The sequence below is a fragment of the Streptomyces sp. NPDC087300 genome (genome assembly GCF_044744425.1).
In the GTDB taxonomy this organism is placed as follows: domain Bacteria; phylum Actinomycetota; class Actinomycetes; order Streptomycetales; family Streptomycetaceae; genus Streptomyces.
Window position 1 is genome coordinate 822197 of the sequence record NZ_JBIUYI010000002.1, and the last position, 57671, is coordinate 879867.

Below are 57671 nucleotides of genomic sequence, written 5' to 3' on the forward strand. Positions count from 1 at the left end.
CTCCCTGCGCGCCCTCGACCTGCCGGTGCCCGAGGTGGGCCGGGTCCTGGCGCGGGACGACGCCCTGGGGGACGCGCTGGAGGGCGCCATCGCGGGGCGGTTGCGCGAGGTCGGCTCGCGCCTGACCGCGCTGCGCTGGCGCGAGGCCGCGCTGCGGCTCGTCGCCGACTGCACGGCGCGGGAGCGCCCCGAGCGGCTGCGTCTGGTCGGCGCCCTGGCCGCGCCGCCGAGCACCGCACCGCTCGCCCGCTTCTGGCGCGGCTGGCTGCCCGCGCGGATGTCGGCGCGGGTCGTCGCCACGGTCGTCGAGCGGGCCGTGCCGCCGGTTCCGGACGATCCGACGCCCGCCCAAGTCCTCGCCTTCGCCCGGCTCCAGGCGTTCGTCTCCACGCCCTGCACGGGCGGCGCGCGCTTCCAGCCCGAGGCGCACAGGGGCGGGCGCGGCTACCGCCCCGAGGTGCTGTACGAGGGCATGGTCGAGGCGTACGCGCTGGCGGCGGCCGACGTCCGCGAAGGCCTGGCGCCGCACCGGGGCGAGGCCCTCGACTGCTTCGTCGCCGCCCACGCGGGCGCGCTCGGCGCCCGCGACACCCCCGGCTTCCGGCACGGACTCGACCGAAGGCTCGCCGCCGAACAGCGCCTGGACGGCTACTGGGACCTCGTCGCCGAACTCACCGCGCCTGCCTCGGGACGCCGCCCCGAACCGACGCCGGGAGCGGCCGACGACTGGCTCAGGGCCGCCCTGGCCCGGTCGGCGGACAGGGCGTGACGCACGACTCCCCGAGGGGCGTACGTAAGCCTCAACTTACGGAAGGCGTACGGTGTTTGAGTGAACGTCAGCGATACCGAACGGCACCGCGTGCACGTCGACTTCTGGTTCGACCCCGTATGTCCGTACACCTGGCTCACCTCGCGCTGGCTGCGCGAGGTGGAGCGGGTGCGGGACATCGCCGTGCGCTGGCGGGTGATGAGCCTGGCCGCGCTCAACGAGGACCGGGACGTCGACCCGGAGGACCCCGAGGGGCTGTACGGGGAGTACATGAAGGCGCACGGCAGAGTCTGCGCGGCGGTGCGCGAGCGGCACGGCAACGAGGCGCTCGGGCGGTACTTCGACGCCCTCGGCGCCCACCTCCATGCCCGGCAGGACTGGTCGGGCATGGCGGCCGCGCTCGCCGAGGCGGGGCTCCCCGCGGGTCTGGTGTCCGTGGCGATGACCGCGGAGTACGACGCCGCGGTGCGCGCCTCGCACGAGGCGGCCGTCGCCCTGGTGGGCGACGACGTCGGCACGCCCGTGCTCCGCGTCGAGGGCGCGGGCGCGCTCTTCGGGCCCGTCGTCTCCCCGGCCCCCAGGGGCGAGGCGGCCGGGCGGCTGTGGGACGGCGTGGTCCTGATGGCCGGGGAGCCGGGCTTCCACGAGTTCAGGCGGCCCTACGGGGAGCTGGACTTCGGCTGAGCCCATGCTTACTTTCTGGTGGGTACCTGACTAATTAGTCGGGACTTGTGGGGAGTTGAGGGGCCGTCGAGCATGGTCGTCATGACGAACCAGCACACGGACTCCCTTCCTCCCGTCACCGTCCTCGGCCTCGGATCCATGGGCCGGGCCCTCGCGGGCGCCTTCTTGGACGCCGGTCATCCCACCACGATCTGGAACCGTTCGCAGAGCAAGGGCGACGACCTCGTCGCCCGGGGCGCCACCCGCGCCGCCACCCCCGCCGAAGCGGTCCGCGCGGGCGAGGTGGTCGTCGTCTGCGTCGTGGACTACGCCGCCGCGCAGGCCATCCTCGACCGGGCGGACCCCGCCGACTTCGCCGGACGCCTCCTGGTGAACCTCACGTCCGACACCCCCGAACGCGCCCGCGAGGCCGCCGCCTGGGCCGCCGGGCTCGGCGTCGACTACCTGGACGGCTCGGTCATGGTGCCGATCCAGCTGATCGGGACGCCGGACGCGCTGATCTTCCACAGCGGCACCAGGTCCGCGTACGAGAAGTACGAGGCGACGCTCGCGGTGCTCGGCGGCCAGAGCGCCTACGTGGGCGAGGACCACGGCCTCGCCGCGGTGTACGACCTCGCCCTGCTCGACTTCTTCTGGACCGCGATGTACGGCATGGTGCACGGCTTCGCCCTGGCAGCGAAGGACGGCGTGTCCGCCGCCGCCCTCGTCCCCTATCTGAAGGCCAACATCTCGCTCCTGGCGAGCTCGGTCGAGGGCACCGCCGCCGACCTGGACTCCGGCACGTTTCCCGCCGAGGCCAGCAACCTCGTCGTGGAGGCCGCGAACGTCGAGCACATCGTGCACGCCGCCGAGCACCGCGGCCTCGACGCGTCCGCCCTGCGGGGCGTGCTCACCGCGGCCCGCAGGGCGATCGACCTCGGGCACGGGGCCGACGAGTGGGCGGCGACGGTCGCGGGCATCCGCGACCCCGCCTGAGCGGGGCCCGGGTCAGCGGCGGGGCGCCGCGGGGATCCGGGTGCTCGCGCCCCGCGAGCGGTAGACGACGTAGGGGCGGGCGAGATAGCCGACCGGGGCGGTGAAGGCGTGCACCAGGCGGCTGAACGGCCACAGGGCGAACAGCGTCATGCCGAGCAGGGCGTGCGCCTGGTAGGCGAGCGGCGCGTGGGACATGGCGGCGACGTCGGGATCGAGGGTGAACAGGGAGCGGAACCAGAGAGCCACGCCTCTGCGGTAGTCGTAGGGGTGCGGGGCGAGCGTGGTGGCCGTGGCGAACAGGCCGCTGAGCAGGACGGTGGCCAGGACCGGGTGGACGGCGCGGTCGCTGCGGCTGGTGGCCGCGCGCACGGCGGGCACGCGCAGCCGCCGGTGCAGCAGGATGCCGAGGCCCGCGAGGGTGGCCAGGCCCGCGGTGCCGCCGACGGCGAGCGCGTTGACGTGGTAGAGCCACTCGTGGACGCCGAGCCGTTCGGTGAGCGACTCGGGGATGAGCAGGCCCATGGCGTGGCCCGCGACGACGAACAGCAGGCCGTAGTGGAAGAGGGGCCCGCCGACGGACAGCAGGCGGTGCTCGTGCAGCTGGCTGGAGCGGGTGGTGAAGCCGAAGCGGTCGTAGCGGTAGCGCCAGGCGGTGCCCGTCACGAGCAGGGCGACGACGAGATAGGGCAGCACGCCCCACAGGGCGATGTGCAGATGGTTCATCGCCGGGCCTCCTGCGGCCGTGCCGTCGGCGTCGGCAGGTCGGCGAAGGGCAGCAGGCCGACCGTCTCGACGGGCGGACCGGTGCGGGCCGTGCGCAGGGCGGCGGCGCGGTCGGCGGGGGCCGCCCCGGGCAGGGTGTGGCAGACCGCGCCGAGCACGTCGGCGTACGGGCTGCGGTGGTCGGTCAGGGCCATCCGCAGGAGTTCGAGGGCGGCGCGGTGCTCGGTGAGGGCGCGGATGCCGGGGGCGGGGCAGCGGGCGGCGAACTCCAGGGCCAGCGGCAGGAAGTCGGGCAGCTCGTCGGCGGGCGGGTACCAGCCGTGCTCGCGGTACAGGTGCTGCCAGCGCAGCAGGGACTCGCCGCGGCGGCGGGTGTCGCCGTCGGTGTAGTAGGTCAGGTGCAGGGTGCGGCGGCGGCTGCGGTCGAAGGTGACGATGTAGCGGGCGGACAGCTCCAGTTGAGGGGTGCCGGCGACCGAGTCGCAGAACCGGCGCAGTATGTCGGCCTCGTCGCCGGGCAGTCCGGTGAGCGAGGCGCGGATCAGGGGCAGGCGCTCAACCCAGCGGGCGCCGGGGTGCTGCAGCAGAAGGGAAGCGGCCTGGTGCAGGACCGCGGTGTACGTCATGTCTGTTTCTGCTTTCCGGTGGGGGGTTTCCGGGGTGGTGCGATGCGGGGCGTCGGTGCTGTCGGTGGTGGTGCCGTGAGAGGTCTCAGCGTTGGCCGGGGAAGAGCCCGTCGGGGCGGCCCGCGCCGTTCCAGCCGAAGAGGTTGAAGCGGCCCCGGCCCGCGCCCGCGCCCGCGCCCGCCGGTTCCGGCACGGGCGGCGCGTGGAAGGTGTCGGCGGTGTACATGCCGGGCCCGTCGGCGCCGTCGAGGCTGCACCCGGCGGCCAGCTCCTCGGCGCTGCGGCCGGTGGAGGCCGTGTAGCTGGTCGGGATGACGTAGCGGTCCTCGTACTTGGCGAGGGCCAGCAGCCGGTACATCGCCTCGATGCCCGCGGTGTCCATGCCGACCGCGCGGGAGATGTTCTCGTCGCGCTCCTCGCCGAGGTTGACGCGCCGCATGTGCGAGCGCATCGCGGCGAGACGGCACAGGGCGGCCTCCACCGGGGCCGGGTCGCCCGCGGTGAAGAGCCCGGCGAGATAGCCGACGGGGATGCGCAGCGAGTCGATCGCGGCGAACAGCTTGGCCGGGTCCTCGCCGTCGTGCCCGGTGGCCGTCAGCGACTCCACGACCGGGGAGAGCGGCGGGATGTACCAGACCATGGGCATGGTGCGGTACTCCGGATGCAGCGGGAGCGCCACCTTGTAGGTGTTGATCAGGGCATGCACCGGGGAGCGGCGGGCGGCGGTGATCCAGTCGTGCGGGATGCCCGACTCCTCGGCGGCGCGCGCCACCCCGGGGTCGTTCGGATCGAGGAAGCACTCCAACTGGGCCGCGTACAGGTCCTGTTCGTCCTTGACGGACGCGGCCTCACCCACCTTGTCGGCGTCGTACAGCATCACGCCGAGGTAACGCAGGCGCCCCACGCAGGTCTCGGAGCAGACGGTGGGCTGACCCGCCTCGATGCGCGGGTAGCAGAGCGTGCACTTCTCGGCCTTGCCGGTGCGGTGGTTGAAGTACACCTTCTTGTACGGGCAGCCGCTGACGCACATCCGCCAGCCCCGGCAGCGGTCCTGGTCGACCAGGACGATGCCGTCCTCGATCCGCTTGTACATCGCCCCGGACGGACACACCGCCACGCAGGACGGGTTCAGGCAGTGCTCGCAGATCCGCGGCAGATAGAACATGAACGCCTCCTCGTACTCGTGGCGCACCTGCTCGTTCATCTTGCGCAGGACCGGGTCGCCCGCCATGTGTTCGGGACCGCCGCCCAGGTCGTCGTCCCAGTTGGGCCCCCAGGTCACCTCGGTGGGGCGGCCGTCGATCAGTGAGCGCGGCGGCGCGGTGGGCACGTCGTCGCCCAGCGGGGCCGTGGTGAGGTTCTCGTAGTCGTACGTCCACGGCTCGTAGTAGTCGGACAGGGAGGGGAGTTGGGGGTTGGCGAAGAGGCGGGCCAGGCGCCGGGCGCGGCCGCCGCCGCGCGGCACCAGGCGGCCGTGCTTGAGCTGCCAGCCGCCCTGCCACTTCTCCTGGTCCTCGTGGCCGCGGGGGTAGCCCTGCCCGGGGCGGGTCTCGACGTTGTTGAACCAGACGTACTCGGTGCCGTCGCGGTTGGTCCAGGTCTGCTTGCAGGTGACCGAGCAGGTGTGGCAGCCGATGCACTTGTCGAGGTTCATGACCATCGCGACCTGTGCCATCACACGCCCGAGGGGCGCTTTGCGGCGGGGCATCAGTAGGTGACCTCCTGGTTGCGGCGCCTGATCGTGGTCAGGGCGTCGCGCTGGTTGCCGGTGGGGCCGTAGTAGTTGGGGGCGAAGCAGAGCTGGGCGTGGCCGCCGATCAGATGGGTGGGCTTGATCAGGAGCCTGGTCAGGGAGTTGTGGACGCCGCCGCGCCGCCCGGTGGCCTCGGACTTGGGCACGTTCACCAGGCGTTCCTGCACGTGGTACATGAAGACGGTGCCGGCCGGCATGCGGTGCGAGACGATCGCGCGGGCCACCACGACGCCGTTGGCGTTGACCGCCTCGATCCAGTCGTTGTCGGCGACGCCGATGGCGGCCGCGTCGTCGGGGCTGATCCAGATGACGGGACCGCCCCTGGCCAGGGTCTGCATCAGCAGGTTCTCCTGGTACTCGGAGTGGATGGACCACTTGGAGTGCGGGGTGAGGTAGCGCACGGTCACCGACCGCTCGTCCCCGTTCTCGTACGCGCGGGTCTGCTCGGAGAGGTCCAACGGGGGCCGGTAGGCGGGCAGTTGCTCACCAAACTCGGCGATCCACTCGTGGTCGAGGTAGAAGTGCTGGCGGCCGGTCAGGGTGTGCCAGGGCTTGCGGTGCTCGGTGTTGATGGTGAACGGGGCGTAGCGCCGGTCGTGGCCCTCCTTGCCGGACCACTCGAAGCTGGCGCCGACCTGGACGGGGCGGGCCTGGGTGTCGGAGAAGACGATCCGCCGCTCGGCGACGGAGGCCGCGAGCTCGCTCAAGTCGCTCTCGGGACCGCACCGTTCGGCGAGCCGGTCGAAGCCCTCGGCGGCGATGCGCCCGTTGGTGGTGCCCGAGAGCGCCAGGATCGCCTCGCAGAACTTGACGTCCGTGTCCAGGAGCGGCCTGCCGTGCGCCACGCCCCCGGCGGCGGTGCCGCAGCGCTCGGCGAGCCACCGGGACTCCGCGCCGGTGTGCACGGTCAGGCCGCGCACCTGCATGCCCGACGCGTCCGGCAGCGGGCCGAACGCGCCCAACTGGTCGGCCAGCGCGGTGTAGTCGCGCTCCACCAGCGTGTAGCGCGGTTCGGTCGGGCCCTCGGGCGGCGCCTCGTCGGGGGTGTCGTGCTGGAGGGCGGTGGCGACCAGGTCGTGCCGTACGTCCAGGCGGCCGCGGGCGAGCCGGCTCACCTCGGCGGCCAGGCCCTGGAAGATCTCGAAGTCGGTGCGGGCCTGCCAGGGCGGGTTGATCGCGGGGGAGAAGGCGTGCACGTAGGGGTGCATGTCCGTGCTGGACAGGTCGTGCTTCTCGTACCAGGTGGCGGCGGGCAGCACGAGGTCGGCGAAGAGCGTGGTCGACGTCATCCGGAAGTCGAGGGCGAGCAGCAGGTCGAGCTTGCCCCGTGGCGCCTCGTCCCGCCAGGTGATCTCGCGCGGGCGCTGGTCCGGTGGCGCCTCCTCGGCGGCCGCGTTGTCGCTGGCACCGAGCAGGTGCCGCAGGAAGTACTCGTTGCCCTTGGCGGACGAGCCGATCAGGTTGGCCCGCCACACGGTGAGGACCCGCGGCCAGTTCGCCGGGTCGTCGGGGTCCTCGCAGGCGAAGGAGAGGCGGCCCTCGTCGCGCTCCCGCCGCACCCACTCCTGCGGCTCGGCGCCCGCCGCGCGCACCCGGCTCCCGAGGTCGAGGGGGTTGTCGGTGAAGGTGGGGCAGGACGGCATCCAGCCCTGGCGCACCGAGCGGGCGACCAGGTCGGCGGTGTGCAGTCCGGTGAACGTGCCGCGGCCCGTCGCCGACGCCAACCGCTCGGTGCCCGAGCCCTCGTAGCGCCACTGGTCGGTGTGCAGGTACCAGTACGGCGTGCCCGCCATCTGCCGCGAGGGGCGCACCCAGTCGGCCCCGGTGGCCAGCTGCTGCCAGCCCGCGTAGGGGCGGACCTTCTCCTGGCCGACGTAGTGCGCCCAGCCGCCCCCGTTGACGCCCTGACAGCCCGTCAGGAGCAGCAGGGAGAGGAAGGACCGGTAGATCGTGTCGGAGTGGAACCAGTGGTTGGTGCCCGCGCCCATCACGATCATGCAGCGGCCGCGGGTCTGCTCGGCGGTCCGCGCGAACTCCCGTGCCGCGCGCACCACGGCACTGGCGGACACCGAGGTGAGCCCCTCCTGCCAGGCCGGCGTGCAGGGGATCGAGGCGTCCTCGTACGAGGCGGGCCACTCGCCTTCCAGGCCGGGCCTTGCCACCCCGTACTGGGCGAGCATCAGGTCGAACACCGTGGTGACGAGGCGCCCGCCGACGCGCCGCACGGGCACCGAGCGCGCCACTGTCCCGCCGTCCGTCTCGAAGCGGGGGAGCAGCACCCGCGCGGACGCGCAGTCGCCGTCGGCGTACAGGCTCAACTCCGGCTCGATGGAGCCCAGATCGAGGTTCCAGCGGCCCTCGCCGCCCTTGGCCCAGCGGTCGCCGAGCGTGCCGTTGGGCACGACGGCCTCGCCGCTCGGCGCGTCGATCAGGACCGGCATCCACCGCCGCGCCGCGGTCTCCGCCTCCTGCGCGAGGTCCAGGTCGGCGGCCGTGACGAAGCCGCCGGGCACGTGGCCGCCGCCGCGCTCCGCCAGCTCCACCAGGAACGGCAGGTCGGTGAACCTGCGGACGTAGTCGGCGAAGTAGGGGACCTGCCGGTCGACGAAGCACTCCTTGAGGATCACGTGCCCCATCGCCATGGCGAGCGCCCCGTCGGTGCCCGGGTGCGGATGCAGCCACTCGTCGGCGAACTTCGTGGCGTCCGCGTAGTCCGGGGAGACGACCACGACCTTCTGCCCCCGGTAGCGGGCCTCGGCCATCCAGTGCGCGTCCGGGGTGCGCGTGACGGGGACGTTGGAGCCCCACAGCATCAGATACGCCGCGTCCCACCAGTCGCCGGACTCCGGTACGTCGGTCTGGTCGCCGAAGACCTGCGGCGATGCCACCGGGAGATCCGCGTACCAGTCGTAGAACGACAGCATCGGCGCGCCGATCAGCGCGTGGAAGCGGGCTCCGACCGCATGGGACGCCATCGACATCGCGGGGATCGGCGAGAAGCCCGCGATGCGGTCCGGACCATGCACTTGCAACGTGTGAACATGGGCGGCGGCCGCGATCTCCAGGGCCTCCTCCCAGCTGATCCGCACGAGGCCGCCCTTACCGCGCGCGGCCTGGTAGCGGCGCCGTTTGTCCGGGTCGTTCGTCACCTCGGCCCAGGCCGCCACCGGATCCCCGCCCAGATTCCGCTTCGCTTCGCGGAACATCTCCACCAGGACGCCGCGCGCATGCGGGTAGCGCACCCGGGTCGGCGAGTACGTGTACCAGGAGAACGAGGCGCCGCGCGGGCAGCCGCGGGGCTCGTACTCGGGGCGGTCGGGGCCCGTCGTGGGATAGTCCGTCGCCTGCGTTTCCCAGGTGATGAGCCCGTCCTTGACGTACACCTGCCAGGAGCAGGAGCCCGTACAGTTCACGCCATGGGTGGAGCGGACCACCTTGTCGTGGGCCCAACGCTCCCGGTACGGGGTGTCGTTGACGCTCTGGTCGGTGCGGAACGCGGCCCGCTGGTCGGGGGTGCGCGGCGTCCTGCTGAGCAGCCCGCCCGCCCGCAACAGCCGCTCGGCCGCTTCGGCGGCGGCCCGCTCCGCCTTCTGCCCGGTCCTGCCAAGCCCCACGCCGTGCCCCTTCCGGAAATGGGCATGCCGAACCTGCGGAAGCAGGTCTGCCCGCCGCGCCGCGAATCGCGTGCGGATGACAGCCTGCTCCCGCTTCCGCTTGTGAACAGAAGCACTTTCTCGCCACTTGGATGGATCGGGAATGCATCTTTACTTCACGTTGGCGAAGGAACGTTGTTCGTATAGCGGAGGCCAAGGCATCGGTCAGCGGACGGGCGCGGCGGCCCACCGGGCACCCGCGGCCGCCGGGCGCTGGCCTTGACGCCCACGTCAACGCTTACGGTCGAGGACATGCGAATCGGCGAGCTCGCGGCGCGTGCGGGGACGACCACGCGGACGCTGCGCTACTACGAGTCGCGCGGGCTGCTCCCCGCGCGGCGCACCGGCAACGGCTACCGCACGTACGACGAGGACGACGTGCGGCTCCTGGCACAGATCAGGACACTGCAGGACTTCGGCTTCGACCTGGAGGAGACCAGGCCGTTCGTGGAGTGTCTGCGCTCCGGCCATCCGGAGGGCGACTCCTGCCCGGCGTCGCTCGCGGTGTACCGCCGCAAGCTCACCGAACTGGACGCGCTGATCGGCGAGTTGTCCGCCGTGCGCGCCCAGGTCGGCGCGCAGCTCGCGCGGGCCGAGGCGGCGACTCCGGGCGGTCCGGAGCCGAAGTGCGAACTGAGGGGATGAGGGCGATGAGAGCTGCGGGTGTGGCCGAGGTGACGGACGAGGACTTCGCGGGCGAGGTGCTGGGGGAGAGGGGCCGGCCGGTGCTCGTGGAGTTCACGGCGGACTGGTGCGGGCCGTGCCGCCAGCTGGCGCCGGTCCTGAGCGAGCTGGCGCGCGAGGAGGCCGAGCGGCTGAAGATCGTCCAGCTGGACGTGGACCGGAGCCCCGGGACGGCGATCGCCTACCGGGTGCTCTCGGCGCCGACCATGATCGTGTTCCGGGCCGGTGAGCCCGTGAAGCAGCTGGTGGGCGCGCTGGCCAAGCGCAGGCTCCTGGCGGAGCTGGCCGACGTGCTCTGAGCCAGCGCCACGAGAAATGCCCCGGACGAATTGACGTCCGGGGCATTTCTCTGCGTATATTGGATTCTTTCGCGAAGCTCTGTCCAAGCTCTGTCCAATTGCTGTGACATTCAAGCAGGATGGCGTCGCGAAGAAGTTCAATAAGAGCACTGTAACCGGCGAGGGGCTGAATTGTCAACCGAGGAATTGCGGGAAGAGCAGCAATTCGTCTCCGGGCTGTACGCGCGCCTGGACGCGCTGCGCGAGGAGGCCGAGACCGCCGTGCAGGCATCGTTGTCGCAGGTGGGCAACGGTCTTCAGGCGCGTCTTGAGCGCGATGTGATGGTGGCGGAGCAGTCCGGCGTGCTCGCCGCCCTGAACGCGGAGGAGAACGGGCTCTGCTTCGGCAGGCTCGAATTCCGCGACGGCCACGACCACCACATCGGACGCATCGGAATCCGCGCGTCCGACACCGAGCGCACCCCGCTCGTGATCGATTGGCGTGCCGATGTCGCACGCCCCTTCTATCTCGCCACCGGCCACACGCCGATGGGTCTGCGCAGGCGCAGGCACATCACCACCAAGGGCCGCGAGGTCACCGGGCTGCACGACGAGATCCTCGACCTCGGCGACACCACCCGCACCGGCCACGAGGGCGCCGACGCCGACGAGGTGCTCCTCGCCGCGCTCGACTCGGCGCGCACCGGGCGCATGCACGACATCGTGCAGACCATCCAGGCCGAGCAGGACCGCATCATCCGCGCCCCGCACCGCGGCGTCCTCGTCGTCGAGGGCGGGCCCGGCACCGGCAAGACCGTCGTGGCGCTGCACCGCGCCGCCTATCTGCTCTACGCCCACCGCGAGCTGCTCGCCAAGCGCGCGGTCCTGGTCGTCGGCCCCAACCCGGCCTTCCTCGGCTACATCGGCGAGGTCCTTCCCGCGCTCGGCGAGACGGGCGTGCTCCTGTCCACCGTCGGCGAGCTGTTCCCCGGCGTGACCGCCACCGGCACCGACACCCCGGCGGCCGCCGAGGTGAAGGGCCGCGCGGAGATGGCGGACGTGCTGGCCGGCGCCGTGCGCGACCGGCAGGCGACGCCCGAGCCGGGCGAGCCGATGGTCATCGCGCACGACGACGGCGACCTGATCCTGGACTGGACGATCGCCCACGAGGCGCGCGAGGCGGCCAGGGACGCGGACGTGCCGCACAACCTGGGCAGGCCGCACTTCGCGTTCCGGATCATCGACTCGCTCACCGGCCAGCTCGCCGAGCGCATCGGCCACGACCCGTACGGCGGGCCGAACTTCCTCGGCCCCGACGACATCGCGCAGCTCGGCAAGGGCATCGCGGCCAGCCCCGAGGTGCACGCGGCCATCGAGGAGCTGTGGCCGACGCTGACCCCGGAGGCCTTCCTCGACGACTTCCTCGCCGAACCGACCCGGCTCGCCGACCAGGACGCCGACGCGGTCCGCAGGCCGGCGGGCGCCCCCTGGACGCCCGCCGACGTGGCGCTGCTCGACGAGGCCGCCGAGCTGCTCGGGCACGACGACAGCGCCGCGCTCGCGGCGGCCGAGGCCGAGCGGGCCCGGCAGATCGCGTACGCGCAGGGCGTCCTTGACGTCTCGCGGGCCTCCCGGACGTACGAGTTCGAGGACAAGGACGAGGACGACGCCGAGGTCCTGCTCGCGCACAACATCATCGACGCCGAGCGGATGGCCGAGCGCCAGGAGGAGGCCGACCACCGCAGCGCCGCCGAGCGCGCGGCCGCCGACCGCACCTGGGCGTTCGGGCACATCATCGTCGACGAGGCGCAGGAGCTCTCCGCGATGGCCTGGCGGCTGCTCATGCGGCGCTGCCCGACCCGCTCCATGACGCTCGTCGGCGACCCCGCGCAGACCGCGGAGGCGGGCGGCTGCGGGTCCTGGGAGAGCATCCTCTCGCCGTACGTCGAGGACCGCTGGGAGTACACCAGGCTCGGGGTCAACTACCGCACGCCCGTGGAGATCATGGACGTGGCCGCCGAGGTGCCGCGCGCCGCGGGCAACCCGGACTTCCGGCCGCCGAGCTCGGTGCGGTCCACCGGAGTGCACCCATGGGCGCGCCGCGCCGACGACCTCGCCGCCGCCGTGGCGGAAGCCGTCGCGGCGGACGCGCGCGAGGAGGGCCGCCTCGCGGTGATCGCCCCGCGCGAGTTCCACGCGGAGCTCGCCGCACAGCTCCCCGGAGTGACGGCCGGGGAGGCCCCGGACCTGACGCGGCCGGTCGTCCTGATCGACCCGCGTCAGGCGAAGGGCCTGGAGTTCGACACGGTGCTCGTCGTAGAGCCGTCGCGGTACGGCACGAGCGACCTGTACGTGGCGCTGACGCGGGCCACCCAGCGCCTCGGCGTCCTGTACGCCGGGGAGCTGCCCGTCGCGCTCAAGCGGGCCGAAGCCACACCGTAGCCAGCGGCGGCAGCGTCAGGCGCAGCGACGCGGGCCTGCCGTGCGACGGCACCGGCTCCGGCTTGAGCGGGTCGGGGTTGGTGACGTCGCCGCCGCCGTAGCGCGCCTCGTCGGTGTTCAGGACCTCCTGCCAGGCGGCGAACTCCTCGGGCACGCCAAGGCGGTAGGCGTGCCGCACGACCGGTGAGAAGTGCGAGACGGCGAGCAGCGGCGCGCCGGACGCGTCGCGGCGCAGGAAGGCGAAGACGTTGTCCTCCGCCGCGTCGCCCTCCACCCAGGAGAACCCCTCGGGGTCGGTGTCGCGCTGCCACAGGGCGGGTTCGCCCCGGTAGAGCATGTTCAGGTCGCGCACCAGGTCGCGCACGCCCCGGTGGTCGGCCTCCGCGCCGTACGCCGGGTCGAGCAGCCACCAGTCCGGGCCGTGCCCCTCCGACCACTCGGCGCCCTGCGCGAACTCCTGCCCCATGAAGAGGAGTTGCTTGCCGGGGTGGGCCCACATGAAGCCGAGGTAGGCGCGCAGGCTGGCGCGCTGCTGCCACCAGTCGCCGGGCATCTTCGACACCAGCGAGCGCTTGCCGTGCACGACCTCGTCGTGCGAGATGGGCAGGACGTAGTTCTCGCTGTAGGCGTACACCATCGAGAACGTCATCTCGTTGTGGTGGTACTTGCGGTGCACCGGCTCCTTCGTCATGTAGTCGAGGGAGTCGTGCATCCAGCCCATGTTCCACTTCAGGCCGAAGCCGAGGCCGCCGAAGCCGCCGGGGCCCTCGTGGTGGGTGGCGCGGGTGACGCCGTCCCAGGCGGTGGACTCCTCGGCGATGGTGACGACGCCGGGGGCGCGGCGGTAGACGGTGGCGTTCATCTCCTGGAGGAAGGCCACCGCGTCGAGGTTCTCCCGGCCGCCGTGCTCGTTCGGCGTCCACTCGCCGTGCTCGCGCGAGTAGTCGAGGTACAGCATGGAGGCGACCGCGTCGACGCGCAGGCCGTCGATGTGGAACTCCTCGCACCAGTAACTGGCGTTGGCGACAAGGAAGTTGCGTACTTCCTTGCGGCCGTAGTCGAACTCCAGGGTGCCCCAGTCGGGGTGCGCGGCGCGGGCCGGGTCCTCGTGTTCGTACAGCGTCCTGCCGTCGAACTCGGCGAGTGCCCAGTCGTCGCGCGGGAAGTGCGCGGGCACCCAGTCCATCAGGACGCCGATGCCCGCGCGGTGCAGCGCGTCGACGAGGTACTTGAAGTCGTCGGGGGTGCCCATGCGGGCCGTCGGCGCGTAGAAGCCGGTGACCTGATAGCCCCAGGAGCCGCCGAAGGGATGCTCGGCGACGGGCATCAGCTCGACGTGCGTGAACCCCATGTCGGCGACATAGGCGGGGAGTTGCTCCGCGAGCTGCCGGTAGGTGAGCCCGGGACGCCAGGACGCCAGGTGCACCTCGTACACGGAGAACGGCGCACGGTGCACCGGCACGTCGGCGCGGCGCGCGAGCCACTCGGCGTCGTGCCACTCGTGGTGCGACTCGTGCACCACCGAGGAGTTGGCGGGCGGCGTCTCCGTGCGGCGGGCCAGCGGGTCGGCGCGCAGCGTCCTGGTCCCGTCGGGCCGGGTGATCTCGAACTTGTACAGCTCGCCCTCGCCGACCGACGGCACGAACAGCTCCCAGACGCCGCTGCCGCCCAGCGAGCGCATCGGGAAGCCGGTGCCGTCCCAGAAGTTGAAGCCGCCCACGACCCGCACGCCCCTGGCGTTGGGCGCCCACACCGTGAAGCGGGTGCCGGTCGCGCCCTGGTGGACCATCGGCCGGGCGCCGAGCGCCTGCCACAGCTCCTCGTGACGCCCCTCGCCGATCAGATGCAGGTCGAGCTCGCCGAGCGCGGGCAGGAAGCCGTAAGCGTCCTGGATGTCGAGCTCCGCGTCGTCGTACGCGATGCGCAGCCGGTAGCCCTCGGGCGCGGCACGCAGCGGAAGCACCGCGGAGAAGAAGCCGTCGCCGTCGTCGTGCAGCTCGGCGCGGAGGTCGGCGGCGGCCACCGTGACCGACCTGGCGTAGGGCCGCAGCGCGCGGAAGGCGACGCCGCCGGGCACGGGGTGCGCGCCGAGCACGCCGTGCGGATCGTGGTGGGTGCCGCTCAGGAGCCGGGCGCGGTCGGCTTCGGGGACGGGAGAGAGGGGGCCACTCCCGGGACCGGCTACGGGAGCGGCCTCGGCGGGCTCGGTCGGCGCGGCGGTCTTCGCGGGCTTTCCGGGCTTCGTGGTCTTCGCGGTCCTGGTCGTCTTGGCGGTCTTGGCGGTCTTCGTCGGCTTGGCCGCCTTGGCCGATTTGGCTGTCCTGGCGGGCTCCGGGCTCTTCCTGGCGGCCGGGACCCCTCGGCCCGTGGGCTGTTCGTCGGCTTCGTCGGACGGTTTACGGGGGCGGGGGGTCACTGGAGGAGCCTCCTCGGGGAGGGGTGGTCAAAGGGCGTCGTCGGGTGAGCCGTTCCTGGCGAGCCGGCGGACCGCGGCCAGCGGGACCGGCAGCCAGTCGGGGCGGTGGCGGGCCTCGTAGAGGACTTCGTAGACGGCCTTGTCCGTCTCGTGGGCGCGCAGCAGCACCGGCTCCGTGCGCGGGTCCCGGCCGGTGACGTCCGCGTACCCGACGCAGTAGGCGGCCCGGCAGTCCGCGGCCCACTCGGGCGACCGCGGCTCCGCGGAGTACGCCGCGTAGTCGAAGGACCGCAGCATGCCCGCGATGTCCCTGACGGCCGGCTGCGGCAGGCGGCGTTCGGCGAGCGGGCGCGCGGGCTCGCCCTCGAAGTCGATGAGTGACCAGCTGCCGTCGGGGGAGCGCAGGCACTGTCCCAGATGCAGATCGCCGTGCACGCGCTGGGCGGTCCACGCCGTCGGGGACCCGCCCGCGCCGCCCAGGTCGGCCAGCGCCTCGTACGCGGTGAGCAGCTCGGGCGCGAACGGCCGCAGCGCGGGCACCGCCTGGGCCGCCGCGGTCAGGCGCTCCGCCATGCCGTCGGCGATGAGCTCCACCTGGGCCCGGCCGAGCGTCACGGTGGGCAGCGCGGCCGCCAGCTCCCTGTGCACCTCGGCGGTGGCGCGGCCGAGCGCCCGTGCCTCGCCGGTGAAGTCCTCGCCCTTGCCGATCATCCGCAGGGCGAGCTCCCAGCCGTCCTCGGCGCCCGCCAGATAGGGCTGGACCACGCCGAGTCCGTACGGTTCGGCCTCCGGGGCCGCGCCGCCCCGCGGGTCCGCGTGGAACCAGGCGGCGGGCGCGGGCACCCGTGCGCAGCCGCGGCGGGCAAGGCGCAGCGGCAGTTCCAGGTCGGGGTTGACACCGGGCGTGACGCGGCGGAACAGCTTGAGGATGAACGTATCTCCGTACACCACCGAGGAGTTGGACTGCTCGGCGCCGAGCATGCGGGGGGCGAGCCCCGAGGGTATGTCGACGCCGGGATCCCGCTCGAAGCGCAGCACGCCGTGCCGGCCCGGCATCCGCAGCCGCTCCAGGAACAGCGCCATGAGGTGGGGGTCGTACAGCGCCTCGTACACCGTGAACCCGGCGAGCGGGCCCCCGGTGACGTGCCCGATCAGCGCGGGCGCCAGATGCGGCGGCAGGGTGCGGCGCACGCCGACGAGCAACTGGTAGCAGTCGGTGCCGCGTTCGGCGGGGTGCCCGTCGAACGCGGCGTCCTGGGCGGGGGGCATCGGCTGGCGGGTCCGTACGAGCAGGTGGAGCAGGCCCGACGGCGCGCCGGCCGGCAGGAGTTCGGTCGCCGACACCGGTTCGATGACGCTGATCGGCCTGCCCTTGCCCGCGAACCAGCGCTGCCGCGGCAGCCAGGAGCGCAGCAGCGGATCGAGCGAGGCGAGCAGCGCACCGGAGTTCACGCTGGGGCGGGTGGCGGCTTCCGACATGGCGTCGCGTCCTTTCCGCGTCGCGGACAAGGCAGGGTGCGGGAGTGCCGGTCGTGCGTAGGAGTGCCCAGGGCGGGGCGGCGGAAACCGCCCCGCGCGAGAGCCGCGCTGCCGGAGCCTACGCCGGTTCCTTGCGCAACCGGAACCAGTAGAAGCCGTGTCCGGCGAGGGTGAGCAGGTAGGGGAGTTCGCCGATGGCCGGGAAGCGCACCCCGCCGATCAGCTCCACCGGGTGCCGTCCGTTGAAGGCTTGGAGATCCAGTTCGGTGGGCTGCGCGAAACGCGAGAAGTTGTGCACGCACAGCACCAGGTCGTCGTCATCGCCGCCCGAGGGCGGAGCCTCGCGCAGGAAGGCGAGCACCGCCGGGTTGGACGAGGGCAGTTCGGTGTACGAGCCGAGGCCGAACGCCGGGTTCTGCTTGCGGATCTCGATCATCCGCCGCGTCCAGTGCAGCAGCGACGCCGGGGACGACATCGACGCCTCGACGTTGGTGACCTGGTACCCGTAGACCGGATCCATGATCGTCGGGAGGTAGAGCCGGCCGGGGTCGCAGGACGAGAAGCCCGCGTTGCGGTCGGGTGTCCACTGCATCGGGGTGCGCACCGCGTCCCGGTCGCCGAGCCAGATGTTGTCGCCCATCCCGATCTCGTCGCCGTAGTACAGGATCGGCGAGCCGGGCAGCGAGAGCAGCAGGGCGGTGAACAGTTCGATCTGGTTGCGGTCGTTGTCCAGGAGCGGGGCGAGGCGGCGCCGGATGCCGATGTTGGCGCGCATCCGCGGGTCCTTGGCGTACTCCGCGTACATGTAGTCGCGCTCTTCGTCGGTGACCATTTCGAGGGTCAACTCGTCGTGGTTGCGCAGGAAGATGCCCCACTGGCAGCCCGAGGGGATGGCCGGGGTCTTGGCGAGGATCTCCGAGACCGGGTAGCGCGACTCGCGCCGCACGGCCATGAAGATGCGCGGCATGACGGGGAAGTGGAACGCCATGTGGCACTCGTCGCCGCCCTTCTCGAAGTCGCCGAAGTAGTCGACGACGTCCTCGGGCCACTGGTTGGCCTCCGCGAGCACCACCGTGTCGGGGTAGTGCGCGTCGACCTCGGCGCGGACGCGTTTGAGCAGCTCGTGGGTGCGGGGGAGGTTCTCGCAGTTGGTGCCCTCCTCCGCGTACAGGTAGGGCACGGCGTCGAGCCGGAACCCGTCGATGCCGAGGTCGAGCCAGAACCGCAGCGCCGAGATGATCTCCTCCTGTACGGCCGGGTTCTCGAAGTTGAGGTCCGGCTGGTGGGAGAAGAAGCGGTGCCAGAAGTACTGCTTGCGGATCGGGTCGAAGGTCCAGTTGGACGCCTCGGTGTCCACGAAGATGATCCGGGCGTCCTGGTACTGCTTGTCGTCGTCCGCCCAGACGTAGTAGTCGCCGTAGGGCCCCTCGGGGTCGCTGCGGGAGGCCTGGAACCACGGGTGCTGGTCGCTGGTGTGGTTCATCACGAAGTCGATGATCACGCGCATGCCGCGCTGATGGGCGCTGTCGACGAACTCCACGAAGTCGGCGAGGTCGCCGAACTCGGGGAGCACCGCGGTGTAGTCGGAGACGTCGTAACCGCCGTCGCGCAGCGGTGACTTGAAGAACGGCGGCAGCCACAGGCAGTCCACGCCGAGCCATTGGAGGTAGTCCAGCTTGGCGGTGATGCCCTTGAGGTCGCCGACGCCGTCGCCGTTGCTGTCCTGGAAGGAGCGGACGAGCACCTCGTAGAAGACCGCGCGCTTGAACCAGTCGGGGTCGCGGTCCTTGGTGGGCGTGTCCTCGAAGGTGTCCTGGACGGGCTCATTGATGATCATGTTGTGGGTGACCCTCCGATCAACGGTGAGGACGGCCGCGGGGTCCGGCGGTGCGCGTCCGGGGAGGGCCGCTCCCCGGGCCGCGGGCCGACGGCGAGCACGTGCGCGCCGCCCGGACCCAGGCGCACGTAGTTGGCCCCGCCCCAGTGGTAGGTCTCGCCGGTGAGCTCGTCGCGCACCGGCACGCTCCCGTGCCGGTCGAGGCCCAGTCGCTGCATGTTCAACGACACCGTCGCCTCCTGGGTGTGGTGAGGGTCGAGGTTCACGACCACCAGAACCGTGTTCGAGCCGTGCTCGTCGGCGGCCGACTTGGAGTAGGCGATCACCGCTTCCTTGTCCGTGTCGTGGAAGTGCAGGTCGCGGAGTTGGCGCAGGGCCGGATGGGCCCGGCGTATCCGGTTCAGGGCGGTGATGAGGGGGGCGATCGTGTCGCCTCTGCGGGCCGCCGACTCCCAGTCGCGCGGCCTGAGTTGGTACTTCTCCGAGTGCAGATACTCCTCGCTCCCGCGCCGGACGGAGGCGTTCTCGCACAGTTCGTACCCGCTGTAGACGCCCCACGTCGGCGCCAGCGTGGCGGCGAGCACGGCCCGTGCCTCGAAGGCGGGCCTGCCGCCGTCCTGGAGGTAGCCGTGCAGGATGTCCGGGGTGTTCACGAAGAAGTTCGGCCGCAGGTAGTGCGCCGTCTCGGACGACAACTCGACCAGGTAGTCGGTGAGTTCCTGCTTCCCGTTGCGCCAGGTGAAGTACGTGTACGACTGCTGGAAGCCGATGGCGGCCAGGGTGCGCATCATCGCGGGCCTGGTGAACGCCTCGGCGAGGAAGATCACGTCCGGATCGGTGCGGTTGACGTCCGCGAGGACCTCCTCCCAGAACACCACGGGCTTGGTGTGCGGATTGTCGACGCGGAAGACACGCACGCCGTGCGCCATCCAGAAGCGCAGCAGCCGCACGGTCTCCGCGATCAGCCCCGGCATGTCCTTGTCGAAGGCGATCGGATAGATGTCCTGGTACTTCTTCGGCGGGTTCTCGGCGTAGGCGATGGAGCCGTCGGAGCGGTGGTGGAACCACTCCGGATGCTTCTCCACCCACGGGTGGTCCGGGGAGCACTGCAACGCGAAGTCCAGGGCGACTTCGAGCCCGAGGGCTTCGGCGGCGCGGACGAAGTCGTCGAAGTCGTCGAGCGTGCCGAGGTCCGGGTGGACCGCGTCGTGGCCGCCCTCGGGCGAGCCGATCGCCCAGGGCACGCCGACGTCGTGCGGGCCCGCGGACAGGGAGTTGTCGGCGCCCTTGCGGTGCGTCGTGCCGATGGGGTGGATCGGCGGGAGATAGACCACGTCGAAGCCCATCTCCGCGATGGCGGGCAGGCGTTCGGCCGCGGTGCGGAAGGTGCCGGGCACGGGCGGGGCGCCCGCGCGGACGACGGCACCCTCCGAGCGCGGGAAGAACTCGTACCAGGAGCCGAACAGGGCCCTGTGCCGCTCCACGAGCAGCGGCAACTCCTCTGAGGAGGTGACGAGTTCGCGCAGCGGGTGGCGGGCGAGCACCCCCGTGACCTCCGGGGTGAGGGCGGCGGCGAGCCGGGCCGCGGGCGGGCGGTCCGCGTCGCGCAGCGCTTCGGCGGCGCCGAGGACGACGGGGCGCTCGGCGTCCGGCACCCCGGCCGCGGCGCGTTCGTGGAGGCGGGCGCCCTCCTCCAGGACGAGCTCGGTGTCCAGGCCCGCGGGTATCTTGATGCCCGCGTGCTGGCGCCAGGTGGTGAGGGGATCGCCCCAGGCCTCCACGGCGAACGTCCAGCGCCCCTCCGAGCCGGGCGTGACGTCCGCGCCCCAGCGGTCGGTGCCGGGGGCGAGTTCGCGCATCGGGGTCCACGGTCCCGGCCGCCCCTCGGGGTCCCGCAGGACGACGTTGGCGGCGACCGCGTCATGGCCCTCCCTGAAGACCGTCGCGGTGACCTGGAACGTTTCTCCCGGCACGGCCTTCGCGGGTTTTCGGCCCCGGTGGACGGCGGGGCGCACGTCCAGGACGGGGATGGTGGGCTGCGAGGGTGAACCTTCGGGCATATCTGACCGCTCCTGTCCGCGTGCACGGATACGGGGGTGTGGAGAGGTTCCGCGGTGGGTCCTGCGGCGCGTGCGCGAGTGTCTGCCGCAGTGCGTACCGGAGGAGCCTGCCCACACTCGTCGGGTGCGCAATCCGGCGCTTTGTTAACTACTATCGCGTAACGGCACATGCAAGACCGGCCCCGCCGGAAACGGCGTGACCGGCCCAAATCGCATATGCCTTGCGGTTGTTCAGCCCGCGTGAGGCGGTCCTGTGAGCCCGGTCCCGGGCCGGTCGCCCGGTCGCGGCGGGGCCTGAGCGCGCGGGGGTGCGGCGGTTTCCGGCCGGGCTGCGGGCACGTCCGGCGCTCCGGGGCGCGGGCAGAGGTCCGAAATCCGCCGGTGCGGGGAGGCCGGTCCGGCCAGGGTGGGGCCATGACGACGACCGATTCCGTGGACGCGCTGCCCGTACTGACCGCGATGTACGCGGCGGAGGCGAGATACCTGGCGGCGGGCGGCCCCGGCCGGGCCTCCTTCGACCTGCTCGCGCCCTACTTCTCGCCCGATGTCGTCCTGCACCAGGCGGCGGCCCTGCCCTACGGCGGCACCTGGCGCGGTCACGACGGCCTGGCCCGCTTCTTCCTCGCGATGAGCGCGGCGTGGGCCTCCTTCGACCTGCTCGACCAGCGCTTCCTCGCCACCGGCGGCACGGCCGTCGTGCACACCGAGGTGCGGGCCCGCGCGCGGGCGAGCGGCCGCACCCTGGAGTTCCCGGTCCTCCAGACGCTCACCGTGCGCGCGGGCCGGATCGCCGAGGTGCGGCCCTTCTACTGGGACACGGCCGCGATCGCCGCAGCGTGCGCACCCGGTGGCCGGCAGGGCGCGTAGTCCGACGGGAGCCTGCCACTGTCGTCGGTCGGCGAATGTTGCGGTGGCGGCCGAATCAGGTGTCAGCTGGCGGCATGTCCGACCGGCAGAGACCGACCGTCGCCACCGTCCACGGCCCCGTCCGTGGCGAACACCGCCCGACCGGGGCCCGGTTCCTCGGCATTCCCTACGCCGCACCGCCCGTGGGCGACCTCCGCTTCGCGCCGCCCGTGCCGCCCGCGCCCTGGACGGCACCGCTGGACGCCACCGCGTACGGGCCGACCGCGCAGCGCCGCGATCCCGGTGCGGGCGCCACCATCCCCGAGCCGTCCCTGCCCGGCGAAGCCACCCTCAACCTGAACGTCTTCACCCCCGCCGTGGACCCGGCGGCGGCGCTCCCGGTCCTCGTCTGGATCCACGGCGGCGGCTATGTCGCGGGCTCCGCCGCCAGTCCCTGGTACGACGGGGCCGCGTTCAACCGCGACGGCGTCGTGCTCGTCTCCTTCGGCTACCGGCTCGGCATCGAGGGCTTCCTGCACCTGGCCGACGCCCCGGACAACCGGGGCGTGCGCGACTGGATCGCCGCCCTGGAGTGGGTGCGCGACAACATCGCGGCGTTCGGCGGCGACCCGGCGAAGGTCACCGTCGGCGGGCAGTCCGCGGGCGGCGGCGCCGTCCAGACACTCCTTGCCGCGCCCGCCGCCCGGGGCCTGTTCCGCGCGGCGCTCGCCATGTCGGCATCGACGATGGTGCCGGGGGAGCGGTGGGCGGGCCGCGCCGTGGCGGAGCTGTTCACCCGGCGCACCGGGGTGCCCGCCACCGCCGCGGCGCTGCGGGACCTCTCCGACGACAGGATCCTCGCCCTCCAGGACGCCGTGAGCGCGCCGGGCCCGGACCGCGCGGAGCTGCCGGGACTGCTCCTCGCGCCGTTCGCCGACGGCGATTCGGTGCCGCGTCCGGTGCTCGCCGAGCTCATGGACGGCGCGGCGGGCGCGGACGTGCCACTGCTGCTCGGCTTCACCCGGCACGAGTTCCACGCCTTCGGCGGGCAGGAGCTGACCGACCTCGTCTTCCGGACGCCGAACCTGGCGGTGGCGCGGGCCCGCGCGGCGCGTGAACTGCCCACCTGGCTCTACGAGTTCACCTGGCCTTCACCCGTGCCCGGCGGCACCGAGGGGCTCGCCTTCCACTGTCTGGACCTGCCCTTCGCCTTCGATCTGCTCGGCGCCGAAGGGGTGCGCGCCGCGGCGGGCCGGACCCCGCCGCACCGCCTCGCCACGGCGATGCACACCGCCTGGGTGGCCTTCGTCCGCGACCTCGACCCGGGCGGTGGCTGGCCGCGGTATGCGGCGGGGCGCCGCACGGTCCGGATCTGGGACGCGGAGCCGGGCCTCTCGTCGGTCGAGGTCGCCGCGGTAGCGCGCTAATCAGGCCGGAATCCGTCCGGGGAAAGGGCCGAACAGGGTCGTCGCACGCCCGTGTCCGTTGTGCGGCAGAGGTGGTAGGCGTGCACGTGTGCGACAGGCGCTGGTTCGGTCCAGCGGCCCCTGGCTCACCACGGGGCACTCCTGTCACACGGTTGATTCCTGGACAGTTGCCCGGTCCACCACGGGGCAGGGGAACAGGTGTTCAGTTGAGCCTCGCGGGACCTGCCGGAAACCGCACGGGTCCCTTGCGCACCCGGCCGGTGGCATGGAAATTCATGCTGCCGAAGGGCCCGTACAGCCATGGGTACGGGCCCTTTCGCGCCCACTCGCGCGCCGTAGTTCCCGAGGCCCTGTCACCGCTACCGTCGACCCGTAGGTCGATACGTAACGCATTCCCCGTAGAGGTGGAGTCGCTGTGAAGGCCATCCGTCGATTCACCGTACGTCCCGTCCTCCCCGAACCCCTGCGTCCGCTCGCCGAGTTGGCCCGTAATCTGCGCTGGTCCTGGCACCCGCGCACCCGGGACCTCTTCGCGGCCCTCGACCCGGAGCTGTGGGAGTCCTCGGGCTGCGACCCCGTGCGCCTCCTCGGCGCCGTCCCGCCCGCGCGCCTGGCCGAAGTCGCCCGCGACGACGTCTACGTGCGACTGCTCGGCGAAGCGGTCGAGGACCTTCGCGGGTATGTCACCGGGGACCGCTGGTACCAGGAGCGGGACCGTGACGTCGAGGGGCAGCACCGGTCCTCAGGGGCCGAACTCCCGCGCGCCGTGGCCTACTTCTCGCCCGAGTTCGGCATCACCGCCGCCCTGCCGCAGTACTCCGGCGGCCTCGGCATCCTGGCCGGCGACCACCTCAAGGCCGCGAGCGACCTCGGCGTCCCGCTCATCGGCGTCGGACTGCTCTACCGGCACGGCTACTTCCGCCAGTCGCTCTCCCACGACGCCTGGCAGCAGGAGCACTATCCGGTGCTCGACCCGAACGAACTGCCCGTCTCCCTCCTGCGCGAGACCGACGGGAGTCCCGCCCTCGTCTCGCTCGCCCTGCCCGGCGGGCGTGCGCTGCGGGCGCACGTCTGGCAGGCGCAGGTCGGCCGCGTGCCGCTCCTCATGCTCGACTCGGACGTCGAGGAGAACGCCCCCGGCGAGCGCGACGTCACCGACCGGCTCTACGGCGGCGGCAGCGAGCACCGGCTGCTCCAGGAGATGCTGCTAGGCATCGGCGGGGTGCGTGCCGTGCGGACGTACTGCCGGCTGACCGGGCACCCCGAACCCGAGGTCTTCCACACGAACGAGGGTCACGCGGGCTTCCTCGGCCTGGAACGCATCCACGAACTCGTCGCGCGCGACGCCGACTTCGAGCCCGCCCTGGAGGCGGTGCGGGCCGGGACCGTCTTCACCACGCACACCCCCGTGCCCGCGGGCATCGACCGCTTCGACCGCGAACTGGTCGCCCGCCACTTCGGGCCCGACGCCGAACTGCCCCGCATCGACGTCGGCGACATCCTGCGGCTCGGCATGGAGACCTACCAGGGCGGCGAGCCCAACGTCTTCAACATGGCGGTGATGGGGCTGCGCCTGGGCAGCCGCGCCAACGGCGTCAGCACCCTGCACGGCGCGGTGAGCCGCGAGATGTTCGCGGGCCTGTGGCCCGGGTTCGACGCCGACGAGGTGCCGATCACCTCCATCACCAACGGCGTGCACGCCCCGACCTGGGTGGCCCCCGAGGTGTTCCGGCTCGGCGCCCGGCAGATCGGCGAGCGCCGCACCGAGCACGCGCTCTCCGTCGGCGGCGCGCCGGGCGGCGGCGACCGCTGGGACGCGGTGGCCGACATCCAGGACGGCGACATCTGGGAGCTGCGCCGTACGCTGCGCGCCCAGCTGGTCCACGAGGTCAGGCGGCGCCTGTACGAGTCGTGGCGGCAACGCGGCGCCGCGACGGCCGAGTTGGGCTGGATCGACGAGGTGCTCGACCCGGACACCCTGACCATCGGCTTCGCCCGCCGCGTCCCCTCGTACAAACGGCTCACGCTGATGCTGCGCGACCGCGACCGGCTCATGGAGCTCCTCAGGCACCCCGAGCGCCCGGTACAGATCGTCGTCGCGGGCAAGGCGCACCCGGCGGACGACGGCGGCAAGCGGCTCATCCAGGAGCTGGTGCGGTTCACCGACGACCCGCGGGTGCGGCGGCACATCGTGTTCCTGCCGGACTACGGCATGGCGATGGCGCAGAAGCTCTACCCGGGCTGCGACGTGTGGCTGAACAATCCGCTCAGGCCCCTTGAGGCGTGCGGCACCAGCGGCATGAAGGCGGCCCTGAACGGCGCCCTCAACCTCTCGGTCCTGGACGGCTGGTGGGACGAGTGGTTCGAGCCCGACTTCGGCTGGGCGATCCCCACGGCGGACGGCGCCGCCACCGACGACGACCGCCGCGACGAGCTGGAGGCCGCGGCGCTCTACGACCTCCTGGAGCGCCGGATCGCGCCCCGCTTCTACGAACAGGGCCCCGGCGGGCTGCCCGACCGCTGGATCGAGATGGTCCGCAGGACGCTGACCCGGCTCGGCCCGAAGGTCCTGGCGGGCCGCATGGTCCGCGAGTACGTGGAGGAGCTGTACGTCCCGGCCGCGCGCGCCCACCGCGCCCTGGACGTCACCACCGCAGGTGAACTGGCCGTGTGGAAGGCCCGGGTGCGCGCCGCGTGGCCCCGGGTGGCCGTCGACCACGTGGAGGCGTCGGCCACCGGCGCCGTCGCCGAACTGGGCGCCACGCTGTCCGTGCGGGTACGGGTGCATCTGGGCGAGCTGACGCCGGACGACGTGGAGGTGCAGGTGCTCGCGGGGCGGGTGGACCCGGAGGACCACATCGCCGACGCGGTTCCGCTGCCGCTGAAGCCCGCGGGCGGGTCTGATGCCGCGGGGCGCTGGGTCTACGAAGGGCCGCTCGCGTTGGACCGGATGGGAGCGTTCGGCTACACGGTGCGGATTCTTCCCTCGCACCGACTGCTCGCCAGCGGGGCCGAGTTGGGGCTTGTCGCGGTGCCTTCCGAGGGGACGGGGGAGGGGGCGGGGGTTCTGATGCGGTGACTTCGGGTGCGGGTGGTTCGGGGCTGAACGCGCGGTTCCCCGCGCCCCTGATCAGGGGCGCGGGGAACCGCGCGATCTTGATGCTTGTTACTTGACGTTGACGCCGGTCCAGGCCGCCTCGACGCCCTTGTACTCGGCGGAGTCCGCACCGTACAGCTCCGACGCGGCCTTCAGCGTGCCCTCACGGGCCGCCTTGTAGTCCGTCGTGGTGGTGAATTCCGTCGTCAGGGCCTTGAACCAGATCTTCTCGGCCTTGTCGCGTCCGATGCCCTCGACCTTGGAGCCGTCGGCGGTCGGGGAGTCGTACTTCACGCCGTTGATCTCCTTCGCGCCGCTGCCCTCGGACAGCAGGTAGAAGAAGTGGTTGGCGATGCCCGAGGAGTAGTGGACGTCGACGTTGCCCGCGTCCGCGCTCCAGTTGTCCAGGGACTGGCCGTCCTTGGAGGGCTTGTCCATGTAGCGCAGCGGGGAGCCGTCACCGTTGATGTCGATCTCTTCGCCGATGAGGTAGTCCCCGATGTCCTCGGGGCTCTTGGCGTTGAACTCGACGGAGGTGCCGAAGATGTCCGAGGTGGCCTCGTTCAGGCCGCCGGACTCACCGCTGTACTCCATGTTGCCGGTGGCCGAGGTGACGCCGTGCGACATCTCGTGGGCCGCGACGTCGATCGAGGTGAGGGGCTTCTTGTTGCCCTCGCCGTCGCCGTACGTCATGCAGAAGCAGCTGTCGTCCCAGAAGGCGTTGACGTACGAGTCGCCGTAGTGGACGCGCGAGGTCGCGCCCTTGCCGTCGCCCTTGATGCCCTCACGGCCGTGCACGTTCTTGTAGTAGTCCCAGGTGACCTGGGCGCCGTAGGCGGCGTCGACGGCGGCGGTCTGGGCGTCGTCCGCCTTGCCGTTGCCCCACGTGTCGTCGTCGTCGGTGAAGAGCTTGCCCTCGCCCTCGCCGTTCTCCAGGTTGAAGGTGGAGTGGCCGCCGCGGGCGTCGTCGGTCAGGTCGAAGCCGTTGGTGCCCTTCTTGGAGCCGATCTCGACCTTGCCGCTGTACTGGCTGTTACCGGTGCCGTTCTCGATGGCCTGACGCTCGAAGAGCTTCTTGCCGGTCGCGGCGTCGGTGATCACGTGCAGTCTGCTGGGCGTGCCGTCCTTCTGCACGCCCGTCACGACGGTCTCGAACGCGAGGACCGGCTTGCCCTCGGCGGCCCAGATCACCTTGCGCGGCGACTGCGCGTCGGCCTTGGCGGTCTTGGCCTTGGCGGCCGTCGACTCGGCGGACTTGGCGACCGACGACTTGGCGAGCTTGGCGTCGGTGGAGGCGACCTTCACGGTGGCCTTGGTCGCCTTGGTGACGCCCTTCAGCTTGCCGTTCTTGGCGGTGTGCACGACGAGGTCGCCGCCGAGGACGGGCAGTCCCTCATAGGTGCGCTCGTAGCGGGTGTGCACCGTGCCGTCGCGGTCCTTGACGACGTCACGGACGACGAGCTTCTCCTTGGCGCCCAGGCCGATCTTGCCGGCGGTGGCCGCCTTGTCGGCGTTGGCGTCCTGGAGCAGGCCCGCGCGGGCCGAGGACGACAGGGCGGCGGGCGCGGCCGAGGGGGTCGCGTCCGAGACGGGCTGCGCGGAGGCGCCGGTGGTCAGTCCGGCGGTGAGGAGCGCTCCGGCGGCCACGGCGGTGGCGATGGCCAGGGTGGAACGCTTCCGGGATATGTGGGGGGTCACGCAGGCTCCTTCTGTGGGGGGCCCGGGTGGTGTTGGGGAACTACCCGGGCATGAAAGATGCGGTGCGGGTGTACTGCTGTGCCGTGCGAGGGAAGAGTGTCATTCGAGCCAGGTACATGTCAGCCTCTTGGTGAAACCTTGGCCAGAATTAGTCCGTTGAGCGAAGGTCAACATACGCATTGCGAACAGGCCGTGAACGAGCGCGCCGCCCCGGGGAGTTGATCACCCGGGGCGGCGCCGTCCGTACTCGCCCCGTGACCGGTGTGCAGGTCACGAAGGCTCAAAGGTCACATCGGCTTACGGGAAGGTGACCTTCCAGCTGTTGATGTAACCGGTGTCCTGCCGGGCCACGTCCTGCACCCGCAGCTTCCAGGTGCCGTTGGCCACCTCGGACGAGGCGTTGACGGTGTAGGTCTCCTTGACGTTGTCCGCGGAGTCCGAACTGCTGGCGGCCTTCAGGGGGTAGACCGACCCGTCGGGGGCGAGCAGGTCGACCTTCAGGTCACCGCGCCAGGTGTGCACGATGTCCACGCCGACCTTCAGGTTGCTCGGCGCGTTGCCGGTGCGGCCCGTGACGTTGACCGAGGAGGTCACCGCGGCGCCCGCGTCCGGGATGTTGACGTCCGTGGTGTTCTCGAACGACGTGCCGGGCTCCTCGCCGCCGGGACGGCTGCCCACGTTCACGGCCGCCCAGGCGTTCGCCACGGCCTTGTACTCGGCGCTGGTGGTGCCGTACAGCTCACCGGCCGCCGCGAGCGTCCCGGTGCGGGCCGAGGCGTAGTTGGTGGTCGTGGTGAACTTCGTGGTGAGCGCCTTGAACCAGATCAGCGAGGCCTTGTCGCGGCCGATGCCGGTCACCGGCAGGCCGTCGGAGGTCGGCGAGTCGTACTGGACGCCGTTGATCTCCTTCTTGCCGCTGCCCTCGCTCAGCAGGTAGTAGAAGTGGTTGGCGACACCGGACGAGTAGTGCACGTCGATGTTGCCGATGCCCGAGTACCAGGCGTCCTTGGACGCGCCGTCCTTGGAGGGCTTGTCCATGTAGCGCAGCGGGGTGCCGTCGCCGTTGATGTCGATCTTCTCGCCGACGAGGTAGTCGCCCTTGTCCTGCGCGTTGTTGGCGTTGAACTCCACGGCCGCCGCGAAGATGTCGGACGTCGCCTCGTTGAGGCCGCCGGACTCACCGCTGTACGTCATGTTGCCGGTCGCCGAGGTGACGCCGTGCGTCATCTCGTGGGCCGCCACGTCGATGGACGTCAGCGGCGCCGCGTTGCCGGAGCCGTCGCCGTACGTCATGCAGAAGCAGGAGTCCTGCCAGAAGGCGTTGACGTAGTTGTTGCCGTAGTGGACGCGCGAGGTGGCACCGACTCCGTCACCGCGGATGCCCGTGCGGCCGTGCACGTTCTTGTAGTAGTCCCAGGTGAGCTGGGCGCCGTAGGCGGCGTCCGCGCCCGCGGTCTCCACGTTGGAGGCCTGCCCGTTGCCCCAGATGTCGTCGGGACCCGAGAAGAGGGTGCCGGTGCCCGAGGTGCCGTGGTTCAGGTTGTACGTCTTGTGGTTGCCGCGGCCCGAGTCGGTCAGGTTGTACGTGGAGCCCGACTGCACCGAGCCGACCGTCACCTGGCCGCTGTACTGCGTGTTGCCCGTACCGTTCTCGATGCCCTGCCACTGGAAGAGCTTCTTGCCGGTCGCCGCGTCGGTGATGACGTGCAGCTCGTTCGGCGTGCCGTCGTGCTGGAGGCCGCCGACCACGGTCTCGTACGCGAGGGTCGGCTCGCCCTTGGCCATCCACACGACCTTGCGCGGCGCCCGGTTCGCGTCGGTCTTCTTCGAACCCTCGGCCTTCGCGGCGCCGAGCGCCTGCTTCTCCGCCGCCGACGCCTTGATGTCGGCGCTCAGGTCGATGCCCTTGAGCTGCTCCTTGGAGGCCTTGGTCACGGCCTCGGTCTTGCCGGACTTGGCGCTCTCGACCACCAGGTCGCCGCCGAGCACGGGCAGGCCGTCGTACGTGCGCTCGTAGCGCGTGTGGACCGTGCCGTCGCGGTCCTTGACCACGTCACGGACGACGAGCTTCTCCTTGGCGCCCAGCCCCAGGTCCTCGGCGGTGTCCGCCTTGGTGGCGTTGGCGTCGCGCAGGAGCTCGGCGCGCTGGGCGGGGGTCAGCTTGGCGGCGAGAGAGCCGGTGTCGACCTTGCCGAGCTGCTGCGCCTTGGGGGCGCTGGTCCAGGGATCGTCGGCGGACGCGGGGCCGGCCTGAACGGCGACGGCGAGCAGAGCGGCAACGGCGGAAAGGGCGCCGGCTGCGGCGGCCCGTCTGTGGGAGGTGCTTCTCAACGCGGGACTCCTTCTGCGCGGCCGCGGGGATGCGCGGCCAGAGCTACCGGGCGGTTGGGTCGCCGTCCGGGCAGAGCAAGGCGGAACGCAGAACTGGGCAGTGCACACGGGTTATTGCGTGAGAGGCCGCCGCGTTGTTGAAAGCTGTGCGGCGGTCGAGGGGAAGAGTGGCACCAGAGGCCCGTTGCTGTCAGGAGCGCATCAAGAGTTGGCCGGAATCAGTTCGTTGGCCGGTGGGGGGAGTTCGCTATCCGGTGTCTGGCACATGGGCCTGTAGCAGAGGCGTGTGCGGCTCCGCGCCGGGGGTGCGGTGCGGTTGCCGGTGGCTGTATTTCGCCGGTCGGACGGTAACCGGTGCCTCTGGCCACCGCCCCGGACCCCGCTCCTCAGACGCCGGAGGGACGGGCTTTCGGGTCGACCCACAACGCCGTGCCGAGCGCGCAGAGTTCACCGGCGGCCGTCGCCGCAGCCACTCCCATCACGTGCTTGCGGCCCGACTCGGAGATCAGCCAGGCATACGTCACGTGGTCCTCGCCGATCGCCATCGGACGCAGCACCGTGCCGGTCAGGGACGCCGTCACCGCGCCCTTGCGCAGCCCGCCGAAGTGGATTCCGGGGGCCGCGCTGGGGCAGTCGAGCGCGGCCCAGGCCAGGTCGGGTCGCAGGGCGCCGGAACCGTCGTCGAACGCGGGATGCGGAGCCCACGCCGCGGCGACCAGATCGCGTCCCGGCACGGGTGAGCAGTGCTGGCGCAGGCCCCTGCCCGGCGCGCGGTCGCCGCAGCCGAAGCAGTCGACCGCGCCGTCGGCGACCCCGTTGGGCGGCGCGGCGCGGTAGGCCGCCGTGGCGGCCACCGCCTCGTCCCAGGTGGGCGCGGCAGGGACGGTGAGCCCGGGGTCGGCGGCGGGCCTCGCGTCGGCGAGCACCTTGCCCGCGCGGTCGGTCAACGCGGCGCCGCCCGCGGGCAGTTCACCGAACCGTACCGGCGTGTCCACGGGGATGGCGGCGCGGAAGTCGACCCGCACCGTGCCGGGCGGGACGCGGCCGGCCAGGACCCCCGCGACATAGCCGCCGAAGGCGAGCCCGGGATAGCCCTCGTACAGCGCGGGGACGATCAGCTCTTCCGTCTCGCTCGTCACAGCCGTCTCTTCCGTCGCGTGGTCAGGGGCCATGTGCTCAGCTCACCACACTGTCCCGCCAGGCACGGTGAAGATCCGCGAAGGATCCGGAGCCCGCGACGAGCTCCGCCGGAGTGCCGTCCTCCACGATCCTGCCGTGCTCCATCACCAGCACCCGGTCGGCGATCTCCACCGTGGAGAGCCGGTGGGCGATGACCACGGCGGTGCGGCCGCGGAGCACCGTGTGCATGGCGCGCTGCACGGCCCGCTCGCCCGGGATGTCCAGGGAGCTGGTCGCCTCGTCGAGGATCAGCACGGCCGGGTCGGCGAGCAGCGCCCGCGCGAAGGCCACCAACTGCCGCTGACCGGCGGAGATCCGCCCGCCGCGCTTGCGCACATCGGTGTCGTACCCGTCCGGCAGCGACTCGATGAATTCGTGCGCGCCGATGGCCTTCGCGGCGCGCACGATGTCCTCGCGGCTCGCGTCGGGCCGCCCGATCGCGATGTTCTCGGCGACGGTCCCGGAGAACAGGAACGCCTCCTGCGTCACCATGACGACCCCGCGCCGCAGCTCGGCACCCGAGAGTTCGCGCAGGTCGACGCCGTCGAGCAGGACGCTGCCCGAACGGGGTCTCCCCTGCTCGGAGCCTGTCGGAGAGCTTGGGGAAGGGTCGTAGAAGCGGGCGAGCAGCTTGGCGAGGGTGGACTTGCCCGCTCCGGTCGAGCCGACCACGGCCACGGTCTGTCCCGCGGGCAGCGTCAGGTCGAAGCGGGGCAGCACCTCGCCGCCGGTCCGGTAGGCGAACCGCACGCCGTCGAAGCGCACTTCGCGGCCCGGGTGCGCGGACTCCAGGGCGGGCAGCGGGCGGGTGGCGGCGGCCGGGGGCTCGGGCACCGTCGGGGTCTGGGCGAGCAGCCCGGCGATCTTCTCCAGGGACGCGGCCGCCGACTGGTAGGAGTTCAGGAACATCCCGAGCCGGTCGATCGGGTCGTACAGGCGCCGCAGGTACAGCACGGCGGCGGCCAGCACGCCGAGCGCGAGGCCGCCGTCCGCGACGCGGTAGGCGCCCCACAGGACGATCCCGGCGACCGCGACGTTCGCGGTGAGCCGGGAGCCGACCACGTACCTGGCCATCTCCAGCATCGCGCTGCCGTTGGTCCGCTCGTGCCGCGCGTTGAGCACCGCGAACTCCACGTCGTTGGCCCGCTCGCGGCGGAACGCCCGCACCGGCCTGATGCCGTTCATGGTCTCCGCGAACTTCACGATGACGGCGGCGATCGCCGTGGAGCGGTCGCGGAACAGCGCGCCCGCGCGCCGCTGGTAGAGCCGTACGAGGAGGTAGAGCGGCACGAAGGACGCCACCGCCACCGCGCCCAGACCCAGGTCGAGCCAGAGCAGCATCACCGAGATGTAGACGAAGGAGAGCAGGACGGTGATGAGCTCCTGGAGGCCCTCGCTGAGCAGTTCGCGCAGCGACTCGACGTCGGTGGTGGACCGGGAGATCAGCCGCCCCGAGGTGTACCGCTCGTGGAAGTCGACGCTCAGCGACTGCGCGTGCCGGAAGATCCGGCCGCGCAGATCGAGCAGCACGTCCTGGTTGACGCGCGCGGAGGCCACGATGAAGGCGTACTGGAGTCCGCCGGAGGCCGCCGCGCAGAGCAGATAGCCGATGCCCACGGCGATCAGCGGGCCGTAGTCGTCGGCGCGCACCGCGGGCACGCCGCTGTCGATGGCGTACGCGACGAGCAGCGGCCCCGCCTGCACCACGGCCTGCTGCACCAGGAGCAGCACGGTGGCGAGCACGACGCGCCGGCGCAGCGGTGCGAGCAGCGAGAACAGCAGGGTGCGGGTGGCCCGCGGGGGCGCGGGCAGGTCGTCCTTGTCGAAGGGATCGCCGCCGCCCCGCGCCGGTCCTTCGGGCAGGTCGGGTTCCTCGGGGTCGACGGACTTCTCCCGTACGGAGGTCGACGAGGTCATCGGGCAGCCTCCTCGGCGGCGGTGGGTTCGGCACCGGTGTCGGCGGTGGTGTCGGCGCCCGACATCAGCCAGGCGTACTCCGCGTTCTCCCGCAGGAGCTGCTGGTGGGTGCCGACCGCGGCGACCCGGCCGCCGGAGAGCAGCGCGACGCGGTCCGCGAGCTGCACGGTGGACGGGCGGTGCGCCACGATGAGCGCGGTGGTGTCGGCGAGCACGCGCCGCAGCGCGGCCTCGACCAGGGCCTCGGTGTGGACGTCGAGGGCGGACAGCGGGTCGTCGAGCACCAGGAAGCGGGGGCGGCCGACGACGGCGCGGGCCAGCGCGAGCCGCTGGCGCTGGCCGCCGGACAGGCTCAGGCCCTGCTCGCCGACCTGGGTGTCGGTGCCCCGGGGCAGCGCGTGCGCGAAGTCGGCCTGCGCCACGTCGAGCGCCCGGCGCAACTCGGGGGCGCCCGCGCTCGGGTCGGCGCCCATCAGCACGTTCTCCCCGACCGTCGCGGAGAACAGGGTCGGTTCCTCGAAGGCGACGGCGACCAGCGTGCGCAGGTGCTCGCGGTCCATCGCGGTGATGTCCTCGCCGTCCAGGGTGATGCGGCCCCCGGTGATCTCGTGCAGGCGCGGCACGAGCGCGGTGAGCGTGGTCTTGCCGCTGCCCGTCGCGCCGACGATGGCCATCGTCTCGCCGGAGCGCACGTGCAGGTCGATGCGGGCGAGCACGGGCGGGGCGTCCGGAGCGGCGTCGGGATAGCGGAACTCGACGCCGTCGAACCGGAGTCCACCGCTTTTGGTCCCGGTCCCGGTCCCGGTCCCGGACTCGGCCTTGGGTGCGGTCCTGGCCGCGGGCATCTCGCCGCCCTTCGCCGGGGGGTCCTCCGGCTCCGCGTCCATCACCTCGAAGTAGCGCTCCGTGGCCGTCGCCGACTCCTGGGACATGGCGAGCAGGAAGCCGATCGACTCCACGGGCCAGCGCAGCGCGAGCGCCGTCGAGAGGAAGGCGACCAGCGTGCCGGTGGACAGGTCGCCGTCCGCGACCCGCACCGTGCCGAGCACCAGCGCGGCGCCGATCGCGGCCTCCGGCAGCGACATGATCACCGCGTAGATCGAGGCGAGGATCCGCGCCTTGACCAGCTCGGTGCCGCGCAGCGTGTGCGACAGCTCGCGGAAGGCCCGCGCCTGGCTGCGGTGGCGCCCGAACCCCTTGATGATGCGGATGCCGAGCACGCTCTCCTCGACCACGGTCGTCAGATCGCCGACCTGGTCCTGCGCCTGCCGCGCCACGGCGCTGTACCGCCCCTCGTAGTACGCGCAGGCGATCACCATCGGCGCCACGGGCGCGAGCAGCACCAGGCCGAGCGTGAAGTCCTGGCCCAGCAGGATGATCACGCCGACCACGATCGTCGCGCCGTTGACCAGCAGGAACATCAGAGGGAAGGCGAGGAACAAGCGCAGCAGCATCAGATCCGTCGTACCGCGCGAGAGCAGCTGTCCCGATGCCCACCGGTCGTGGAAGGAGACCGGGAGCCGCTGCAGATGGCGGAAGAGGTCGGCCCGCATCGCCGCCTCCACACGCGAGAGCGGGCGGGCGACGAGCCACCGCCGGAGCCCGAACAGGAGCGCCTCGGCGACGCCGAGCAGGAGCAGCACGAGCGCGCCGAGCCACACCCCCGCCGGATCGCTGTCGGCCACCGGGCCGTCCACCATCCACTTCAGGACGAGGGGGAAGACGAGTCCCGTGCACGAGGCGACGATCGCGACAAATGCCGCGATGATCAGGCGGGTTCGGATCGGGCGGACGTAGGGCCACAGGCGCAGCAGCGTCCGTACGGCTGACCGATCCTTGCTGGGGGCATCTGATTTCGGCATCAGGAGCGAGCCTACGGATAGCCACTGACAGAGCCCACCGAGTTTCGGACCCACCGCCCACGGAGTCGTACGCCCCCGTCAACCGATCGGTTGATGCCTCTTCGAGCGCGATGGGCGATGCCCGCACCCCCGCCCACCGGCGATTCTCGTGGCATGCCCCTCATCGAAGTGCACGAACTCCAGAAGGCCTACGGCGGCCGCACGGTCGTCGACGGCGTCTCCTTCACCGTGGAGGAGGGCGAGATCTTCGGCGTCCTCGGACCGAACGGCGCGGGCAAGACCACCACCGTCGAATGCGTGGAGGGCCTGCGCACCGCCGACTCCGGCCTGGTCCGCGTCGCCGGGCTCGACCCGGTCGCCGACCACGAACGCCTCACCCGCATCCTCGGCGCGCAGCTCCAGGAGAGCGAGCTCCAGCCGAAGCTGACCGTGCGCGAGTCCCTTGAGCTGTACGCCGCGTTCTACCCGGACCCCGCCGACTGGCGGCCGCTCGCCGAGCGGCTGCGGCTGACCGACAAGCTCGACAGCCGCTTCGGGAAGCTCTCCGGCGGCCAGAAGCAGCGCCTGTTCATCGCGCTCGCCCTCATCGGCAACCCGAAGGTCGTCGTCCTGGACGAACTGACCACCGGACTCGACCCGCGCGCCCGCCGCGACACCTGGGAGCTCATCGAGGACGTGCGCGACAGCGGCGTCACCGTCCTGCTGGTCACCCACTTCATGGAGGAGGCCCAGCGCCTCTGCGACCGCATAGCGGTCATCGACAAGGGCCGGATCGCCGCCCTCGACTCCCCGGCGGGCCTGATCAGCAGGGCCACCAGCTCCACCGTCATGTCCTTCACCCCGTCCGCCCCGCTGGACCGCCAGCTGCTCGCGGCGCTGCCCGCCGTCACCTCGGTCGAGGAGCGCGACGGCCGCTACACCCTGAACGGCACCGACGAGAGCGTCGACGCCGCCATCACCCTGCTCGCCAGGCACCGCATCACCGCCCACCAACTCCGGGTCTCCGACGCCACGTTGGACGACGCGTTCCTCGACCTGACGGGAGCATCGGCATGACCACCGCCGTCGCCGCGCCGCACACCGCCACCAAGTCCAAGGCCTCCTCGGCCGTCCTGCGGGCCGAACTGCGGCTCTTCCGCCGCGAACCGGGCGCCGTCTTCTGGATCATGGCGTTCCCCACCCTGCTCCTGGCCCTCCTCGGCTCCATCCCCTCCTTCCGCGAGACCGACGCCTCGCTCGGCGGGCTCCGCCTCGTCGACGCGTACGTCCCCGTCACGGTGCTCCTCTCGCTGATCATGGCGGGCCTCCAGGCCATGCCACCGCTCATCACCGGCTACCGCGAACGCGGCATCCTGCGCCGGATGTCCGCGACCCCGGTGCGCCCCGCCGCCGTGCTCGGCGCGCAGATGGGCATCTACGGCAGCGCCTCCCTGATCTCCGCGCTGCTCACCCTGACCGTGGGGCGGCTCGTCTTCGACGTACCGCTGCCGCGCCAGGGCTTCGGATACGCGCTCGCGCTGCTCCTCGCCATCCTCTGCGGGCTCGCGCTGGGCGCCCTGGTCTCCGCGCTGGCCCGCACCACGAAGGCCGCGACCGCCATCGGCTCCGCCGTCTTCTTCCCGATGATGTTCAGCGCGGGCGTCTGGCTGCCCGTGCAGGCGATGCCCGACACGCTCGCGCACATCGTGGAGATCGCGCCGCTCGGCGCCGCCGCGCGGGCCCTGGGCGACGCGGCCGCCGGCGACTGGCCCGGCATCGGCCACCTCGGCGTGCTCACCGCCTGGGCCGTCCTCCTGACCGCGGGCGCGGCGCGCTGGTTCCGGTGGGAGTGACCACGTCGAGCCCGTGCCCGCGCATGGCCGACACTTGGCACATGAACCCGACCACGGCGGACGCCGCGACGACGGTCGAGCAGCGCTGGGGCCTCTTCAACCGCTGGGGCCCCTACGGCCTGCTCTGCTTCGGCACCCTGATGTCGCTCGCCACCAGCCGGGTCGTCGGCATGGACACCGTCGCGTGGTACGTGGCCGGGGGCGTGATCGCCGCGGCGCTCGTGCTCCAGCTGTGGTGGGGCAGGGCCGCCCGCACCCGCCCGGACCCCAGCGCCGCGGGCACCTGCTACTACGCGGTGCGCTGGGCCTTCGCCTTCGTCCTCACCTGGCTCAACCCGTTCTTCGCGTTCTACGCCGTCGTCGGCTACTTCGGCGCCGAGCGGCTGCTGCCGCCCCGCCTGGTCAAACCCGGCCTCTTCGCCACCGCGATCATCATGGCGGGCTCCCAGTCGGGCGGTCTGCCGCCGGAGAACAGCGCGGGCTGGGGCGTCTTCGGGGGGCTCCTCGCGGTCAACGTCGTGCTGCTCACCGTCTTCGCCCACCTCGCCGCCCAGGAGGACGAGCGCGCCCGCGTCCAGGCCGCCACCATCGAGGAACTGGAGCGCACCAACGCGGCGCTCCAGGAGACCATGGACGAGAACGTCGCCCTGCACGCCCAACTCCTGCTCCAGGCCCGCGAGGCGGGCGTCGCCGACGAGCGGCGCAGGCTCGCCGCCGAGATCCACGACACCATCGCGCAGGGCCTGACCGGCATCATCGCCCAGCTCCAGGTCGTGGCGGGCGCCACCGACGAGGAGCTGGCCCGCGAGCACCTGGGCCGCGCCGCCGACCTGGCCCGGCACAGCCTCGGCGAGGCCCGCCGCTCCGTCCACAACCTCTCACCCGCGCCCCTGGAGTACGACAGGCTGCCCGAGGCGCTGAAGAAGACCGTCGCCGAGTGGGCCGAACGCACCGGGGCCCGCGCCGACTTCACGGTCACCGGTACCGCGGAGGACCTGCACGACGAGATCGAGGCGACCCTGCTGCGCATCGTCCAGGAGGCCCTGTCCAACACCGCCCGGCACGCGCACGCCACCCGCGTCGGCGTCACCCTCTCCTTCATGGGCGACGAGGTCACCCTGGACGTGCGCGACGACGGCCGAGGCTTCGACCCGCTGGCCACCGTGGAGCGCACCGGCACCGGCGGCTTCGGCCTGGACGGCATGCGGGCCCGCGCCGAACGCATCGCGGGCTCCCTGACCGTGGAGTCCGAGCCCGGCGGGGGCACCGCGGTGTCCGCTCGCGTACCGTTGGTCCGCCATGAGCACTGACGTGATCACTCTTCTCATCGTCGACGACCACCCCGTCGTCCGCGACGGCCTGCGCGGCATGTTCCTCTCGGCCTCCGGCTTCGAGGTGCTCGGCGAGGCGTCCGACGGCGTCGAGGCCGTGGCGCTCACCGCCGAACTCGACCCGGACGTCGTCCTGATGGACCTGCGCATGCCGGGCGGCAACGGCGTCGACGCGATCACCGAGCTCACCCGGCGCGGCGCCCGCGCCCGCGTGCTCGTCCTCACCACGTACGACACGGACTCCGACACGCTCCCCGCGATCGAGGCGGGCGCGACCGGCTACCTGCTCAAGGACGCCCCGCGCGAGGAGCTGTTCACGGCGGTCCGGGCGGCCGCCGAAGGCCGCACGGTCCTGTCACCCGCCGTCGCGTCCCGTCTCGTCTCACGCGTACGTGCCCCCGGCAACGAGCCGCTGAGCACCCGCGAAAGGGAGGTGCTCGCGCTCGTCGCCAAGGGCACGTCGAACCGTGCGATCGCCGTCGAACTCTTCATCAGCGAGGCCACGGTCAAGACGCACCTCACCCACATCTACGGCAAGCTGGGCGTCAAGGACCGGGCGGCCGCGGTGGCCACGGCGTACAGCAGGGGAATCCTGGGCTGAGGGCCCCGTGAGGGGCCCGTTAGGGGCGCGGGGAACTGCGCGACCAGCCACGAATGACCCGCACTCAACGAACGAGCGCTACACGGCTTGCCACAGCGCGGGCGTATTGGGCGGCTCCCAGCCAGTCTGAGCCTGGTGCGGCTGAAGACACCGATACGTAGTCCCGCCATAAGTGACAGAGTCCCCAGCCGCATAAACCTGGCCGGCGGCCCACGTGCCGCCGGGCTCGGGCTCACCAGGACCCGGGTCCTCGCCGCCACCCGTCGTCTTCAGCGTCAAGCCGTACTGCTGGAGCAGCGGATTGATCGGCTGGTAGTACGTCGTGCCGCCGCTGGAGCAGTTGCCCGAGCCGCCCGACGTGACGCCCTGCGCCTGACTCCCCGAGATGAAGGAGCCGCCCGAGTCGCCCGGTTCGGCACAGACGGTCGTCCGGGTCACGCCGCTGATCGTGCCCTCGGGGTAGGTGACGCTGGTGTTGTGCTGCGAGATGGTGCCGCAGTGCCACCCCGTAGTGGAGCCGGAACGGCAGATCGACGCACCCACCGGGGACTGTGTGGAGCCCCCGACGCCGATCCGCTGGCCGCCCTGGCCCTTCACGTACGGGGTGGCGGTCCACTGGGAGTTGACGGCGACCCAGGCCATGTCCCTGCCGGGGAAGATGGAGGCTTGGAACGTGCCCTGGGCCACCTGGTTGTAGCCGCTCGTCGCGGTGCCCGCGCGCCCGCAGTGACCCGCCGTCGCGAAGCCCTGCTGGGTGCCCTTGGTGACGGGGAAGCCGATGGAGCACCGGCCGCCGCCCATGTAGTAGGCCTCGCCGCCCACCAGGTCGTACAGCGGCCGCGGGCGCTCCGAGGTCCGCTCCACGCGTACGAGGGAGGATCCGACGCCCGCCGCGGCGACCAGGGACTTCGCCGCCGATGCGTGCACGGCGCGCACCACGACCGCGTTGGAGCGCACGTCGACGTACCAGACGGGCACGTCACGCGTCGTCGTCTTCTTCGCGGCGCGGTCCAACCGGGCCTTGGCGGCGTCCAGTCGGGTCGCCGAGTGGTCCACGACCCGGGACTCGGCGCCACGCGCCTCGATCGCGGGGACGTCGGCGGCGTCGGTGGTGGCGACGGTGAGCCGCGCCGAGGTGGCGCCGCTCACCCAGGCGCCGGCGAAGGCGCGGCCGAGCGTGGCGCGCAGTGCGCCCGCGTCGGCGCCGGCCTCGGCCTCGTTGACCAAACGAGCCTTGGCCTGCGCCGACGTGAGGCCGAGATCGCGTCGCATCGCCGTCAGGACGCCGGGCGATGTCCTGCCGACGGATGCCGTCTCGGCGGGGGAGGTGGACGAGGACGCGGGGGAGGAGGGTTCGGCCTGAGCGGCCGCACTGCCGGGCAGCCCGGCAAGCACCAGCGCACCGGCCGCGACGACGGCGGCGCAGGCGGCTGTGGCGCGTCTGTGATGGGTGGAGCGCATGGGAGAGGTCTCCTCGAGCGGGGGAGGGGGCGAGGGGGTGGCGGGGAAACCAAAGATTCAGCCCACACGGTAGAACCCTCAACAGCCCTTCATCAGCTGTCAGTTGACCCCGGTGCCCGACGTTATGCCCCTACCCCGAGCCTCCCGCGCCGCCGTGGGCAATCGTGCCGCTGGGGCGGCACGGGTGGGCACGGCACCCCGTCGCCGAGGGGCGACGAACGAGGCGTCGGCCGCGGCGCAGGCGCAGTGCCCCCGTCGCAGAGGAACCGTCACAGGAACAGAAACCCCGTGCCCAGCCCTCAGAGACCCCGCGCCGGCGCCTCCAGCCAAGCCGTATAACTCTCACTCCGCGCCGCCGCCTCCGCATGCGCGGCCCGCGCCTGCGCGAACACCGACGCCGCCGTGTCGTGCGCGGGCGCCGCCGGATGCCAGCCGAGCAGGTGGCGCCAGTAGAGGGGAGCGCCCGCCAGCGGACGGGTCACCATGCCCGGCGTGGGCGGAAACGTCGCCCTGCACAGGCCGACCGCCCGCCCGACCTGCACCAGGTGGACGCAGGACGCGACGTCCGTCTCGTACACCCGCGACGGGGTGAACCCGGCCCGCGCGCACGCCGCGCTGAAGCAGTCCGCGAAGCAGCCGTCCCCCGGCACGTCCGTCCACGCCTCGTCCGCGAGCAGCGCCAGATCGATCTCGGGACCGTCCGCCAGCGGATGGCCGGTGGGCAGCATGACGAAGACGGGGTCGCGGGCCACCTCACGCCAGACGAGCAGCTCGCTCTCCGGCGGCTGACTCGCCCCGCACGTCCCCACCAGCGCGAAGTCCAGCCGCCCGTCGGCCGTCCTGGCCGCGATCTCCCGTTCCGACCAGGCGGTGTGGGTCGTCACGGGAGCCCCGGGGTGCGCGGCGGCGAGCCGGTCCACCAGGCCACCGAACAGCGGGCCGTGCGTTCCGCCGAGCCGGAACCCGGACCCGCCCTGCCAGGACTGGGCGAACCGCTGCGCCTCCTCCCGGAGGCCGCTGACCGCGGGCAGCACGACCCGGGCGCGGGCGAGCACGAACTCGCCGAGCGCGGTGGCCCGCACCCCGTGCCTGCCCCGTTCGAACAGCTCCCCGCCGAGGGCCCGCTCGATCCGCTTCAACTGTGCGCTCAGCGCCGGCTGGGCGAGCCCGAGCGCGGTGGCGGCCTTGGTCAGGCTGCCCGCGTCGGCGATCGCCCGGATCGTCTTCAGGTGCCGCAACTCCAGGTCCATACCGTGAGCTTGGGGCGCCACGGTGACCGGGGCAAGACTCAGGTACGTACCAGAGCCGATCAGCCGCCCCCGACCCGCAGCAGCAGCACCGCACGCCCCGGTACCGTCACCGCGCCGCCCGCCCGGTGCACCGTCCCCGGCGCCTCGCCCTGGTCCTCGGCCGAGGTGTCCACCACCACCTCGTACGCATCGGCCCACGGCGGCCCCGGCAGCACGAAGCTCGTCGGCCCCTCCGCCGCGTGCAGGATCGCCAGGAAGCTGTCGTCGACGACGGGCGCACCCCGCGCGTCGCGGCCCGGGATGTCGCGCCCGGAGAGGTACATGCCGAGCGTCGCCGCGGGCGCGTACCAGTCGCTCTCCGTCATCTCCGTGCCCCGCGTGGTGAACCACGCCAAGTCCCTTAGCCCGTCCGCCGAATGGGCCCGCCCGGAGAAGAACGCGCGGCGGCGCAGCACCGGATGCCGGTGGCGCAGCCCGATGAGCCGGGACGTCAGCGCGAACAGGTCGCGCCAGCCGGGCTCCTCGCGCAGCCCCCAGTCGACCCAACTGGTCTCGTTGTCCTGGCAGTACGCGTTGTTGGAGCCCCCTTGCGTGCGCCCCATCTCGTCGCCCGCGACCAGCATCGGCACGCCGGTGGACAGGAGCAGCGTCGTCACCAGGTTGCGCAGCTGCCTGCGGCGCAGCGCCGTGATCCGCTCGTCGTCGGTCTCGCCCTCGGTGCCGCAGTTCCAGGAGCGGTTGTCGTCGGACCCGTCCCGGTTGCCCTCGCCGTTGGCCTCGTTGCGCTTGCGTTCGTACGACACGAGGTCGCGCAGCGTGAAACCGTCGTGCGCGGTGACGAAGTTGACCGACGCGTACGGCCTGCGCCCGCCCCACGCGTACAGGTCGCTGGACCCCGAGAGCCGGTAGCCGAGATCTCGCACGTCCGGCAGCGCGCCCCGCCAGAAGTCCCGCACCGCATTGCGGTACCGGTCGTTCCACTCCGTCCACAGCGGTGGGAACGACCCCACCTGATAGCCCCCCGAGCCCACGTCCCACGGCTCGGCGATGAGCTTCACGCGCCGGAGCACCGGATCCTGCGCGATCACCGCGAGGAACGGGGAGAGCATGTCGACGTCGTGGAAGGAGCGCGCGAGCGCCGCCGCCAGGTCGAAGCGGAAGCCGTCCACCCCCATCTCGCTCACCCAGTACCGCAGCGAGTCGGTGATCAGCCGCAGGACGTGCGGCTGGACGACCTGGAGGGTGTTGCCGCAGCCCGTGTAATCCGCGTACCGCCGCCCCTCGTTGGGCTGGAGCCGGTAGTACCCGCGGTTGTCGATGCCCTTCAGGGACAGCATCGGGCCGAGCTCCCCGGCCTCCGCCGTGTGGTTGTAGACCACGTCGAGGATGACCTCGATGCCCGCCTCGTGCAGCGCCCGCACCATCCGCCGGAACTCGCCGACCTGCTGCCCCCGCGTCCCCGATGCCGCGTACGCCGCGTGCGGGGCGAAGTAGCCGATCGAGTTGTACCCCCAGTAGTTGCGCAGGCCCCTGCGCAGCAGATGGTCCTCGTGCGCGAACTGGTGCACGGGCAGCAGCTCGACCGCCGTCACCCCCAGCGCCGTGAGGTGTTCGAGGGCCGCGGGATGCGCCAACCCGGCGTACGTACCCCGCAGTTCGGCCGGAATCCCCGGATGCCGCTCGGTGAAGCCGCGTACGTGCAGTTCGTAGATGACCGAGTCCGCCCACGGCGTCTTGGGCCGCCGGTCGTCCGTCCACTCGTCGTCCGGCGCGTCGTCGTGCACGACCACGCCCTTGGGCACGTACGGCGCGGAGTCCCTGTCGTCGCGCACCGTGTCCGCCACATGCTGCTGGGGCCAGTCGCGCACATGCCCGTACACCTCGGGCGGCAGCACGCCGTAGTCGTTCCCCGCACCGGCGTCGACCGCGCGCGCGTACGGATCGAGGAGCAGCTTCGCCGGGTTCCAGCGGGCGCCCGTCCACGGGTCCCAGCGGCCGTGCACCCGGTACCCGTACCGCTGCCCCGGCCGCACCCCCGGCAGGAAGCCGTGCCAGATCTCGTGCGTCAGCTCGGTCAGCGAGTGCCGCGCCTCGGCCCCCTCCTCGTCGAACAGACACAGCTCGACCGCTTCCGCACCGCCCGCCCACAGCGCGAAGTTGGTGCCCGCGACCCCCTCAGGACCGATCCTGAAGCGGGCGCCCAACGGGGTCGGCGTCCCCGGCCACACCGGCCGCCCGACCACCGGGCGCACCGCGGCCCGCGTCCTTCCGTTCAGGGCGGCGGCGGGCCGCTCGGGCGTGATCCGCCCCGTCGCCCGCGCCTCCTGCACTGCCCCTTGCTCGGGTGCGCTCGACACCTGTCAGCCTCCCGCGGCTCGGTCGGTCGACGCGCGAAGAAGGGCGAGCGGCGTCCCGGCCGCGGCTCCCCATACGTCGTCCTCCCCACTGTTCTGCCCACCGTGTGCGTCGCACTCACGTTTCCCCAGCAGGGGGACGGTCGTTGGGACCCACGTGAGACAGGTAGCGAGGCGCGCACGGCGCGCAGGGGCCGGGCTGGCCGCCGTACTGACATGGGCAGGCCTCATGGCCGGGGCGGCGGGCTGCTCCGCCGGCGGGCTCGACGGGATGCTCGGGAAACCGCGCTCGCCGGCCGACGCGATCCGGGTGTCGCCCGACGACGACATGAAGGGAGTCAAGCCGGACGAACGGATCGAGGTGAAGGTCCCCGACGGCCGTCTGGAGTCGGTGAAGGTCGTCCGGACGCAGGACGCGCAGGAGTTCGACGTCCCCGGCCGCGTCGACGAGGACGGCACGACCTGGCGGCCGCTGAACGAGGGACCGCTCGCGCTCGCCGCCAGGTACAAGGTCGACGCGGTCGCCCTGGACGGCCACGGCCGCCGCTCGGCCCGGCACACCACGTTCACGACGTACGTCCCCGACGAGCGCTTCATCGGATACGTGACGCCGGAGAACCGCGCCACGGTCGGCACCGGCATGATCGTCTCCCTGGAGTTCAACCGGGAGATCGAGAACCGCGCCGCCGTCCAGCGCGCCATCCACGTCACCGCGCACCCGGCCGCCGACATCGAGCCGCACTGGTTCGGCAAGACGCGCCTGGACTTCCGCCCGGAGAAGTACTGGAAGCCGGGCACGAAGGTCACCGTCGGCCTGCGCCTGCGCGACGTCCAGGGGGCCAAGGGGGTCTACGGCCTCCAGGACAAGAGCTTCGGCTTCACCGTGGGCCGCAGCCAGGAGTCCCTGGTCGACGCGGCCGAGCACACCATGGAGGTGCGCCGCGACGGAGAGCTGATCTCCACCGTGCCGATCACCGCGGGCGCCCCCAAGACCACCACGTACAACGGGAAGATGGTGGTCACCGAGATGCTGGAGGTGACCCGGATGAACAGCCGCACGGTCGGCTTCGGCGGCGAGTACGACATCCCCGACGTGCCGCACGCGATGCGCCTGACGACCTCCGGCACCTTCCTGCACGGCAACTACTGGTCCCCGGACGCCCCCGGCAACACCAATGTCAGCCACGGCTGCGTGGGCCTGCGCGATGTGAAGGGCGGCAGCTCACGGACGCCCGCGGGCTGGTTCTTCGACCGGAGCCTCATCGGGGACGTCGTCGAAGTCGTGAACAGCAACGACAAGAAAGTCGCTCCTGACAACGGCCTCGGCGGCTGGAACATGGATTGGAAGGACTGGAAGAAGAACGGCTGACCGCCGGCCGATCACCAGGTGATCGCCGGGTGACCGGCGGCCGGCCGACAGGTGATCTTGGTCTGCCCGCACCTCGCGCCCAGTTGGGACTGAACGGTGACATTGGCGGGGAGTCATCGCCGCAGGGCGTGTGGTTATCTATCGCTTGCGCGTGTCTGAAACGCGCGGGTGCACTGGGGTGCGGGCCTGTGACCAGGCCGTGCGAGGGGAGACAAGATCGTGAACGGGCGACCGATATCGGGGGCTTCGTCGGGCACGCGCGAGCGGGTGCGACGGAGGGGCGCCAGGGGCCTCACGGCAGCGGTTTCGGGGGCGGCACTGCTGCTCGTCGCGGCCTGCGGCGGGGGAGGCGGCTCGGACGCGGGCGACGGTGGCAAGGGCGGTTCGGACAAGAACGCCGCATCGGCGGCCGTGGTGACGATAGCGCCGAAGGACGGCGCGAAGGCGGTCGCCACCAGCGGCGCCCTCAAGATAGGCGCCGACAAGGGCAAGCTCTCCGAGGTCAAGGTCGAGGACAGCAAGGGCAACGAGGTCCCGGGCAAGATCACTTCGGGCGGCGCGAGCTGGACTCCCGCCCACCACCTCGCGGCGGCCACCACGTACAAGGTGCACGCCGTGGCGAAGGACTCCGAAGGCCGCGCTTCCGCCAAGGACACCGCCTTCACGACGCTGACCCCGAAGAACACCTTCATCGGCCAGTTCAACCCGGAGGACGGCTCGGAGGTCGGCGTCGGAATGCCGTTCTCGGTCCGCTTCACCCGGGGCATCACGGACCCGAAGGCCGTCGAGAAGGCCATCGACATCAAGACCGAGCCCGCCGTCCCCGTCGAGGGCCACTGGTTCGGCAACGACCGCCTGGACTTCCGCCCCGAGAAGTACTGGGCGGCCGGCACGAAGGTCACCGTCAAGCTCAGCCTCGACGGCGTCGAGGGCCGTCCCGGCGTCTACGGCAAGCAGACCAAGACCCTGAACTTCACCATCGGCCGCAGCCAGGTCTCCACGGTCGACGCCAAGACGCACCAGATGAAGGTCGTGCGCGACGGCAAGCAGATCAAGAAGATCCCGATCACCGCGGGCGCGCCGGGCACGACGACGTACAACGGCGAGATGGTCATCAGCGAGAAGCTCCAGGTGACCCGGATGAACGGCGACACCGTCGGCTTCGGCGGCGAGTACGACATCAAGGACGTCCCGCACGCCATGCGCCTGTCCACCTCCGGCACGTTCATCCACGGCAACTACTGGTCGGGCGGCGCCTTCGGCAACACCAACGCGAGCCACGGCTGCATAGGGCTGAGCGACGTGCGCGGCGGCTACAGCAAGAAGACGCCCGCGGGCTGGTTCTTCGCCAACTCGATGATCGGCGACCTGGTCGTCGTGAAGAACTCCGCCGACAAGAAGATCCAGCCGGACAACGGCTACAACGGCTGGAACATGTCGTGGGAGAAGTGGAAGGCGTAACCACCACAGCTTCTCCGTCACCGGGACCCGGCGCACTGTGACCAAGTGCACCGGGTCCCGGTGCGTTAGCCCCCGTTAACCTGCTGCCATGACCGCAACCCTCGAAGTCACCGACGGCGTCGGCGCCATCCGGCTCGACCGTCCGCCCATGAACGCCCTGGACATCGCCACCCAGGACCGTCTGAAGGAACTCGCGGAGGAGGCCACCCGCCGCGACGACGTGCGCGCCGTGGTGATCCACGGCGGCGAGAAGGTGTTCGCCGCGGGCGCGGACATCAAGGAGATGCAGGACATGGACCACGCGGCGATGATCGCGCGCTCCGGAGCCCTCCAGGAGTCCTTCACCGCCGTCGCCCGCATCCCCAAGCCCGTCGTCGCCGCCGTCAACGGCTACGCGCTGGGCGGCGGTTGCGAGCTCGCGCTCTGCGCGGACTTCCGCATCGCCGCGGACGACGCCAAGCTCGGCCAGCCCGAGATCCTGCTCGGCGTCATCCCCGGCGCGGGCGGCACCCAGCGCCTGGCCCGCCTCGTCGGCCCCTCCAAGGCCAAGGACCTGATCTTCACGGGCCGCCACGTGAAGGCCGCAGAGGCGCTCGCCATCGGCCTGGTGGACCGCGTCGTACCGGCCGCCGAGGTGTACGAGCAGGCGTACGCGTGGGCCGCGCGCCTGGCCAAGGGGCCTGCCATCGCGCTGCGCGCCGCCAAGGAGTCCATCGACGCGGGCCTCCAGACGGACCTCGACACGGGCCTCGCCATCGAACGCACCTGGTTCGCGGGACTGTTCGCGACCGAGGACCGCGAGCGGGGCATGCGGAGCTTCGTGGCGGAGGGTCCCGGCAAGGCCAAGTTCGTCTGAGCCCGGCCGGGTCGGGCCGAACTGCCTCCGGAGCTACCCCAGTTGGGGCCGCGTCAGTCCGGAGATCCCCCGAAGGAGCGGATTATGGCCGACTTAACAGAACCTTAAGCCTGCTGTGCTCGGGGCGCTCGGTGATCACCCGTAAGCGAGAAGTCATCGCAGGTCAGGGTGGCTTCTCGCGGTCCGTTCTGCCAGTGGCATATGCCTACCAGGTCCCCCGGAATGGTTGGTTCCGGGGGGCCTATTCCGCCGGAACGGCCCCGGGGAGCGCTCCGGGCGGCCATGATGGGGGCATGGCGGGGCTGGAGGGTTACGAACGGCCGCGGCGGCACGGGAGTGCGACCGCGGCACGCTGGTCGCCGGCGGTAGAGGACGAACACGCGCTCAAGGCGCTGGAGTTGTTCGGCAATCCGACGGACGCGGAGGTTCCGCTGCCCTCGCGCCCGGAGTCCGCCGCCATCGCGCGCCGCCTCGCCCAGGTCGTGGTCCTCCGGCACTGGGGGCTCTCCCCGAAGCTCACCGAGGACGTCGTCCTGCTCGTCTCCGAACTCGTCGGGAACGCCGTGCGGCACACCGGCGCCCGCGTCTTCGGTCTGCGCATGCAGCGGCGGCGCGGCTGGATACGCGTCGAGGTGCGCGACCCCTCGCGCGGGCTGCCCTGTCTGATGCCCGTCCGCGAGACGGATCTGAGCGGCCGGGGCCTCTTCCTCGTCGACAAGCTCTCCGACCGCTGGGGCGTCGATCTGCTGCCGCGCGGCAAGACCACCTGGTTCGAGATGCGGGTCTCCGACCGCTGACGGCCCGCCGGTCCCACGTCACCGCCCGGTCGCCGGTCCCGTGTCGCACCCGGTCGCCGGTACACGAAAGCCCCCGGTTCGCCGGTGTGCGGCGCTGCGGGGGCCTGCGTGAAGCGCCGGGACCGGAAGGGGTGTGGTCCACAGCGGCTGATGACGACCTGAGCCCGGGTCAATGGGGGTCGTGCCTCCGACTATGGCAGACGGGGGCCACCGATCCAAAAGTCCCATTACTCTCATAGTCGGGCAAAACGTGACAGTTTAGAGGTGAATCCTTGGTGACATGGGCCACCTGCCTGGTAAACACTGGCTAAGCGGAGGCTGTGACAGCTGATACGCAAGCCCCGCCCGACGGCTCCGCCGCCCGTCCGCGCCGACCCGTACCGGCCTCTAAGCGGGCAATCAGCATCTTTTTGCCTCTTTACCCATTAAATGGTCGTGTGATCGAGACCGACCGCCGCGCCCTCCTGCGCGCGGGCGCCGGACTGGCCGTCGCGGGCACGCTCACCACCGGGTGCGCCGCGACCGGCACCGGACCCGCCGCGCACGCCCGCCCGCCCGCGGCCCACCCCCCGGCCAAGACCCCCCGCCCCGCACCCGCCGCCCCCGCGCCCCGCCGCTTCCCCGGCCTGCCCGCCCAGATCTCCCACGGCCCCCGCACCGGTGACCGGGTGGCGCTCACCTTCCACGGTCAGGGCGACCCGGCCACCGCGAAGGCCCTGCTCACCCGGGCCGAGCAGGCCGGTGCCAAGGTCACCGTCCTCGCCGTCGGCAGCTGGCTCGACGCACACCCCGAGCTGGCCCGCCGCATCCTCGACGGCGGCCACGACCTCGGCAACCACACCCATCACCACGTCGACGTCAACGACATGTCCGAGGCCGACGCCTACGCGGAGATCACCGGCTGCGCGGACCGCCTGCGCCGCCTCACCGGCTCCATCGGCACCTGGTTCCGGCCCTCGCGCGCCCAGCGGGCGACGCCCCTCGTCGAACGGCTCGCCCGCCGCGCGGGCTACCCGCACGTCCTCTCGTACGACGTCGACTCCCTCGACTTCACCTCGCCGGGCGCCCCGGCCGTCACCCGCAAGATCGCCGCCGAGATCCGCCCGGGATCCGTGGTGAGCCTCCACTTCGGGTACGCGGACACGGTCGCCGCGCTCCCCGCCGTCCTGCAACAACTGGAACGCCGCGGCCTGCGCGCGGTGACGACCACGGAGCTGCTGACCTGATGCCTCGGAACCCCACCCCGTCCCGGAGACTCCAGCTGACCCGGCGCACCGCGGCCGTGCTCGCCGCCGGTGCCGCGCTCGCCGCCCTGGCGGGCTGCGGCACCGACGAGCGCGCCGACGAGGCGCTCGGCACCGCGGGCATCCGCAAGCCCGCCGAGCCGAAGGCGGCGCCGGGGCTGCCCGGCATGCCGCCCGTCCTCGACCCGAAGGACGCCTACGCGGCCGACCGCCCCAACGCCCTCCAACCCCAGGTCAAGAAGTTCCTGCCGCGCGTCTACGTGCCCAACACCGGCTCCAACACGGTGTCGGTCATCGACCCCAAGACGTACGAGGTCATCGAGACCATCCCGGTCGGCAACCAGCCCCAGCACGTCGTCCCCTCCTGGGACATGAAGACGCTCTGGGTCAACAACGACCTCGGCGACAGCCTCACCGCGATCGACCCGGCGACCGGCAAGACGGGCCGCACCGTCGAGGTCTCCGACCCCTACAACCTCTACTTCACGCCGAACGGCAAGTACGCCGTCGTGATGGCCTCCATGGACCGCGAACTGGTCTTCCGCGACCCGAAGACCATGAACCGCGTCAAGACCGTCCCGGTCACCTGCGCGGGCGTCAACCACGCGGACTTCTCCATGGACGGCCGCTACTTCATCGTCTCCTGCGAGTTCTCCGGCGAGCTCCTCAAGGTCGACACCGAGAAGATGGAGGTCGTCGGCCAGCAGAAGATCCCCTTCAAGGGCGCCATGCCGCAGGACGTGAAGATGTCCCCGGACGGCAAGACGTTCTACGTCGCCGACATGATGGCGCACGGCATGTGGGTCCTGGACGGCGACAAGTTCACCAAGCCCAGGCTGCTGCCCACCGGCAAGGGCTGCCACGGCCTGTACGTCAGCCGCGACTCCAAGGAGATGTACATCTCCAACCGGGGCGAGGGCACCATCTCCGTCTTCGACTTCCCGAAGAACAAACTCACCAAGAAGTGGAAGCTCCCGCAGGGCGGCAGCCCCGACATGGGCGGCGTGTCGGCGGACGGCAACACCCTCTGGCTGTCCGGCCGTTACAACTCGGAGGTGTACGCCATCGACACCCGCACCGGCGTCCAGGTGGCCCGCATCCCGGTCGGCAACGGCCCGCACGGCCTCGCCGTCTACCCGCAGCCGGGCCGCTACTCGCTCGGTCACACGGGGATCTTCCGTTGAACGATGGATGGTTGACGGTTGACCCTCGCTGACACCGGGCACCAAAAGGGCAGTTCAGGAACTTGCTTCCTCCCACTCCTGGAGGCGCCCGTGATCCGTGGCATCGATGTCAGCTCGCACCAGTCGACGACGTTCAGTACGAGCGGCCTGTCCTTCGTCTTCATCAAGGCGACGGAGGGCCGTTCGTACGTCAACCCGAAACTCACCGCCCAGACGAAACACACCCGCGACGGCGGCTGCGTCGCCGGCTTCTACCACTTCCTGTGGCCCGGCAACATCACGGCCCAGGCGGCGTACTTCGTGAGCAAGGCACCTGAGAAATCGGGGGACTTGCTGGCGGTGGACTGGGAGCGGACGGGGGAGGGCACGCGCGCGAGCAACGCGGAGAAGGACCGGTTCATCCGCGAGGTCAAGCGCCTGCGACCCGGACATAGGGTGATGCTCTACTGCAACCGCGACTTTTGGCTCAACCACGACACCACGTCCTACGCGGGCGACGGCCTGTGGATCGCCGACTACGTGACGGCGGGCAAGCCGCGCATCCAGGCGGACTGGACGATCCACCAGCACACGTCGACACCGCTGGACAAGAACGTGGCCGACTTCGCGAGCGAGGACGCGCTGCGGGAATGGGCGACGGTCGACTGAACGGCTGCGCCTGTGCCTACGGATGCGTGTCCGTGATCGCGATGAGGTCGTCGAGGCGGTCCAGGGCGGTCTGGAGGTCGTCGACCTTGGTCTGGATGCGGGCGCGCTCGGTGTGGAGCATGGCTCGTTGTTCGGCGTCGGTGTGGCCGGAGTTCCAGCACGGGAGGAGTTCCGTGATCCTTCGGCTGGTCAGGCCCGCGGCGAACATCTGCTGGAAGAAGCGCACCAGGGCGATGGCGTCCTGGCGGTAGAGGCGCTGGCCGGAGGGGCTGCGTTCGGCGACGAGCAGCCCCTGTTGCTCGTAGTAGCGCACGGCGCGTACCGAGACGCCGGCGCCGCGTGCCACCTCGCCGATGCGGATCAGGCGCTCGGTCGCGGTCTCGGTCTCGGTGACGGTCATGGTGATTCCTCTCACCCCGGTCCTGGCGGTCGGCACTTGCCTCTGACGTCAACGTCAGGTTTTAGCGTACCGGGCATGGACATCAACAATTCAGTCGCCCTTGTCACCGGAGCCAACCGCGGCCTGGGCCGCGCCTTCGCCCAGCGCCTGCTCGAACGCGGCGCCCGCAAGGTCTACGCGACCGCCCGCCGGCCGGAGAGCGTGGACCTGCCCGGGGTGGAGGTGCTGCCCCTCGACATCGCCGATCCCGCGTCCGTGCGGGCCGCCGCCGAGGCCGCCGGGGACGTATCGCTGCTCGTCAACAACGCCGGGATCCAGACCGGGACCGACCTGGTGACCGGTTCGCTGGACGCCGTGCGGCAGGAGCTGGAGACCAACGTCTTCGGCCACCTGGGCATGGTCAGGGAGTTCGCGCCGGCGCTCGCCAGGAACGGCGGGGGCGCGATCGTCAACGTACTCTCCGCCATGTCGTGGTTCGGCGGCGCGGGCGCGGGCGCCTACCACCTGACCAAGGCCGCCGCCTGGGCGATGACCAACGGCGTCCGCCTGGAGCTCGCCGAGCAGGGCACGCTCGTGACGGCGGTCCACCTCGGGCTCGCCGACACGGACATGGCCGCGGGCTGGCCCGTGGCCAAGCTCGCGCCTTCGGAGCTGGCCGACGCGGCGCTCGACGGCGTCGAGTCGGGCTCCGCCGAGGTCCTCGCCGACCAGTGGAGCCGGGACGTCAAGTCCCGGCTGACGCTGGCGCCGGAGGAGTTCAACGCCGCGATGGACCGCGCCATCGCGTCGCTGACGGCGGCCTGAGGGGCGGATGCGGTCCCCGGAACGGGCGGTGTGTTCCGGGGACCGTCCCCTCAGGGAGCCACCCGCACCACGACCTTCCCCACGTGCTCGTTCGCCTCGAGGAGCCGGTGCGCGTCCCCGATGCGCTCCAGTCCTTCGAAGACCTCCGCGACGGCCGGGCGGAACGTGCCGTCGCGGATGCCCGACTCGATGAACGCGTTCACCCGGCGCCGCCCGGCCGCGCCCTCCGACAGCCGGCTGTTGGCGTAACCCCGCACGGTGAGGGGCCAGTTGAGAGGCATCTGCATCGGTGTGCTCGCGTCGAGGAAGCCGTAGACGACGACCGTCCCGTCGGCCGTCGCCGCGCCGGAGAGCTCGGCCAGCCCCGCCCCGCCGACCGCGTCGAAGACCAGCTCGGCGCCCTTGCCGCCGGTGAAGCGGCGCACCTTCTCCACGACGTCCTCGGTGTCGGACGCGACGACCAGGGCCGCGCCGTGGTCGAGGAGTTGCCGCCGCTTCGCGCCGGTGCGGGTGACCGCGATCGGGACCGCGCCGATCCGCGTGGCGGTCTGCAGCGCGGCGATGCCGACCCCGCTGGACGCTGCCGTGATCACCACGTGGTCGCCGGGCCGCAGGCCGCCCGCCTCCAGCATGCCGCCGTACGCCGTGGAGTACGCGAGCCACGTCGCCGCCGCCGTCACCGCGTCGAGCCCGGCGGGGCGCGCCACCACGGAGTCGGCGGGCAGGACGACGCGGTCGGCGTAGACGCCCTGCGCGCTCATCTCGATGCCGGGGCCCGTCATGACGGCGTCGCCGGGGGAGTGGGCGCGCACGCCGTCGCCGACCGCCTCGACGATCCCGGCCGCCTCGTAGCCGAGCCGGGACGCGGGCAGGTTGGGCCGGTAGTAGTACGTCCCGGCTCGGAACAGCGCCTCGGCCCGGTTGAGGCCCAACGCCTCGACGCGGACGAGGACTTCGCCGGGCCCGGGTGCGGGCAGCGGGAGTTCCTCGACGCGCAGCACCTCGGGGCCGCCGAGCTCGTCGAAGAGGACGGTCCGCGCGGTGGCGGGTGTCGGTGCGGTACCGGTCCGTGTGCTGCTGGTTCGTGCGGTGTTCGTCGTCATGTCCAAGACGCTAGGCGGGCCCTGCCGCACGCTCCATGCCCGCCGATCCTGCGCTCATGTCCGTTCGTCTCGCGGCCCGAACGGCGCTTCGGCGGTCGGGTTACGGTGCCTCCATGGACGTACTGAGCGACGCGATCGCGGCGATGCGCACCGGGCGGCCGCACGCCTCCCTGACGCGGCGGGATTCGCCGTGCCGGATGCGGTTCCTGGGGCAGGGGGGCGTCGGATTCCACTCGGTCGTCGAGGGCTCCGCCCGCCTGGTCCCGGCCGACGGCGGCATCGCACCCGTCGCGCTCGGGCCCGGTGACGTCGTCTTCATCACGCACCGGGGCGCGTACGAGCTCGTCGGTGAACGGGACGGGGAGCCGCCGGCCGCCGCCATGATCTGTGGCGCGTACTTCCTGGACGAGAGCCGCCCGCACCCGCTCCTGACCGAGCTGCCCGACTTCGTGCATCTCGCCGCGGGTGATGTGGACGGCGGCCCGCTGCGTGCCGTACTCGGCCTGCTCCGCGCCGAGTTGGACGAGCCGCAGCCAGGGTCCGACTCGATCGTCACCTCGTACCTCGACACGCTGCTGCTCCTGATCCTGCGCACCTGGTGGCTGCGCGTGCGCGGCGGGACCGGCGATCTGACCGGCTGGGCGGCCGCGCTCGCCGATCCTGCGGTCGCGGCCGCGCTGCGCGCCGTCCACAGCGACCCCGCACACCCCTGGACGGTCGGGGAACTCGGCGCGCTGTCCAGCCTGTCCCGGGCGCCCTTCGCGCGCCGGTTCACGGCGTCGGTGGGGATGCCGCCGCTCGGATATCTGACGTGGTGGCGGATGACCCTCGCGGCGGGGTGGCTGCGCGATCCGGACGAGGCGCCGCTGCGCTCGGTGGCCGAACGGGCCGGTTACGCCTCGGAGTTCGCCTTCGCCAAGGCGTTCAAGCGGGAGTTCGGGCTGGCGCCGGGACGCTACCGGAAGCTGCGCGCCGCCGGGTGAGCGCGGCCCGCAGCGCCAGGAAGAGCAGCATGCCGAACGGCGAGAGGAGGATCGTGAGGACCAGCAGGGGGCCCGTCACCAGCGGATGGACGCCGAGCCGCCGGGACTCGCGGTACATCCACTGTCCGATCAGCAGGTCCCAGGCGATGACCTGGGCCCAGATCGCGCCCGCGCCGTTCGCGTGCTCCACGAGCGCGCGGAATCCGTCGAGGTCCGGGCTGCTGACCGTGGACCAGAGCTCGGGGAGTACGGGCAGCGCCAGCGCGAGGTAGACGGCCAGGACGGGTACGACGGTCAGGGGTGACGCGGCGATCCGGGCCGTGGGGCCCCAGCCGGGCGCGAGGACCATGAGCAGCCAGACCGGCGCGGCCAGCCAGAAGGAGAGGTCGAAGAGGAATCCGGTCACGGGACGAGCTCCATCTCTGTCTCAAGGGGCTTGACTGGAGGCCGAGTTGAGGTCGGTGTGCGCAGTGCCGCGACGGCTCCCGCGGCCGTGCCGACGGCGATCAGGCCCGCCGCCGTGAGCGTCGCGCCGTCCGGGTGGATCAGCGGCTGGCCGCGCAGCGCCTGCCACAGGACCAGGGCGAAGACGGCCGCGTAGGCGGCGGACGCGAGCAGGACGAGCCGCAGCCGTACGCGCGGGTCGGCGAGACGGGCGTACCGCGGCGCCAGCGCCAGCAGGGCCATGAGCAGCAGCGGGAGCAGCTGGAGCGCGTGCATGCCGACGAAGTGCGGGATCCGCAGGTCGCCGCCGGTCGTCGACCAGCCGGTCAGCGGCATCGAAGGACCGCCGTCGGGCACGCCCACGCTGTGCGCGCCGACGATCGGGGACTCGCCCCTGCGCTGGCCCGGCGCGGGCTGGGTCATCAGGAAGCCGACGGCGGCGCCGGCGAGCGCGAGGACGATGCCGCAGCGCATCGTCCAGGCGGACGCGCGGTCGGGGACGCGGGCGCGCGGCAGCAGGATCGCGATGGCGAGGGTGCCGAGCCACAGGATGACGACGGTGACGGCCATCGTGTTGAACAGGGCGCCGTCGAGCGGGGTCTGGTGGTTGAAGTGGCTGCGCTTCCCGCGGATCACCTGCCCGGTGATGATCAGCATCTCGACGGCGCTCGTCACCGCGACCACGGTCCCCGCCCACCAGCCCGCACGCCGTCCCCGGTCGAGCAGCGAGAGCAGCCAGGCGAGCGAGAGTCCGTACGCGACGAACGAGACGGAGAACTTCAGCGGCTTGAACCAGATCCGCGCGCCCACCAGGACGCGGTCGTCGGCCACGAGTCCCACGGCGGATATGACGGCGAGCACGGCCATCGACGCGGAGAACAGCACCAGCGGGCGGTGCCAGGAACGCCATAAGGGCACAGGGATCCCCTCCAGGGAAGGCGGTTGGTGATTATGGATAGCGGCGCTATCTGCTATCCGATAGCGCAACTATCTATGATGGGGAGGGGGTTGGCAAGGGGAGTTCGATGGACAGGAGCGTGGACAGGCCGTGCGCATAGGCGAGTTGAGCCGCAGGACCGGGGTGCCGGTGCCGACGATCAAGTACTACGTACGGGAGGGGTTGCTCGCGCCCGGCGAGCTGAGCAGCCCCAACCAGGCGCACTACGACGAGACGCACGAGCGCAGGCTGCGGCTGATCCGCGCGCTCCTCGACGTCGGCGGCCTCAAGGTGGCGGCGATCGCGGAGGTGCTCGGAGCCATCGACGACCCCGGGCGCCCGCTGCACAAGGTGCTCGGCGCCGCGGCGGACCGGCTCGGCGGGGCAGGCGCCACCGACGACGACGCCGAGGCGACGGCCGCGCGCGACGCCGTCCAGGAACTGATCGCACGGCGCGGCTGGCACGCGCACGAGTCGAACCCCGCGGGCGAGGACCTGTCCCGAGCGCTGGCCGCGATGGCCCGCGTCGGCCACGGCGCGTTCACGGAACTCCTCGACGACTACGCCGACGCCGCCGAGGCCGTCGCCCGCGCCGATCTCGGCTACGTGGGCCGCCGGGGCGCGGTCGACGACCTGGTGGAGAGCGTGGTGATCGGCACGGTGCTCGGCGAGGCGGTCTTCAACGCGCTGCGGCGGCTGGCGCATGTGGACGTGTCGGCGCGGCTTTATGGGGGTGAGGGGGAGGGGGTGGGCTGAGGGGCCTGTGGGGCCCGGCGGCCTCGGTGGCACCGGCGACCTCGGTGCCACCCGCGGCACCGGCGGCACCCGCGGCACCGGCGTCCCGCCTGCGACGAACTCGCCGCGCCTGCCCGGCCGGTGCGTGGCGGGGGGCCTCGCGGGCAACGGCGAGCGCACCGGTAACGTGAGCCTGATGACGCTCGCTCCGCACCTCTACGCCCGGGGCGTCCACGCGGCCCGGCTCGCGCACGTCCCGACCGCCTCCGTACGGGCGGCGCTCGCCGCGGTGAACCGGACGGAGGCCACCGCATGACGGACCCCGCGGACGTGACCGGTCCCGCGCCGGTCCTGCACGCGGCCGACGTCACCGTCGTCCGCGACGGACGGCCCATCCTCGCGGACGTCACGCTCACCGTCCGCCCCGGCGAGCACTGGGCGCTGCTCGGCGCCAACGGCGCGGGCAAGTCGACCCTGCTCAGCCTCTGCGGCGCGGTCACCCACCCCACGTACGGCACCGTCGAGGTGCTCGGCCGCCGCCTGGGCAGCGTCGACCTGCGCGACCTGCGGGCGTACGTCGGTCATGTGAACCCACGGCATCCGCTGCGCTCGGCGCTGCCGGTCCGCGACGTCGTCCTGACCGGGCTCACCAACAGCGTGGAACCGGTGCCCCGTTGGCGCCCCACGCCCGAGCAGGAGGAGCGCGCCGACCGTCTCGTGACGCTGCTCGGCCTCGGGCACCGCGCGGACGCCCGCTGGCCCACGCTCTCCCAGGGCGAACGCGGCCGCACCCTGATCGCCCGCGCCCTGATGCCGCGGCCGCGCCTTGTCCTCCTCGACGAACCGGCCACCGGCCTCGACCTCGCGGGCCGCGAACGCCTCCTCGACAGCCTGGACACCCTGCGCGCGGCCCACCCGGAACTCGCCTCGGTCCTGGTCACCCACCACCTGGAGGAACTCCCCGCGGGTACCACCCACGCACTCCTGCTCAGGGACGGCAGGGCGCTGGCATCAGGTCCGGTCGACGAAGTGCTCACCGACGACCGGATCAGCAAGTGCTTCGACCATCCCGTGCGGTTGGAACGCAGGGACGGCCGCTGGACGGTGCGGACGAGCCGCGGCACGCCGCAGACACGGCGCT

Annotated in this window: 45 protein-coding genes (2 of these 45 running past the window's edge); 25 read left to right on the plus strand and 20 right to left on the minus strand. The window is 72.0% G+C overall.

Annotated elements, in window-relative coordinates; genetic code table 11:
- From ACIO9J_RS09305 to ACIO9J_RS09315, 3 genes are all read left to right on the plus strand, one after another.
- Positions 1-769, plus strand: partial view of a MerR family transcriptional regulator gene (locus ACIO9J_RS09305; protein WP_401994979.1) — the 3' portion only. 170 nt of this gene lie to the left of the window's left edge; 769 of the gene's 939 nt are visible here — the last part of the coding sequence; its start codon lies beyond the left edge, outside the window; the stop codon is at positions 767-769.
- 60 nt (positions 770-829) lie between these two features.
- Positions 830-1453 (plus strand): DsbA family protein, encoded by a 624-nt coding sequence (locus ACIO9J_RS09310; protein WP_401994982.1) that lies wholly within the window; start codon positions 830-832, stop codon positions 1451-1453.
- Positions 1454-1534: 81 nt separating this feature from the next.
- Entirely contained in the window at positions 1535-2428 is an 894-nt protein-coding gene (locus tag ACIO9J_RS09315) for an NAD(P)-dependent oxidoreductase (RefSeq protein WP_401994985.1), read from the plus strand.
- Positions 2429-2440: 12 nt separating this feature from the next.
- On the opposite strand, the gene narI is transcribed toward ACIO9J_RS09315, so the two are convergent.
- From narI to ACIO9J_RS09335, 4 genes are all read right to left on the minus strand, one after another.
- Positions 2441-3151, minus strand: a complete 711-nt coding sequence (gene narI / locus ACIO9J_RS09320) for a respiratory nitrate reductase subunit gamma (protein ID WP_401994988.1) — start codon at positions 3149-3151, stop codon at positions 2441-2443.
- Positions 3148-3777, minus strand: a complete 630-nt coding sequence (narJ, locus tag ACIO9J_RS09325; RefSeq protein ID WP_401994991.1) for a nitrate reductase molybdenum cofactor assembly chaperone — start codon at positions 3775-3777, stop codon at positions 3148-3150. Before narJ ends, narI begins: the two co-directional genes overlap by 4 nt.
- A gap of 85 nt (positions 3778-3862) precedes the next feature.
- Positions 3863-5485, minus strand: coding sequence for a nitrate reductase subunit beta (gene narH, locus ACIO9J_RS09330; protein WP_401994994.1), 1623 nt, complete (start codon positions 5483-5485; stop codon positions 3863-3865).
- Entirely contained in the window at positions 5485-9144 is a 3660-nt protein-coding gene (locus ACIO9J_RS09335) for a nitrate reductase subunit alpha (protein WP_401994996.1), read from the minus strand. Before ACIO9J_RS09335 ends, narH begins: the two co-directional genes overlap by 1 nt.
- A 291-nt stretch (positions 9145-9435) precedes the next feature.
- Here ACIO9J_RS09335 and ACIO9J_RS09340 point away from each other — a divergent pair, with 291 nt between their 5' ends.
- From ACIO9J_RS09340 to ACIO9J_RS09350, 3 genes are all read left to right on the plus strand, one after another.
- A complete protein-coding gene (locus ACIO9J_RS09340; RefSeq protein ID WP_401994999.1) occupies positions 9436-9828 on the plus strand; it encodes a MerR family transcriptional regulator in 393 nt (130 codons plus the stop codon).
- 5 nt (positions 9829-9833) lie between these two features.
- Positions 9834-10166 (plus strand): thioredoxin family protein, encoded by a 333-nt coding sequence (locus ACIO9J_RS09345; RefSeq protein ID WP_401995002.1) that lies wholly within the window; start codon positions 9834-9836, stop codon positions 10164-10166.
- 171 nt (positions 10167-10337) lie between these two features.
- Positions 10338-12587 (plus strand): HelD family protein, encoded by a 2250-nt coding sequence (locus ACIO9J_RS09350; protein ID WP_401995005.1) that lies wholly within the window; start codon positions 10338-10340, stop codon positions 12585-12587.
- Here ACIO9J_RS09350 and glgB read toward each other — a convergent pair.
- The 4 genes from glgB to ACIO9J_RS09370 form a co-directional block, all read right to left on the minus strand.
- Positions 12562-15003 carry a 1,4-alpha-glucan branching enzyme gene (gene glgB / locus ACIO9J_RS09355; protein WP_401995008.1) on the minus strand — a complete coding sequence of 814 codons (2442 nt, stop codon included), beginning with the start codon at positions 15001-15003 and terminating at the stop codon, positions 12562-12564. The genes ACIO9J_RS09350 and glgB overlap by 26 nt on opposite strands.
- 27 nt (positions 15004-15030) lie before the next feature.
- Positions 15031-16482 carry a maltokinase gene (locus ACIO9J_RS09360; RefSeq protein ID WP_401995011.1) on the minus strand — a complete coding sequence of 484 codons (1452 nt, stop codon included), beginning with the start codon at positions 16480-16482 and terminating at the stop codon, positions 15031-15033.
- A gap of 118 nt (positions 16483-16600) precedes the next feature.
- Positions 16601-18319, minus strand: a complete 1719-nt coding sequence (gene treS, locus ACIO9J_RS09365) for a maltose alpha-D-glucosyltransferase (protein WP_401995013.1) — start codon at positions 18317-18319, stop codon at positions 16601-16603.
- Positions 18316-20379: an alpha-1,4-glucan--maltose-1-phosphate maltosyltransferase gene (locus tag ACIO9J_RS09370; protein WP_401995016.1), complete on the minus strand. Its 2064-nt coding sequence runs from the start codon at positions 20377-20379 to the stop codon at positions 18316-18318. Before ACIO9J_RS09370 ends, treS begins: the two co-directional genes overlap by 4 nt.
- Before the next feature lie 414 nt (positions 20380-20793).
- Here ACIO9J_RS09370 and ACIO9J_RS09375 point away from each other — a divergent pair, with 414 nt between their 5' ends.
- The 3 genes from ACIO9J_RS09375 (at position 20794) to glgP (ending at position 25731) form a co-directional block, all read left to right on the plus strand.
- Positions 20794-21246, plus strand: coding sequence for a nuclear transport factor 2 family protein (locus tag ACIO9J_RS09375; protein WP_401995019.1), 453 nt, complete (start codon positions 20794-20796; stop codon positions 21244-21246).
- Positions 21247-21320: 74 nt separating this feature from the next.
- On the plus strand, positions 21321-22652 hold the full coding sequence (locus tag ACIO9J_RS09380; protein WP_401995022.1) for a carboxylesterase/lipase family protein: 1332 nt from the start codon (positions 21321-21323) through the stop codon (positions 22650-22652).
- A 415-nt stretch (positions 22653-23067) separates the two neighbouring features.
- The gene (gene glgP / locus ACIO9J_RS09385; RefSeq protein WP_401995025.1) at positions 23068-25731 is read left to right on the plus strand and encodes an alpha-glucan family phosphorylase; all 2664 of its coding nucleotides are present in this window, start codon (positions 23068-23070) and stop codon (positions 25729-25731) included.
- A gap of 87 nt (positions 25732-25818) precedes the next feature.
- On the opposite strand, the gene ACIO9J_RS09390 is transcribed toward glgP, so the two are convergent.
- From ACIO9J_RS09390 to ACIO9J_RS09410, 5 genes are all read right to left on the minus strand, one after another.
- Positions 25819-27447: a M4 family metallopeptidase gene (locus ACIO9J_RS09390; RefSeq protein ID WP_401995028.1), complete on the minus strand. Its 1629-nt coding sequence runs from the start codon at positions 27445-27447 to the stop codon at positions 25819-25821.
- A gap of 297 nt (positions 27448-27744) precedes the next feature.
- Entirely contained in the window at positions 27745-29778 is a 2034-nt protein-coding gene (locus ACIO9J_RS09395) for a M4 family metallopeptidase (protein ID WP_401995031.1), read from the minus strand.
- Between the two features lie 386 nt (positions 29779-30164).
- On the minus strand, positions 30165-30917 hold the full coding sequence (locus tag ACIO9J_RS09400; protein ID WP_401995034.1) for a hypothetical protein: 753 nt from the start codon (positions 30915-30917) through the stop codon (positions 30165-30167).
- A gap of 37 nt (positions 30918-30954) precedes the next feature.
- Positions 30955-32874 (minus strand): ABC transporter ATP-binding protein, encoded by a 1920-nt coding sequence (locus ACIO9J_RS09405; RefSeq protein ID WP_401995037.1) that lies wholly within the window; start codon positions 32872-32874, stop codon positions 30955-30957.
- Positions 32871-34736, minus strand: a complete 1866-nt coding sequence (locus ACIO9J_RS09410; protein ID WP_401995040.1) for an ABC transporter ATP-binding protein — start codon at positions 34734-34736, stop codon at positions 32871-32873. Before ACIO9J_RS09410 ends, ACIO9J_RS09405 begins: the two co-directional genes overlap by 4 nt.
- Before the next feature lie 153 nt (positions 34737-34889).
- On the opposite strand from ACIO9J_RS09410, the gene ACIO9J_RS09415 reads away from it, so the two are divergent.
- The 4 genes from ACIO9J_RS09415 to ACIO9J_RS09430 are packed head-to-tail and all read left to right on the plus strand — an operon-like array spanning position 34890 to position 38500.
- Positions 34890-35792 carry an ABC transporter ATP-binding protein gene (locus tag ACIO9J_RS09415; RefSeq protein ID WP_401995043.1) on the plus strand — a complete coding sequence of 301 codons (903 nt, stop codon included), beginning with the start codon at positions 34890-34892 and terminating at the stop codon, positions 35790-35792.
- Positions 35789-36568: an ABC transporter permease gene (locus tag ACIO9J_RS09420; RefSeq protein ID WP_401995046.1), complete on the plus strand. Its 780-nt coding sequence runs from the start codon at positions 35789-35791 to the stop codon at positions 36566-36568. The genes ACIO9J_RS09415 and ACIO9J_RS09420 overlap by 4 nt, the downstream gene beginning before the upstream one ends.
- A gap of 41 nt (positions 36569-36609) precedes the next feature.
- On the plus strand, positions 36610-37878 hold the full coding sequence (locus tag ACIO9J_RS09425) for a sensor histidine kinase (protein ID WP_401995048.1): 1269 nt from the start codon (positions 36610-36612) through the stop codon (positions 37876-37878).
- A complete protein-coding gene (locus tag ACIO9J_RS09430) occupies positions 37868-38500 on the plus strand; it encodes a response regulator (protein ID WP_401995051.1) in 633 nt (210 codons plus the stop codon). Before ACIO9J_RS09425 ends, ACIO9J_RS09430 begins: the two co-directional genes overlap by 11 nt.
- 78 nt (positions 38501-38578) lie before the next feature.
- On the opposite strand, the gene ACIO9J_RS09435 is transcribed toward ACIO9J_RS09430, so the two are convergent.
- The 3 genes from ACIO9J_RS09435 to glgX all read right to left on the minus strand — a co-directional run bounded on the left by ACIO9J_RS09435 (position 38579) and on the right by glgX (position 43568).
- Entirely contained in the window at positions 38579-39961 is a 1383-nt protein-coding gene (locus tag ACIO9J_RS09435; protein ID WP_401995054.1) for a carbohydrate-binding protein, read from the minus strand.
- A 299-nt stretch (positions 39962-40260) separates the two neighbouring features.
- Positions 40261-41211, minus strand: coding sequence for a LysR substrate-binding domain-containing protein (locus ACIO9J_RS09440; protein ID WP_401995057.1), 951 nt, complete (start codon positions 41209-41211; stop codon positions 40261-40263).
- Between the two features lie 59 nt (positions 41212-41270).
- Positions 41271-43568, minus strand: a complete 2298-nt coding sequence (glgX, locus tag ACIO9J_RS09445; RefSeq protein WP_401995060.1) for a glycogen debranching protein GlgX — start codon at positions 43566-43568, stop codon at positions 41271-41273.
- 226 nt (positions 43569-43794) lie between these two features.
- Between glgX and ACIO9J_RS09450 the strand changes: the two genes are divergently transcribed.
- The 7 genes from ACIO9J_RS09450 (at position 43795) to ACIO9J_RS09480 (ending at position 51124) form a co-directional block, all read left to right on the plus strand.
- Positions 43795-44934, plus strand: coding sequence for an Ig-like domain-containing protein (locus tag ACIO9J_RS09450; protein WP_401995063.1), 1140 nt, complete (start codon positions 43795-43797; stop codon positions 44932-44934).
- Between the two features lie 219 nt (positions 44935-45153).
- Complete coding sequence (locus ACIO9J_RS09455) at positions 45154-46395, plus strand: Ig-like domain-containing protein (RefSeq protein WP_401995066.1); 1242 nt, start codon at positions 45154-45156, stop codon at positions 46393-46395.
- An 88-nt stretch (positions 46396-46483) separates the two neighbouring features.
- Positions 46484-47251: an enoyl-CoA hydratase/isomerase family protein gene (locus tag ACIO9J_RS09460; protein ID WP_401995069.1), complete on the plus strand. Its 768-nt coding sequence runs from the start codon at positions 46484-46486 to the stop codon at positions 47249-47251.
- A 188-nt stretch (positions 47252-47439) separates the two neighbouring features.
- Positions 47440-48048 (plus strand): ATP-binding protein, encoded by a 609-nt coding sequence (locus ACIO9J_RS09465; RefSeq protein WP_401995935.1) that lies wholly within the window; start codon positions 47440-47442, stop codon positions 48046-48048.
- A 437-nt stretch (positions 48049-48485) separates the two neighbouring features.
- The gene (locus ACIO9J_RS09470) at positions 48486-49274 is read left to right on the plus strand and encodes a polysaccharide deacetylase family protein (protein ID WP_401995072.1); all 789 of its coding nucleotides are present in this window, start codon (positions 48486-48488) and stop codon (positions 49272-49274) included.
- Complete coding sequence (locus ACIO9J_RS09475) at positions 49274-50476, plus strand: YncE family protein (RefSeq protein WP_401995075.1); 1203 nt, start codon at positions 49274-49276, stop codon at positions 50474-50476. Before ACIO9J_RS09470 ends, ACIO9J_RS09475 begins: the two co-directional genes overlap by 1 nt.
- 90 nt (positions 50477-50566) lie before the next feature.
- Positions 50567-51124: a glycoside hydrolase family 25 protein gene (locus ACIO9J_RS09480; RefSeq protein WP_401995078.1), complete on the plus strand. Its 558-nt coding sequence runs from the start codon at positions 50567-50569 to the stop codon at positions 51122-51124.
- 16 nt (positions 51125-51140) lie between these two features.
- Here ACIO9J_RS09480 and ACIO9J_RS09485 read toward each other — a convergent pair whose 3' ends face one another.
- The gene (locus ACIO9J_RS09485) at positions 51141-51524 is read right to left on the minus strand and encodes a MerR family transcriptional regulator (RefSeq protein WP_401995081.1); all 384 of its coding nucleotides are present in this window, start codon (positions 51522-51524) and stop codon (positions 51141-51143) included.
- Positions 51525-51599: 75 nt separating this feature from the next.
- On the opposite strand from ACIO9J_RS09485, the gene ACIO9J_RS09490 reads away from it, so the two are divergent.
- Complete coding sequence (locus tag ACIO9J_RS09490; RefSeq protein ID WP_401995084.1) at positions 51600-52328, plus strand: SDR family oxidoreductase; 729 nt, start codon at positions 51600-51602, stop codon at positions 52326-52328.
- A 50-nt stretch (positions 52329-52378) separates the two neighbouring features.
- On the opposite strand, the gene ACIO9J_RS09495 is transcribed toward ACIO9J_RS09490, so the two are convergent.
- Positions 52379-53431: a zinc-dependent alcohol dehydrogenase family protein gene (locus ACIO9J_RS09495; RefSeq protein ID WP_401995087.1), complete on the minus strand. Its 1053-nt coding sequence runs from the start codon at positions 53429-53431 to the stop codon at positions 52379-52381.
- A 113-nt stretch (positions 53432-53544) separates the two neighbouring features.
- On the opposite strand from ACIO9J_RS09495, the gene ACIO9J_RS09500 reads away from it, so the two are divergent.
- A complete protein-coding gene (locus ACIO9J_RS09500; RefSeq protein ID WP_401995090.1) occupies positions 53545-54414 on the plus strand; it encodes an AraC family transcriptional regulator in 870 nt (289 codons plus the stop codon).
- Here the strand turns inward: ACIO9J_RS09500 and ACIO9J_RS09505 are convergent.
- Together ACIO9J_RS09505 and ACIO9J_RS09510 are read right to left on the minus strand one after the other, a co-directional pair.
- The gene (locus ACIO9J_RS09505) at positions 54356-54820 is read right to left on the minus strand and encodes an ABA4-like family protein (RefSeq protein ID WP_401995092.1); all 465 of its coding nucleotides are present in this window, start codon (positions 54818-54820) and stop codon (positions 54356-54358) included. The two genes, ACIO9J_RS09500 and ACIO9J_RS09505, sit on opposite strands and share 59 nt — an antisense overlap.
- Complete coding sequence (locus tag ACIO9J_RS09510) at positions 54817-55725, minus strand: hypothetical protein (protein WP_401995937.1); 909 nt, start codon at positions 55723-55725, stop codon at positions 54817-54819. Before ACIO9J_RS09510 ends, ACIO9J_RS09505 begins: the two co-directional genes overlap by 4 nt.
- Before the next feature lie 181 nt (positions 55726-55906).
- Between ACIO9J_RS09510 and ACIO9J_RS09515 the strand changes: the two genes are divergently transcribed.
- The 3 genes in view from ACIO9J_RS09515 to ACIO9J_RS09525 are tightly spaced (at most 7 nt apart) and all read left to right on the plus strand, a layout consistent with a single transcriptional unit that may run on beyond the window.
- Entirely contained in the window at positions 55907-56551 is a 645-nt protein-coding gene (locus ACIO9J_RS09515) for a MerR family transcriptional regulator (protein WP_401995095.1), read from the plus strand.
- Between the two features lie 7 nt (positions 56552-56558).
- The gene (locus ACIO9J_RS09520) at positions 56559-56846 is read left to right on the plus strand and encodes a hypothetical protein (protein ID WP_401995098.1); all 288 of its coding nucleotides are present in this window, start codon (positions 56559-56561) and stop codon (positions 56844-56846) included.
- Positions 56843-57671 carry the 5' portion of an ABC transporter ATP-binding protein gene (locus ACIO9J_RS09525; RefSeq protein WP_401995101.1) on the plus strand. The gene runs 2 nt beyond the window's last position, so 829 of the gene's 831 nt are visible here — the first part of the coding sequence; its start codon is at positions 56843-56845; only part of the stop codon is in view: it crosses the right edge, with 1 base visible at position 57671. The genes ACIO9J_RS09520 and ACIO9J_RS09525 overlap by 4 nt, the downstream gene beginning before the upstream one ends.

Bases quoted from the DNA above. Each gene is read 5' to 3' on its own strand.
- ACIO9J_RS09495 (WP_401995087.1), bottom strand. From the start codon at position 53,431: ATGACGACGAACACCGCACGAACCAGCAGCACACGGACCGGTACCGCA.
- ACIO9J_RS09360 (WP_401995011.1), bottom strand. From the start codon at position 16,482: ATGTCGGAAGCCGCCACCCGCCCCAGCGTGAACTCCGGTGCGCTGCTC.
- ACIO9J_RS09440 (WP_401995057.1), bottom strand. From the start codon at position 41,211: ATGGACCTGGAGTTGCGGCACCTGAAGACGATCCGGGCGATCGCCGAC.
- ACIO9J_RS09490 (WP_401995084.1), top strand. From the start codon at position 51,600: ATGGACATCAACAATTCAGTCGCCCTTGTCACCGGAGCCAACCGCGGC.
- ACIO9J_RS09410 (WP_401995040.1), bottom strand. From the start codon at position 34,736: ATGCCGAAATCAGATGCCCCCAGCAAGGATCGGTCAGCCGTACGGACG.
- narI (WP_401994988.1), bottom strand. From the start codon at position 3,151: ATGAACCATCTGCACATCGCCCTGTGGGGCGTGCTGCCCTATCTCGTC.
- ACIO9J_RS09425 (WP_401995048.1), top strand. From the start codon at position 36,610: ATGAACCCGACCACGGCGGACGCCGCGACGACGGTCGAGCAGCGCTGG.
- ACIO9J_RS09475 (WP_401995075.1), top strand. From the start codon at position 49,274: ATGCCTCGGAACCCCACCCCGTCCCGGAGACTCCAGCTGACCCGGCGC.
- ACIO9J_RS09420 (WP_401995046.1), top strand. From the start codon at position 35,789: ATGACCACCGCCGTCGCCGCGCCGCACACCGCCACCAAGTCCAAGGCC.
- narH (WP_401994994.1), bottom strand. From the start codon at position 5,485: ATGCCCCGCCGCAAAGCGCCCCTCGGGCGTGTGATGGCACAGGTCGCG.
- ACIO9J_RS09375 (WP_401995019.1), top strand. From the start codon at position 20,794: ATGACGACGACCGATTCCGTGGACGCGCTGCCCGTACTGACCGCGATG.
- ACIO9J_RS09485 (WP_401995081.1), bottom strand. From the start codon at position 51,524: ATGACCGTCACCGAGACCGAGACCGCGACCGAGCGCCTGATCCGCATC.
- ACIO9J_RS09450 (WP_401995063.1), top strand. From the start codon at position 43,795: ATGGCCGGGGCGGCGGGCTGCTCCGCCGGCGGGCTCGACGGGATGCTC.
- ACIO9J_RS09430 (WP_401995051.1), top strand. From the start codon at position 37,868: ATGAGCACTGACGTGATCACTCTTCTCATCGTCGACGACCACCCCGTC.
- ACIO9J_RS09340 (WP_401994999.1), top strand. From the start codon at position 9,436: ATGCGAATCGGCGAGCTCGCGGCGCGTGCGGGGACGACCACGCGGACG.
- ACIO9J_RS09500 (WP_401995090.1), top strand. From the start codon at position 53,545: ATGGACGTACTGAGCGACGCGATCGCGGCGATGCGCACCGGGCGGCCG.
- ACIO9J_RS09345 (WP_401995002.1), top strand. From the start codon at position 9,834: ATGAGAGCTGCGGGTGTGGCCGAGGTGACGGACGAGGACTTCGCGGGC.
- ACIO9J_RS09405 (WP_401995037.1), bottom strand. From the start codon at position 32,874: ATGACCTCGTCGACCTCCGTACGGGAGAAGTCCGTCGACCCCGAGGAA.
- ACIO9J_RS09460 (WP_401995069.1), top strand. From the start codon at position 46,484: ATGACCGCAACCCTCGAAGTCACCGACGGCGTCGGCGCCATCCGGCTC.
- ACIO9J_RS09415 (WP_401995043.1), top strand. From the start codon at position 34,890: ATGCCCCTCATCGAAGTGCACGAACTCCAGAAGGCCTACGGCGGCCGC.
- ACIO9J_RS09435 (WP_401995054.1), bottom strand. From the start codon at position 39,961: ATGCGCTCCACCCATCACAGACGCGCCACAGCCGCCTGCGCCGCCGTC.
- ACIO9J_RS09370 (WP_401995016.1), bottom strand. From the start codon at position 20,379: ATGCCCGAAGGTTCACCCTCGCAGCCCACCATCCCCGTCCTGGACGTG.
- treS (WP_401995013.1), bottom strand. From the start codon at position 18,319: ATGATCATCAATGAGCCCGTCCAGGACACCTTCGAGGACACGCCCACC.
- narJ (WP_401994991.1), bottom strand. From the start codon at position 3,777: ATGACGTACACCGCGGTCCTGCACCAGGCCGCTTCCCTTCTGCTGCAG.
- ACIO9J_RS09510 (WP_401995937.1), bottom strand. From the start codon at position 55,725: ATGGCCGTGCTCGCCGTCATATCCGCCGTGGGACTCGTGGCCGACGAC.
- ACIO9J_RS09315 (WP_401994985.1), top strand. From the start codon at position 1,535: ATGACGAACCAGCACACGGACTCCCTTCCTCCCGTCACCGTCCTCGGC.
- ACIO9J_RS09380 (WP_401995022.1), top strand. From the start codon at position 21,321: ATGTCCGACCGGCAGAGACCGACCGTCGCCACCGTCCACGGCCCCGTC.